General features: G+C 52.6%; 53 protein-coding genes (2 of these 53 running past the window's edge). 27 read left to right on the top strand and 26 right to left on the bottom strand.

Annotated elements, in window-relative coordinates; genetic code table 11:
• The 7 genes from EE896_RS21225 to EE896_RS21195 form a co-directional block, all read left to right on the top strand.
• A protein-coding gene (locus EE896_RS21225) for an NAD(P)-binding domain-containing protein (protein ID WP_140915687.1) crosses the window boundary here: on the top strand, positions 1 to 690 show its end. Its footprint begins 765 nt before the window's first position; 690 of the gene's 1,455 nt are visible here — the last part of the coding sequence; its start codon lies off the left edge, out of view; its stop codon occupies positions 688 to 690.
• Positions 687 to 1,169, top strand: coding sequence for a CMD domain-containing protein (locus EE896_RS21220; protein ID WP_003855044.1), 483 nt, complete (start codon positions 687 to 689; stop codon positions 1,167 to 1,169). The genes EE896_RS21225 and EE896_RS21220 overlap by 4 nt, the downstream gene beginning before the upstream one ends.
• Positions 1,166 to 1,732 carry a peroxidase-related enzyme gene (locus tag EE896_RS21215; protein ID WP_008924630.1) on the top strand — a complete coding sequence of 189 codons (567 nt, stop codon included), beginning with the start codon at positions 1,166 to 1,168 and terminating at the stop codon, positions 1,730 to 1,732. Before EE896_RS21220 ends, EE896_RS21215 begins: the two co-directional genes overlap by 4 nt.
• 12 nt (positions 1,733 to 1,744) lie before the next feature.
• Positions 1,745 to 2,482, top strand: a complete 738-nt coding sequence (locus EE896_RS21210; protein ID WP_140915688.1) for an amino acid ABC transporter ATP-binding protein — start codon at positions 1,745 to 1,747, stop codon at positions 2,480 to 2,482.
• 20 nt (positions 2,483 to 2,502) lie between these two features.
• Positions 2,503 to 3,318: a transporter substrate-binding domain-containing protein gene (locus tag EE896_RS21205; RefSeq protein ID WP_003855047.1), complete on the top strand. Its 816-nt coding sequence runs from the start codon at positions 2,503 to 2,505 to the stop codon at positions 3,316 to 3,318.
• Positions 3,319 to 3,382: 64 nt separating this feature from the next.
• On the top strand, positions 3,383 to 4,087 hold the full coding sequence (locus EE896_RS21200) for an amino acid ABC transporter permease (protein WP_003855049.1): 705 nt from the start codon (positions 3,383 to 3,385) through the stop codon (positions 4,085 to 4,087).
• 16 nt (positions 4,088 to 4,103) lie between these two features.
• Positions 4,104 to 4,796 (top strand): amino acid ABC transporter permease, encoded by a 693-nt coding sequence (locus tag EE896_RS21195; RefSeq protein ID WP_003855051.1) that lies wholly within the window; start codon positions 4,104 to 4,106, stop codon positions 4,794 to 4,796.
• Positions 4,797 to 5,248: 452 nt separating this feature from the next.
• Here EE896_RS21195 and EE896_RS21190 read toward each other — a convergent pair whose 3' ends face one another.
• From EE896_RS21190 to EE896_RS21175, 4 genes are all read right to left on the bottom strand, one after another.
• Complete coding sequence (locus tag EE896_RS21190) at positions 5,249 to 6,520, bottom strand: hypothetical protein (protein ID WP_140915689.1); 1,272 nt, start codon at positions 6,518 to 6,520, stop codon at positions 5,249 to 5,251.
• Complete coding sequence (locus EE896_RS21185; RefSeq protein ID WP_238343244.1) at positions 6,517 to 8,937, bottom strand: TcfC E-set like domain-containing protein; 2,421 nt, start codon at positions 8,935 to 8,937, stop codon at positions 6,517 to 6,519. The genes EE896_RS21190 and EE896_RS21185 overlap by 4 nt, the downstream gene beginning before the upstream one ends.
• A 68-nt stretch (positions 8,938 to 9,005) precedes the next feature.
• On the bottom strand, positions 9,006 to 9,539 hold the full coding sequence (locus EE896_RS21180) for a CS1 type fimbrial major subunit (RefSeq protein WP_140033894.1): 534 nt from the start codon (positions 9,537 to 9,539) through the stop codon (positions 9,006 to 9,008).
• 72 nt (positions 9,540 to 9,611) lie between these two features.
• Complete coding sequence (locus EE896_RS21175; protein ID WP_231572349.1) at positions 9,612 to 10,343, bottom strand: fimbrial biogenesis chaperone; 732 nt, start codon at positions 10,341 to 10,343, stop codon at positions 9,612 to 9,614.
• 998 nt (positions 10,344 to 11,341) lie between these two features.
• Here EE896_RS21175 and EE896_RS21170 point away from each other — a divergent pair.
• Positions 11,342 to 11,605, top strand: a complete 264-nt coding sequence (locus tag EE896_RS21170; RefSeq protein WP_370580742.1) for a hypothetical protein — start codon at positions 11,342 to 11,344, stop codon at positions 11,603 to 11,605.
• A 182-nt stretch (positions 11,606 to 11,787) separates the two neighbouring features.
• Here the strand turns inward: EE896_RS21170 and EE896_RS21165 are convergent, their stop codons facing one another.
• Positions 11,788 to 12,018 carry a hypothetical protein gene (locus EE896_RS21165; protein WP_003855058.1) on the bottom strand — a complete coding sequence of 77 codons (231 nt, stop codon included), beginning with the start codon at positions 12,016 to 12,018 and terminating at the stop codon, positions 11,788 to 11,790.
• A 1,089-nt stretch (positions 12,019 to 13,107) separates the two neighbouring features.
• Between EE896_RS21165 and EE896_RS21160 the strand changes: the two genes are divergently transcribed.
• Together EE896_RS21160 and EE896_RS21155 are read left to right on the top strand one after the other, a co-directional pair.
• Positions 13,108 to 14,217 (top strand): SDR family oxidoreductase, encoded by a 1,110-nt coding sequence (locus tag EE896_RS21160; RefSeq protein WP_140915691.1) that lies wholly within the window; start codon positions 13,108 to 13,110, stop codon positions 14,215 to 14,217.
• A 422-nt stretch (positions 14,218 to 14,639) separates the two neighbouring features.
• Entirely contained in the window at positions 14,640 to 15,722 is a 1,083-nt protein-coding gene (locus EE896_RS21155; protein WP_181405302.1) for a tyrosine-type recombinase/integrase, read from the top strand.
• Between the two features lie 18 nt (positions 15,723 to 15,740).
• Here the strand turns inward: EE896_RS21155 and pagP are convergent, their stop codons facing one another.
• Positions 15,741 to 16,310, bottom strand: a complete 570-nt coding sequence (gene pagP, locus EE896_RS21150) for a lipid IV(A) palmitoyltransferase PagP (RefSeq protein ID WP_140915692.1) — start codon at positions 16,308 to 16,310, stop codon at positions 15,741 to 15,743.
• Positions 16,311 to 16,753: 443 nt separating this feature from the next.
• On the opposite strand from pagP, the gene fhuE reads away from it, so the two are divergent.
• Positions 16,754 to 18,976 carry a ferric-rhodotorulic acid/ferric-coprogen receptor FhuE gene (gene fhuE, locus EE896_RS21145; RefSeq protein ID WP_140915693.1) on the top strand — a complete coding sequence of 741 codons (2,223 nt, stop codon included), beginning with the start codon at positions 16,754 to 16,756 and terminating at the stop codon, positions 18,974 to 18,976.
• Positions 18,977 to 19,153: 177 nt separating this feature from the next.
• Here the strand turns inward: fhuE and EE896_RS21140 are convergent, their stop codons facing one another.
• From EE896_RS21140 to EE896_RS21105, 8 genes are all read right to left on the bottom strand, one after another.
• Complete coding sequence (locus EE896_RS21140) at positions 19,154 to 20,293, bottom strand: amidohydrolase (RefSeq protein WP_140915694.1); 1,140 nt, start codon at positions 20,291 to 20,293, stop codon at positions 19,154 to 19,156.
• Positions 20,294 to 20,509: 216 nt separating this feature from the next.
• Complete coding sequence (locus tag EE896_RS21135) at positions 20,510 to 21,736, bottom strand: MFS transporter (RefSeq protein ID WP_140915695.1); 1,227 nt, start codon at positions 21,734 to 21,736, stop codon at positions 20,510 to 20,512.
• 76 nt (positions 21,737 to 21,812) lie between these two features.
• Positions 21,813 to 24,167 carry a GNAT family N-acetyltransferase gene (locus EE896_RS21130; protein WP_140915696.1) on the bottom strand — a complete coding sequence of 785 codons (2,355 nt, stop codon included), beginning with the start codon at positions 24,165 to 24,167 and terminating at the stop codon, positions 21,813 to 21,815.
• Between the two features lies 1 nt (position 24,168).
• The gene (locus EE896_RS21125; protein ID WP_039661441.1) at positions 24,169 to 25,461 is read right to left on the bottom strand and encodes a lysine N(6)-hydroxylase/L-ornithine N(5)-oxygenase family protein; all 1,293 of its coding nucleotides are present in this window, start codon (positions 25,459 to 25,461) and stop codon (positions 24,169 to 24,171) included.
• Position 25,462: 1 nt separating this feature from the next.
• Positions 25,463 to 27,025 carry a pyridoxal phosphate-dependent decarboxylase family protein gene (locus EE896_RS21120; RefSeq protein ID WP_140915697.1) on the bottom strand — a complete coding sequence of 521 codons (1,563 nt, stop codon included), beginning with the start codon at positions 27,023 to 27,025 and terminating at the stop codon, positions 25,463 to 25,465.
• 533 nt (positions 27,026 to 27,558) lie between these two features.
• Positions 27,559 to 28,932, bottom strand: a complete 1,374-nt coding sequence (locus tag EE896_RS21115) for a PTS ascorbate transporter subunit IIC (RefSeq protein WP_140915698.1) — start codon at positions 28,930 to 28,932, stop codon at positions 27,559 to 27,561.
• A gap of 39 nt (positions 28,933 to 28,971) precedes the next feature.
• Positions 28,972 to 29,244, bottom strand: coding sequence for a PTS sugar transporter subunit IIB (locus tag EE896_RS21110; RefSeq protein ID WP_003855084.1), 273 nt, complete (start codon positions 29,242 to 29,244; stop codon positions 28,972 to 28,974).
• Between the two features lie 48 nt (positions 29,245 to 29,292).
• Positions 29,293 to 29,742, bottom strand: coding sequence for a PTS sugar transporter subunit IIA (locus tag EE896_RS21105; RefSeq protein WP_039661439.1), 450 nt, complete (start codon positions 29,740 to 29,742; stop codon positions 29,293 to 29,295).
• A gap of 444 nt (positions 29,743 to 30,186) precedes the next feature.
• Between EE896_RS21105 and EE896_RS21100 the strand changes: the two genes are divergently transcribed.
• The 12 genes from EE896_RS21100 (at position 30,187) to EE896_RS21045 (ending at position 41,047) form a co-directional block, all read left to right on the top strand.
• Positions 30,187 to 30,921: a GntR family transcriptional regulator gene (locus EE896_RS21100; protein WP_003855087.1), complete on the top strand. Its 735-nt coding sequence runs from the start codon at positions 30,187 to 30,189 to the stop codon at positions 30,919 to 30,921.
• A 419-nt stretch (positions 30,922 to 31,340) separates the two neighbouring features.
• On the top strand, positions 31,341 to 32,339 hold the full coding sequence (locus EE896_RS21095; protein WP_140915699.1) for an MsnO8 family LLM class oxidoreductase: 999 nt from the start codon (positions 31,341 to 31,343) through the stop codon (positions 32,337 to 32,339).
• A gap of 19 nt (positions 32,340 to 32,358) precedes the next feature.
• Entirely contained in the window at positions 32,359 to 33,510 is a 1,152-nt protein-coding gene (locus EE896_RS21090) for an amidohydrolase (protein WP_140915700.1), read from the top strand.
• A gap of 80 nt (positions 33,511 to 33,590) precedes the next feature.
• Positions 33,591 to 34,904, top strand: a complete 1,314-nt coding sequence (locus EE896_RS21085; RefSeq protein WP_140915701.1) for an LLM class flavin-dependent oxidoreductase — start codon at positions 33,591 to 33,593, stop codon at positions 34,902 to 34,904.
• A 10-nt stretch (positions 34,905 to 34,914) separates the two neighbouring features.
• On the top strand, positions 34,915 to 35,856 hold the full coding sequence (locus EE896_RS21080) for an ABC transporter substrate-binding protein (RefSeq protein WP_008924650.1): 942 nt from the start codon (positions 34,915 to 34,917) through the stop codon (positions 35,854 to 35,856).
• Between the two features lie 10 nt (positions 35,857 to 35,866).
• On the top strand, positions 35,867 to 36,379 hold the full coding sequence (locus EE896_RS21075) for a GNAT family N-acetyltransferase (protein ID WP_003855096.1): 513 nt from the start codon (positions 35,867 to 35,869) through the stop codon (positions 36,377 to 36,379).
• A 9-nt stretch (positions 36,380 to 36,388) separates the two neighbouring features.
• Positions 36,389 to 37,315, top strand: a complete 927-nt coding sequence (locus tag EE896_RS21070; protein ID WP_008924652.1) for an amino acid ABC transporter permease — start codon at positions 36,389 to 36,391, stop codon at positions 37,313 to 37,315.
• Complete coding sequence (locus tag EE896_RS21065) at positions 37,299 to 38,093, top strand: amino acid ABC transporter ATP-binding protein (RefSeq protein WP_140915702.1); 795 nt, start codon at positions 37,299 to 37,301, stop codon at positions 38,091 to 38,093. Before EE896_RS21070 ends, EE896_RS21065 begins: the two co-directional genes overlap by 17 nt.
• Positions 38,090 to 38,989: an ABC transporter substrate-binding protein gene (locus tag EE896_RS21060; RefSeq protein ID WP_003855099.1), complete on the top strand. Its 900-nt coding sequence runs from the start codon at positions 38,090 to 38,092 to the stop codon at positions 38,987 to 38,989. The genes EE896_RS21065 and EE896_RS21060 overlap by 4 nt, the downstream gene beginning before the upstream one ends.
• A 208-nt stretch (positions 38,990 to 39,197) precedes the next feature.
• Positions 39,198 to 39,758 carry a non-canonical purine NTP pyrophosphatase gene (locus tag EE896_RS21055; RefSeq protein ID WP_003855100.1) on the top strand — a complete coding sequence of 187 codons (561 nt, stop codon included), beginning with the start codon at positions 39,198 to 39,200 and terminating at the stop codon, positions 39,756 to 39,758.
• Positions 39,755 to 40,549: an SIR2 family protein gene (locus EE896_RS21050; RefSeq protein WP_003855101.1), complete on the top strand. Its 795-nt coding sequence runs from the start codon at positions 39,755 to 39,757 to the stop codon at positions 40,547 to 40,549. Before EE896_RS21055 ends, EE896_RS21050 begins: the two co-directional genes overlap by 4 nt.
• 156 nt (positions 40,550 to 40,705) lie before the next feature.
• Positions 40,706 to 41,047 carry a YebG family protein gene (locus EE896_RS21045; RefSeq protein WP_105099745.1) on the top strand — a complete coding sequence of 114 codons (342 nt, stop codon included), beginning with the start codon at positions 40,706 to 40,708 and terminating at the stop codon, positions 41,045 to 41,047.
• Between the two features lie 74 nt (positions 41,048 to 41,121).
• Here the strand turns inward: EE896_RS21045 and EE896_RS21040 are convergent, their stop codons facing one another.
• Positions 41,122 to 42,255 carry a Fic family protein gene (locus EE896_RS21040; RefSeq protein WP_008924656.1) on the bottom strand — a complete coding sequence of 378 codons (1,134 nt, stop codon included), beginning with the start codon at positions 42,253 to 42,255 and terminating at the stop codon, positions 41,122 to 41,124.
• 521 nt (positions 42,256 to 42,776) lie between these two features.
• On the opposite strand from EE896_RS21040, the gene EE896_RS21035 reads away from it, so the two are divergent.
• Positions 42,777 to 44,717 (top strand): methyl-accepting chemotaxis protein, encoded by a 1,941-nt coding sequence (locus EE896_RS21035; RefSeq protein ID WP_140915703.1) that lies wholly within the window; start codon positions 42,777 to 42,779, stop codon positions 44,715 to 44,717.
• Positions 44,718 to 44,956: 239 nt separating this feature from the next.
• Here the strand turns inward: EE896_RS21035 and EE896_RS21030 are convergent, their stop codons facing one another.
• The 5 genes from EE896_RS21030 to EE896_RS21010 are packed head-to-tail and all read right to left on the bottom strand — an operon-like array spanning position 44,957 to position 49,986.
• Positions 44,957 to 46,039 (bottom strand): ABC transporter ATP-binding protein, encoded by a 1,083-nt coding sequence (locus EE896_RS21030; RefSeq protein ID WP_105099744.1) that lies wholly within the window; start codon positions 46,037 to 46,039, stop codon positions 44,957 to 44,959.
• 2 nt (positions 46,040 to 46,041) lie between these two features.
• On the bottom strand, positions 46,042 to 46,989 hold the full coding sequence (locus EE896_RS21025) for a carbohydrate kinase family protein (RefSeq protein WP_110411957.1): 948 nt from the start codon (positions 46,987 to 46,989) through the stop codon (positions 46,042 to 46,044).
• Between the two features lie 2 nt (positions 46,990 to 46,991).
• Positions 46,992 to 47,831 carry a carbohydrate ABC transporter permease gene (locus EE896_RS21020; protein ID WP_003855111.1) on the bottom strand — a complete coding sequence of 280 codons (840 nt, stop codon included), beginning with the start codon at positions 47,829 to 47,831 and terminating at the stop codon, positions 46,992 to 46,994.
• Positions 47,821 to 48,729 carry a carbohydrate ABC transporter permease gene (locus EE896_RS21015; protein WP_003855113.1) on the bottom strand — a complete coding sequence of 303 codons (909 nt, stop codon included), beginning with the start codon at positions 48,727 to 48,729 and terminating at the stop codon, positions 47,821 to 47,823. Before EE896_RS21015 ends, EE896_RS21020 begins: the two co-directional genes overlap by 11 nt.
• Before the next feature lie 9 nt (positions 48,730 to 48,738).
• Positions 48,739 to 49,986, bottom strand: coding sequence for an extracellular solute-binding protein (locus EE896_RS21010; protein ID WP_008924662.1), 1,248 nt, complete (start codon positions 49,984 to 49,986; stop codon positions 48,739 to 48,741).
• Positions 49,987 to 50,282: 296 nt separating this feature from the next.
• On the opposite strand from EE896_RS21010, the gene EE896_RS21005 reads away from it, so the two are divergent.
• Complete coding sequence (locus tag EE896_RS21005) at positions 50,283 to 51,452, top strand: ROK family transcriptional regulator (RefSeq protein ID WP_033763325.1); 1,170 nt, start codon at positions 50,283 to 50,285, stop codon at positions 51,450 to 51,452.
• Between the two features lie 42 nt (positions 51,453 to 51,494).
• Here the strand turns inward: EE896_RS21005 and EE896_RS21000 are convergent, their stop codons facing one another.
• The 3 genes from EE896_RS21000 to EE896_RS20990 all read right to left on the bottom strand — a co-directional run bounded on the left by EE896_RS21000 (position 51,495) and on the right by EE896_RS20990 (position 54,517).
• Positions 51,495 to 52,769: a Glu/Leu/Phe/Val family dehydrogenase gene (locus tag EE896_RS21000; RefSeq protein ID WP_003855119.1), complete on the bottom strand. Its 1,275-nt coding sequence runs from the start codon at positions 52,767 to 52,769 to the stop codon at positions 51,495 to 51,497.
• A 466-nt stretch (positions 52,770 to 53,235) separates the two neighbouring features.
• Complete coding sequence (locus EE896_RS20995) at positions 53,236 to 53,625, bottom strand: DUF1090 domain-containing protein (protein WP_140033885.1); 390 nt, start codon at positions 53,623 to 53,625, stop codon at positions 53,236 to 53,238.
• Positions 53,626 to 53,746: 121 nt separating this feature from the next.
• Positions 53,747 to 54,517, bottom strand: coding sequence for a transcriptional regulator (locus EE896_RS20990; RefSeq protein WP_008924665.1), 771 nt, complete (start codon positions 54,515 to 54,517; stop codon positions 53,747 to 53,749).
• Between the two features lie 357 nt (positions 54,518 to 54,874).
• Between EE896_RS20990 and EE896_RS20985 the strand changes: the two genes are divergently transcribed.
• Positions 54,875 to 55,270: a hypothetical protein gene (locus tag EE896_RS20985; RefSeq protein ID WP_003855127.1), complete on the top strand. Its 396-nt coding sequence runs from the start codon at positions 54,875 to 54,877 to the stop codon at positions 55,268 to 55,270.
• 44 nt (positions 55,271 to 55,314) lie between these two features.
• On the opposite strand, the gene EE896_RS20980 is transcribed toward EE896_RS20985, so the two are convergent.
• Positions 55,315 to 55,788 (bottom strand): nuclear transport factor 2 family protein, encoded by a 474-nt coding sequence (locus tag EE896_RS20980; protein WP_008924666.1) that lies wholly within the window; start codon positions 55,786 to 55,788, stop codon positions 55,315 to 55,317.
• Between the two features lie 51 nt (positions 55,789 to 55,839).
• Complete coding sequence (locus EE896_RS20975; RefSeq protein WP_008924667.1) at positions 55,840 to 56,274, bottom strand: 6,7-dimethyl-8-ribityllumazine synthase; 435 nt, start codon at positions 56,272 to 56,274, stop codon at positions 55,840 to 55,842.
• 388 nt (positions 56,275 to 56,662) lie between these two features.
• On the opposite strand from EE896_RS20975, the gene EE896_RS20970 reads away from it, so the two are divergent.
• Positions 56,663 to 57,370: a phage antirepressor KilAC domain-containing protein gene (locus tag EE896_RS20970; RefSeq protein WP_008924668.1), complete on the top strand. Its 708-nt coding sequence runs from the start codon at positions 56,663 to 56,665 to the stop codon at positions 57,368 to 57,370.
• Positions 57,371 to 57,510: 140 nt separating this feature from the next.
• On the opposite strand, the gene EE896_RS20965 is transcribed toward EE896_RS20970, so the two are convergent.
• On the bottom strand, positions 57,511 to 57,671 hold the final stretch of the coding sequence (locus EE896_RS20965; protein ID WP_003855132.1) for a MetQ/NlpA family ABC transporter substrate-binding protein. Its footprint extends 637 nt past the window's final position; the window shows 161 of its 798 coding nt (coding positions 638-798); the start codon falls outside the window, past its right edge; the stop codon is at positions 57,511 to 57,513.

Raw genomic sequence — 57,671 nt, 5'->3', positions numbered from 1 at the left:
ATGCCGCGCATTAACAAGATGACGGGCATTGGCAGTCAGGGCGTGGTGCATGGCATGTATCAACTCCCCGACGTCTGGAAGTGGAAGTTTGTCGATTACACCGCCGCGACGCAAACGCCGCCGCCGCGTGCTTCAACCCTGCGCGTATCCCGTCATGACAATGCACGTTTCTTCCTCGACTGCGCCATCAAGGCCGTTAAGCAGGAAGCCGATGGCTTGCTGATCGAAACGACCCAGGGCGTATTGCGCTACGACTTCCTGATCGCCGCCACCGGCTTCACCAACGATTTTCACGGTCGTCCGGAGTTTGCTGCCATTGCGCCACATATTCGTAGCTGGTCCGACGGACGCTATCAGCCGGAAATGGGGACTGCACGACACAGCCTGCTGGAAGCGCCGGATCTCGGTCCTTCGTTTGAATTCCGCGAATTGACGCCGGGTGCCTGCCCGATACTGGCACACATTCACTGTTTCAATGATGCTGCGATGCTGACGCACGGCAAAGTTTCTGGCGATATTCCTGCAGTGAGTGCAGGAGCGGAACGCCTGGTGCGCGGCATTGCTGCTTCACTGTTTGCCGATGACGTCGGGCAGCACTACGCCAACTTACAGGCTTTTAACACCCCGGAATTACTGGGCGATGAATGGGTAGATTCAACCCCGCAACTAAAACAGGAGAACGCGTTGTGAGCGACGTTATTGATCAGGCAGCCGGATTAGTACCCGAAGAAGCGTTGTATCAGACGCGCCGCCTGCGTCCCGAATTTGTTGAGGGTGCAGAAGCGTGCCGTCTGTCAGTGTTAACGCCGGAAGACGAACAGGGTTTGCCTGCGGTTCTCCGTCTGGCGCTGGCGCAACGTATGGCGGTCTTGAACGCGGATGAACCGCTGCAACGCGATTATCATGCACAGCTGGCAGTGTTGAACCCGTCTGACGCGTTACTGGCGCTCGCGGCCGGTAATCCTGTGCATGAGGAACCGCTGGCATCGATTGCACGCCATGCTGACATGGTGACACAGCACCCGATTCAGGCGACTGAACAGCACATTCGCCTGCTGGAGCAGGCCGGCTTGAGCAACCCGCAAATTGTCGCGCTCTCTGAACTGATCGCCTTTCTTAACTTCCAGACGCGGGTCGCGGCTGGCTTACGTCTGATGAGGTCCGCATGATTCCGTCGGTTAATCTCAAGCCGCTGCACTGGCATCCCTATATCACACCCGTAGAGGTTGAACAGGCAACGCCGGCACAGCTTGATGCGATGAAAGTGACGCCGTCCAACAAGAAGATCTCAGAGTATGTGCGCACGCTGGTACACGATCCAGAGAGCTACACTGCGCGTACCGGTTTATTCAACGCCATTATGTATGTTGACGGTGGTCTGAACCGCGCGGATCGTGAACTTGGCGCACTGGGTGCTTCCATTGTTAACGGTTGCCGCTACTGTGCGGTGGTGCATGCGCGCCGTCATGCACAGCTGGCCGACAGCGACGCCGTGGTCAGTGCCATCTATTTCGACCGTGCGGACGTGCTGGGTGAACGCGACGCGGCTATTTATCACTTTGCGCGTCGTTTATCGGTCACACCGTCTGAAGCCACGCCGGAAGATGTTGCCGCACTTCGCGCCGTCGGCATGAACGATCAGGAGATTATCGATCTGATCCACGCTATCGCCATCTTTGGCTGGGCCAACCGTCTGATGCATGTGCTTGGCCATGCTGACCTGAACAAATAAGGGCTGCACCGGATGTTAGAACTCAACAATATTACGCTCGCGTACGGAAGTAACCCGATTCTGAAAGGTGTCGATCTGTCAGTAAAACGCGGCGATGTGGTTTCGATCATTGGGCCAAGTGGTACGGGGAAAACTACGCTGCTGCGCTGCATTAACTACCTGGCGAAGCCGTCAGCGGGGACGATTCAACTCGACCAGATCCGCATGGATTATCAGTCACCCGACAAAGCAGCGATTCAGGCTATCCGTCTGCGCACTGCCATGGTGTTTCAGCAGTTTAACGTGTTTAAAAATATGACGGTGCTGGAAAATGTGATGGATCCGTTGATTGTTATCCAGCGTAAAACCAAACAGCAAGCGCGCGACATCGCCGTGCAGGAGCTGGAACGCGTAGGCCTGGGAACCCGGCTCGATCACTATCCATCGCAGTTATCGGGCGGCCAGTTACAGCGGACCGGTATCGCCCGTGCGTTGGCGGTGCGTCCGGATGTGATGCTGTTTGATGAACCGACCTCATCGCTCGATCCTGAGCTGGTGGGTGAAGTGCTTAAAGTGATTAAAGATGTGGCGTCATCCGGCATTACCTCGCTGCTGGTGACGCACGAAATGCAGTTTGCGAAAAGCATTTCGAATCGCATCGTGTTTATGGATCAGGGTGTGGTGGCGGCGCAGGGGACGCCAGCAGAGATGTTTGATAACCCAACGCTGCCGCGCCTTGCCCAGTTCCTCAACTCAGAAAAATTATTCTAATAATTAAAGGAATCAAAAACATGCCTGCAATCAAAACCACATTACGTCGCCTGGCCGCGCCTGGCATCATCGCACTGGCCCTGATCAGCGGTAACAGCTTTGCTGACGCCGTACGTACTATCAAAATCGCCACCGCTGCAGAATCCAAGCCGCTGTCATGGGGCGCAATTGGTCACGAACCCGAGGGATACGAGCCGGACGTGCTGAAAGCCATCAACGCGAAACTGCCACAGTACAAATTTGTGATGGAAGGTGCGGCGGATATCGCACAGGAAACCGGCCTGGTAACCGGCAAATATGACATGGCCACCGGCGGATACTATAAAGCGCCTGCGCGCAGCAAACAGTTCCTGATACCTGATGCGCCAATCGGTGCCAGCCTGATGAAGATCTACAGCCGCAGCGATAGCAATATCAATGGTATGAAAGATTTGGTCGGCAAGAAGATCGTGCCTGTCACCGCAGGTGGGGGCGTGTATAAGTTCGTCACCCAGTGGCAGCAGGATAACCCGAACGACAAGATCACCATCAAAGCGTCCAGCGCCGGGGTGCCTTATCCGGATCGTCTGAAAGAAGTACAGAACGGTAAATATGACGCACTCATCCTGCCTTCAAACCTCGGTGAGCAAACGGTAATCGACAACCAGAAGCTGGCTATCAAAGCCAGTGAGCCGGTGGTCATTAACAATACCTATGTTCTGATCCACCGCTCTGCTCAGAATCAGGCACTGAATGATGACATCACGAAAACGCTGAAAGAGCTGAAGGCGGACGGCACGCTCGATAAGCTGGCGCAAAAGTGGTTTGGCGAAGACGTCTCCAAATACATGAAGTAATAGATTCACTGCGTCCGGCGATGAGCCGGGCGCATGCTGTCCTTATTAGCAGGAGTGTTTAACCGTGAATCTTTCCTCCATGATTCCAGAACTGCTGTCGGCACTGCCTTTAACGCTCGGCATCATGTTTGTGGCGATGATTGTCGGGTTTTTTCTGGCGCTGATCGCGACCTTTTTCCGCGTGCGCCGTATTCCCGTGCTCAGCCAGCTGGCCGATCTCTACGTTTCTTATGCCCGCAGCGTGCCGGTTGTATTGCAGCTGTTTGTGGCTTTCTACGGCATGCCACTGATCACCGATAACTTTGGCTTTAACGACTTCTTCACGGCCAACGTGGCGGCAATGATTGGTCTGAGCCTGTATCACGGCGGTTATTTATCGGAAGTGATGCGCCCGGCTTACCTCGCGGTTGAACGTGGTCAGCACGATGCCACCGACAGCCTTGGTTACAGTTTCCGCCAGAAAATGCTGCGTGTCGTTGGCCCGCAGGCGGTGCACTTTGCGCTGCCGGGTTACGGTAATGCAATCATCTATCTGATTCACAACGTGGCACTGGTGATGTACATCGGTGCAGCTGATGTGATGGCGACCGCGCACCTGATTATGGAACGCGATTACAACCAGTATCAGTTCGGCACCTATCTCGTGCTGGCCGTACTTTATTCGCTGCTGTGTGGCGTCGCATGGCTGGTTATCCGCTTCTTTGAACAACGTCATGCGAAATACAGCTCGAAGTCTGCTGCGCGCGTGAAGTTCACCACCAGCGTTTGAGTGAGGAAGAAAAACCATGTTTGATGCTGAGGTTTTGCTGCCGGACTTCTGGAGCATTCTTGATGCGGTGCCAGTGACGCTGTTGATGGCTGTTACAGTTTTTATCTGTTCGACACTACTGGGCGGGCTGTTTGCCTTTATTGAGCATCGCCGCATGCCGGTGCTGCGCCAGCTGGTGATTATCTACAAAATCGCCTTCAAAGGTGTGCCGATGGTAGTGGTCATTTTCCTCGCCTATTACGGCTTGCCTCCGGCGCTGCACTTTGTTGCCACGTTACTGGGCGTGGAAGTCAATGCACACTCGCTGCCGAACTGGGTGATCATAATCGTGGCGTTAAGCGCCTGCGTCGCAGCATTCCAGGCTGAAGTGTGGAAAGGGGCACTGAACTCGTTTGACAACGGCCAGTCGGATGCCGCCCTGTCACTCGGTTACAGCGGCGGACAGCTGTTTCGTCGGGTGATGTTCCCGCAGATTATCGTCGCGGCGATTCCCGATCTGGCAAATGCTTTTATGGTGATCATGAAAGCGCTGTCGCTGGCATTTGCCATTGAAGTAGTCGATATCTTTGCTCAGGCACAATTGACGGCAGCACTGAACTTCTATTATCTCGAAGCTTTCCTGATTGCGGTGGTGTTCTACATGGTAATTGCCTACTTAGTCACCCGAATTGCTGACAGGATTGAGGCAGCGCTGCGCGTGCGGACTTAATCAGTATCGTGCTTTACCTGACCGGCAAGTCACTAAACGGGTTGATGCCGTTTTGATAATTGGCGATTAAACAATCCAGCAACTGTATAAAAATCCGGAAGCGTTTCGTTTCCGGATTTTTTATGTCGTTTAGTCAGACCATGAACCGAAAACAGACACCTGGCCTATACAGGCATGCCCTTAAACCCTGGAGCAGGGCAGGCCCCATTGTTGATGACTGAATAACCCGTACAGGATGAACGGCATTCACCCTGAATGCGTATCAGCCAGTTACTGCGCTATACATAAGTGAATTACTAACTGCATTTTTATCGTTGTGATGAAGAGCCATGATAAAACGTTGATGTCGTGATTATTCCCGTTGCGAACTGATTGCCCGCAACGGAAACGTTCTGTTTCAGCGCCTTTTAATCCATCAACATGATAAAAACAGCGGCATTGCCAGATTGATTTTAATAAATATCCGGATCAAAGATGACTGTTACAGCACCACGATACGTATCCGGGCGGGTTTTTAGCATGGTATCAACGTCTTTTTGCCCTACCAGAAATTCGATGCTTCCAGCTCTGTTCTGACCAAAGCTTTTTGTTGTGAATACGTTTTTTGTTAAATCTTTCCCTGTGGTCAGTCGCCGTTTTGACACGGTTGAGCCTGTTGAATGATCAATAATATTCTCCGGCAGGGTCAGAAGGGTCCGGACGGGCACGGTCTGCGAAGGCGTGTTGTCGCTTTTAAGGGCGCAGTCTGAACCGCTCTGCTGCTCGCATTGGAGATAAACCGTAAATTCGCCAGAGCTTGAAAGATTAAAGTTACTTTTTCCGGTCAGTTCAGGAGTGATACGGTTCACCATCCATCGCTCCCAGTTTGCAGAACCTTCCTCTTCACTACAGATGCGGCCGGGCGCACAGGGCTGCAGGGACACTGCCCGGTTTTCGGGTGTCGTTGTCAGTTTGAGTTCATGATTCACGGTCAGTGTAAAATTGATATCGAGTTCGTTGTCTGATGCCTGAAAGTTGTCACCGAAATCGATATCGCCTCCAGGTCCGACACGTAGGGCTAGCCTTCCAGTATAAATGCCGGATTCCATTTTCAATGGATCTGGTGTTTTAAGTTCATAGCCAAGACTGGTGTCACTGATTAAATAGGGCTCCCCGGTAAGGTCTTTCGTCGCCGTTTTGTAACATGCTGCATCGCTTATAGGCCATTTCCACATAAACATGTAAAATTTAGGGGTATACTTACCCACGCCTGAGTAACCGCAGGGTGAAGGCGCATAAACAAAAGATCCGCCATTCCACGCTTCGCCATACTTTGTAAGTGTCCAGTCACCATTCGTGTTGTACTGGGCAGAAAAGGCGTTGGCTCTAAAGCTAATCGTCACTTGTGATCCCGTGTCCTTATTTGTTGCTGTGACATTTCGCCACGCCCCCGGCATTTTGTAATACATCCCCATTCTGGGCGTTGAGTTAGCGATAATTCCTGACGTTGCCAGAGAAGCGGTTATTTCCCCCATGCTAATGCTAAATACATTATTTTCTATGCATTCGCCGGGGTCGGCGCTGCAATACCCACTTTGTTTTGTTGTATTTGTGAAAGTGTTATTTTCCGGGTTTTCCATCGAAGGTGAAAACGATGCTGTGATATCCATTGTTGCGGCGTTGGCCGATGCACAGCCGGCAAGCAGCAGGGTGCTCATCATAAACCGTAATATTACGCTCTTCATTTTTTGTCTCCCGTGTCGATAGCCCGGCATTTTATTGCGCTGATGAATTGCACTTTTTTATTTCTGTCGATTCCGGTCGGGAGGTCACACTGCATTGCGGGTAAACCTTCTTCGGCCCTGATCTTAAGTTTTCTGTTATCTGTTCCGGAGTCCAGTGTCAGTACTCCCTCAGCGTTTATCACGCCACTGGCTACATCAGTGTTCACATAGCGGTTTCTCAGGACATTGCCATTTTCGTCCTGCAGCATCCCTACGAGAGTGAAGGTCTTCACTGCCTTTACTTTTATGTATTTCACGCTGCCACGTTGCATCTGCACACTGTCGAAGGCTGGTGAGACCTGTACAGCATCACCGCCACTGGCAGTAAACTGGACGTTATCTTTTTTCCACAACTCTGCCGGTACAATATTACGACCCACTTTCAACCGCGTCTCAGCCATCCGGCCTGAAGCCAGGATATTCGTCGTGTCATCATCTGAGTCCACGTCGACAATCAGGGCGGACTCCATGCTACGACTTTTACTTCCGTTGACAGACGCCATTTTGCCTCCGCCAATAACCAGAACCTGGCTCAGATTACCGCCCGCTACGTTGGTATTACCCTGAGTATTATGTTGAACGTAACCATCTCCGCTAACGTACGGCGTATCAACTGAGGCATTGCCGCTGATGACGGTATTTAGCTGACTGTATGAGACGCCGCCTCCGAGAGTGCGGATGCTACTGTCCTCTCCGGGCTGCCACTGATAGTTCAGACTGGAATACCCATGGTTCTGGTTCATGCCTGTTTCAGTTGACAGGATGTGCCGTGCCGCCGGTGCCAGTGAGATGCTGACACCAAATGAAATACCATGGTCGCGACGATTGTCATTAAAGCCGGGGCGGTCGTATGCGCTGACCCGATAATTTATGTCATGTCCGGACAGAGAGGCCAGCGTGGTCAGTGATATATCGGCACCCAATCCGCGGCGCCAGACAGTATCCATATATTGCCCGTTAACAATGACGGATGTTGACCAGGGAAGCCGGAGCGAAAGGGTGCTTCCCCATGTATCGCCCTGCTGGCGTGATGACGTTCTGTGCCCATAGATATCTGACGTTGTTGAGCGCCAGAATATGCTGGCAGAACTGCCACCGGAGATATTGCGATAATAGCGAATGTCGGTATTTTGGTTCGTTTGATATTCTGTGTTTCCCAGCGTGTATTGGGCAAAAAGACTGTCATCAGGGGATAGCGTTATATTCGCCCGTGTTCTGACCTGATTTTCCTTATCTGTCGCCGCTCCGCTAATGCCCAGAACAGCACGGGGGTGTGCCAGCACATCAATGCCACCCCCAACGGCATAAGGGTTATCGTCTCGTACGCGACCCTTTCCAGAAGCCAGGGTTCTGTGCTGGCCACTCCAGAGATTCATACGCCAGCGTCGGTTTGGGTCGCTCCATCCCTGAGGTTTGTAGATCTGCGCCTGCTGAGTATCGACGGTTTGCCCATTTTCAATGATTTTAATGGTTATATCGTAAATGCCACCAGGCAACTGACGGGTGTCCAGCGCCTGCACACCAGCCTGTAATTCCTGGGTATGAATCAGGCGATTATCACGCCAGACTTCTGCGATGGATCGATTACGTCCAGTCACATAAACAGGCCAGGCGCTGACACTGTCCGTACTGACCAGGAGTGTATCTGAAGTTCCCCACATTGCACCGACTACGGTGTCGTAACCGAATCCGGATGTCTGTACATTACCGGTATCATTGTCTGGAGTAAAAAAGCCCAGGCGAATAAAACTGCCCTGAAGTTCTTTTTGCGTGTAGAGTTCATAAAGACTAGAACTACTATAGTTATATCTACCGTTCGTTCCGGATGACTGAAAGGATGCTTTCTGGCTCCAGTTAGCAAGAGATGAAGTGAGCGATGAATTTATGCCCCAGCTTCGTGATGCCTCCGAGGTTGTAACCGATGCATCGTTATACATAATTATTCCACCGGGTGTTTCTTCCGGCATGGAAATGTATGTGCTTCTGGCACGGGCTGTCTCATAATTCTGGGTATAAAGTTTCAGCACAGAATTATCAAGTTTGTACTGCACCGCCATCAGGCCGGATGGACAGTTTTTCTCGCATTTACCAATCGATACGCCTTTTGCAAGTAAATCACGCCATAGCGTCTGAATTTCCGGGTCAGTATCCTGAGCGTCATCGATTATACGCAGCAGACGAATATTTCCATTTTCTTTTAAGGCAACCGCCGCATCAAATAACCGGCTGTCATTCAGATAGACCTGAACAATAATCTCAGAGTTGTAGAAGTACCGGCGGAAATCTTCAGGTAATTTCCGCATATTTGCGGCCAGCATCATATCATCAGCATGGGATATAAGCGGAAGTAAAATAAGTGCAAAAAGAGTCTTTTTCATAAAAAACCGCCACAATCCTGTGGCGGCCCTCATCTGGTGTGCTCAATGAAATATTTAACTCATATTTATCAGGACTCTGGCGTAACGACAGCAGGTTCAAAGACCATTGCAACTGAACCAGTGAACGAACCACTCATATCGAGAGCCTTCTCATCAGCCTGAGAAATTTTTAACATTGTTCGACCACCGGCTTTGGCATTTTCATTGGTAACAACAGTTGTAGCTGTTTTGCTAAGGGTTACACCATTAAATGTCACAGCCAGAGGAATAACATCTGTTCCATTAGATAGCTGCGGTTTACCATCAGAGTTGAGGTTTCCGGTCAGTGTTGCCTGAATACCACCATTGGTATTTTTATACTGAAACTCTTTCTCAAAGACTTTAAGTTTGCTGGTAGAAATGTCGTAAGCCATATCCTGTGTCTGGTTAATCCAGCCAGAATCAACAGGGATCACCTGAAAAGTATCTGAAGGAACAGTTGCAGATAAATTGATGGTATAGCTTTGGCTGTCAGCTGCATGCGCAACTGCGCCGCCTAAAATTGCACAGGAAATTAGTGCGGTAGAAAAGGATTTTTTAAGAATAGAAAGGTTGCGTTTCATGTTTAATAATATCCTAACGTTTTAAGTGGTCTTTAATTACAGGCAAACTTTCGCCTGAAGATATTTACGGAATTAATAACTCAAATTCCGTTTGTTGCTTCCCTCAATCAGAGTGAAATTCGTTTTATATCCTGCCTTCCGTTTCACATCGTGTGTTCGGCCAGGAAGAATGAATTCTCGTGTTACGGAACCACAATCCGTATTCGCAAATTTACATTGGCGTATTGCATCCAGTGACACCGTAGCGTTGCCGTTATTTCGCACTGATAAAGAGTCTGGCGCCGCATCGTGTATCACGGTATTAAATAAAGGCTTTTCCGGTTGGACGATTAGAATAGTTCCGTACCCGGTGAGGACATTAAGTCCTGCCTGCAGGTTTTCTTTACGGTATTCACTCACTGCTTTCTTATCAAGTCCAAAGCCATCGTCGCTCTCTGGCATAACAGGGATGAATCTGATGCGAAAATATCGCTCACTGTTACGCTCACCAGGCCAGAGCATACGGACACTCTGAAATCCTGATGGGGGAATAATAAGGCGCTGTGGTGTCACAATAAGTCTCTCACGTTCCAGTGTTTTTCCGGATACCTCTTTTTGTGGTAACTCATTATTTTTATCCTGTCGCTCAGGATGTATTTCAAGAATCTCAACCCGAACAAATGCGGTGGAGTCACCTGTGTTATATATTCTTTTAGTCATACTTTGCATTCCTGGCGTCAGGACATCATACATACTGCCGATGCCAATAACGGGTGTGGCGAAAGTTGATGGCGAAAATAACAATAAAACAAGGGCTGCACTCACACAGGAAATTATCCGATTAGTATATTTTACTATCATAAAAAACCAACTTTATAGAATTACTCAGCCCTGATCGAAGGCCATGAGTAAATGTCACAATACTGTTTCACCCGTTTTGCCTGTACTGGCTGATAGAATGAAAAAGCCAGCATTCCTGAATTTATTCCATGATTAAGGGGTTGCTATCCAGCATTGCAATTATAAATATCAAGCCAGAATTAAGGTTCATAACGTATAGAGTTGTACGATCAACAACTACAGCTGGCCATATTCATTGTTTAAATTACTTCTCAATAACTTTATCTTTTCTTTTTTGTTCCACGACCTTCTCCCATAATGAATAAAGCTTAGCGTGAATCCTAAAACCAACCTCAGGCAAGCAACGCTATAAAACGTGATGTCATTATCTGAGATGACAAACTCACTGTGCTCTGGGTTTGAGAATTGTACATCGATGAAGGTTTGCGACAATTTATATGTATAAAGAAGAAGTATATAGGTTTTTATTCTAATATTTAGATATAATTTAGATGATAGTACTGATATTCATTTAATAACTGGAGGGTTACAAAGTAAATAAAATTAATGGTCAGTGTCATATCAGGGGGGTTTTTTATCATTATCATGACCAAAACCTGTAAGGCTACGGTAACTGACATATCTAACTATCAATCAGGAAGCGTTTGTGAAAGCATTCATGAATAATCATGTGGCCGATGATAACTGTTATCTCGTACAAACGTCTTCAGGAGGTCGAACGCTATGATTAGCTTTTGATTTTCTCTGAACTGTGGCTTAGATATGGTTTTTAATGCGTAATCTTCGTTTGATATCTTATTGGGTAAGAATCTTCGCCTTCGCCTCTGACACCGAACATTTCCAGGATTAGGCACACAATAGTCTGTTGTTCACAGGATTGAGATGAATTGGACTGCGTTAAATTATCCTCCTCACTTCTGGAGGAAATCGTGAATAACAACAGAATCGTTTTTAGTCTGGTTATCGTCCTGACAATATTTTGGGTTGGTGCGTCTCAAGCGAAGACATCAAAGCAAAACGATGATCTCATTCGCCAGCGCATTATCGAGGATTCAATCGTCTCATATCCTGGTGTATGTGCATGCCCATTTAGTGCTGCGCGAAATGGCAGTAGCTGTGGCGGACGAAGCGCATGGAGCAAGCAGGGTGGTTATGCACCGATCTGTTATAAAAAAGAGGTCTCAAAGCAGATGGTCGATGAATGGCGTCAAAATCATGATGCTTAAATAACTGCGGGAGGGGTAGGTGATAATTTTTTGAGCCAGCGTAAAACATAAACTGCGAATTCCTGCTGTTCATGCACAGCTACACCTGTATTTATTCTGGGTAGTTAACAATAAAAATCAACAATAGCCGGATAAAGTGTTATCCGGCTATTGGCGGGTTTAGGTCAACACCAAAGTTCAGCTTATTTCTGAGCCTGCTGTGCCTGCTGATTTTTCTCAGCTTCTTTCTGCTTCTTCTTTGCCATATGGTGACCGACTGCGCAGCCTGCTGCAGCTCCGGCAACACCATGATGAGCAACATGACCTGCCACGCCTCCAACTGCGGCTCCTTTAAGACATCCTTCAGCATTAGCCTGTAAATTTACTGACAAAAACAGGCCGGTAGCAATAACGATAACTGATAATTTTTTCATTACTCAATATCCTGGTAGTCATAGTTGCACGTTGAACTCATCAGAGCTTAGCTCCTCTTTGGCTCTTTTCTCTCGTCAGGATACAGATATCACGAAGATAGTTACCTGTGGTTACGCTTTTCAGCCAGTGAGGCGAAAAAATGGCGAGTTTTTATTCAGAATAGTAATCTGCATCTGTTTACAGATAATATTTCGTGCAGGAATTCTTTTCCTTTATAAAGTGAGAGGGCATGTAGTCACTGTGAACCAGAAGAATAACCGGCTGTCGCAGAGATTGCTCTTTTGGCTCGATACTTTTAAACGTGACATGACGCGCGCTTTCCCATCGGCCTGTTTCGACCCTTTTCACGCCATTCATGCGAGTAAGAGAGCCTTTGGCTGGCTGGGTTGTCAGGGATTGATCGTATTCATACAAAATACCCATGGCATCCTGTTGAGAACTGGTCATGCTTTGAGCGGGTGTCGTTCTTGTGTTAAATTCCCTCGCCGGGAAACCGTTTCTGTCTGACGCGGCACTGAAACGTCTCAGAGCGCCTGCGTTTTAAAAAGACTATTATGATTGGCAGAGACAAAACGATGATAATTAAACGCTGTTTAAACGGCTTGCTTAATGAATAATTAAAATTGTTTTTGTTTAACCTGCAGACAATCTTTGAAAAATAATTCGGTTCTAATGGATTCTTAATAAACTTAATTTATAACTAACCTGTAAAGTTCACAAAATATAAATCTAATATAGCTTGATCCCGACTGAGGAAAATGGTTCAAATTAAAGCGACAGCTTAGCCGCAGAGTGGGGAGGTCAGCAGTTATTACTCCTGTGTAGAATATAAATAAATCTTCAACGAACGTGTTTCGTAAAATATCTGCAGTGTTGTTGAGCCTGGCGATAGAAACTGGCCTTATACTGGTCGGGTTTACGAAGTGACAGGTTTGGAAGGCATTGACGTCGGACTCAGCAGTAAACCTGAACTGACCAGCGCATACATCAGAAATGATTTACCTGAACAATTTATTTTTTAATTGTTTCCTGTTTGGGAAGCGGTTTAGTAATGCTTCCTTTGATCAATCAGATTAAATGGCACTATCATGAAAAAAATCCTTATTACTGGTTCTACAGGTTTTTTAGGCGGGGCTGTTGTAGCAAATTTATTACAGAACAGGGTCAGGGATAGGCTGCTGCTGCTGGTCAGAGGCGAGACGGTTGAAGAAGGGCTAAAAAGGCTTAAAGCTAACCTTAAAAACTTTGGCTTAAGTGAGTCAGTTATTCACACGATAACACCTGAAAATATCATTTTAGGTGATCTGGCATTAACGGAAAACTTTATCAATGACTATCGGATTAATGACGTCACCCACGTTATTAACTGTGCTGCCGTTGCCTCTTTTGGTAACAATCCCACTATCTGGAAAGTGAATGTTGAAGGCACATTCCAGTTCGCTGAACGCATGAGCCGTGTCGCGGGACTTGAGAAATTTATCCACGTGGGTACGGCGATGTCTTGTGCACCGGAGCGTGGCTCGCTGGTGACTGAAGGCGGACTCGATTCCAGCCGCGATCAGCATGTTGTCGAGTACACCTGGAGTAAGGCCTCAATTGAAAAAATGATGACCGAAAAGCTGCCGGAACTGCCTCTGGTCATTGCCCGGCCATCAATCGTCGTGGGCCATTCCGATCAGGGTTGTCTGCCGTCAGCCAGTATTTTCTGGGTATTCCGTATGGCGCTGGCATTAGGGAAATTCACCTGCGACCTGGACGATCGTATTGATGTCGTTCCGGTTGATTACTGCGCGGATGCCCTGGTGATGCTGCTTGATGCAGAAGACGTCATTAATGAGGTGATTCATATCTCTGCTGGCACACAGAGCAGTGTGACCTTCGCTGAAATTGACGAAGCGATGGCTAAAGCATCAGGGAGCAGGGCACTCGGCGTTGATTATCAGAAGGTGTCCTATAAACAGCTCTCTGACAGCAGAAGAACCTTTAAGGATCTGTTCGGGCCCTGCAACGAACGCATCATGCTGCGCGCCATGAATTTGTATGGTCATTTCTCAAACCTGAATGTGGTATTCGATAATTCCAAACTGCTGCAACTGGGTATGAACAAACCCTCAAGATTTACCGATTACCTGGATCGCTGCGTAGTAACAACCCGCGACTCCACCATCGCCGAGTTGATGCAGGTTGATTTCAAATAGTGGATACGGTGAGCCTGCCAGTAAAGCACATGCTGTTTTGGTGAAGAGCGGGCTGTGTAAATCATTATCCTGTCAGGCTGGCAGCTGATGACGCACAGCGTTCATCCCGGGCTGGTATCACTTGCAGCCAGATTGAGACCGGAATTTATACGCCATGGATGGCATTGAGGAACATAAGTGAGTCACAAGATCATTACGTTGATGTTTCACTCCTGAAGCGCTTCTGTATCGCATTTTTATCCAGTAAAAATCCCTTTTCTGGTTCAGCATAACACCCCATCAACGCCTTCAATTTTACTCAAAACGCGTCTTTGTGACTCCAGACTTAATAGGTCTGGAGTCACATGCACATTGTCATTAGAATGTCCCGCTTTGCAGTGAAGTAACAAGGTAGCGATGTGACAACAAATCTGACTCAGACCATGGACCGTTCAGCGTATGTGGGCCGTCATGTACTGGTCTGGCTGGAGCAGGTAAAAACTGCCACGCTTAGTGAGCTGGATAATTTTGGCGATGAGGGCACCGTTGAGCAGGTGATGAAAGTCTGGGTCAAACTGTCATTGCTAAGTAGCCGTCGGCGTCCCGAGATTGCGATCTCATCGCTGCTAAAACATGTTCTGCCCAACATCGGGTTGCTGCCCCTCAAAGCACTGAACCGTTTACGGCTCAACCGGCTCTACAACATTCTGATTGCCGACGGTAAAAAAGAGGAGGCGCGAAGGGTCTTTGCGCTGACTAAACAATTCCTTGCCTGGGCTGAGATGCAGGGTTATCTCGATCATTCACCTATTGCCTCAATGAAGAAACGGGATGTCGCAGGTCGCTCAACGCCGCCGCGCAGTCGGCAACTCACTGATGCGGAAATTTGGGTTTTCTGGCATGGGCTGGACAACTGGGCATTATCAGAACAAGTCCGCTGGGCGCTGCGTTTGTGTCTTGTCAGTGCCCGACGGCCTGATGAAATCGTACAGGCGCAAAAAACGGAGTTCGATCTGCAGTTAGGATTGTGGATGCAGGGCACACGCAACAAATCACAGCGGGAACATGTGTTACCCATTTCACCCCTGATGAAGCAATGCATTGAAGCATTGCTGCGCGATGCGGATCCCGATTCCCCCTGGCTGGTGCCCGCGCCACGTGATCCGCAACAGCCACTGTCAAAAGGCGCACTGAACCAGGCATTGCGCCGGATGATTCGCGCTCCACGCGGACTCGGGCTGGAAGCCTTTACGCCGCGCGATTTGCGCCGGACCGCACGATCTAAACTTTCCGCGCTCGACACGCCTAATGATGTGGCCCGCAAAATCATGAATCATGCGCTGGAGGGTATCGACCGGGTGTATGACACTCATGACTATCTGAGCCAGATGCGCAGCGCGATGAACACCTTCTCGGATGCAGTTGAGCAGATTATTCACTGCGAAAGTTATTATCTGCTGCGACATCGCTATGATGGCGAGACGCTTTCCCTGAACGATCTCTCTATCATGGCGATGTCACGCTAACGCTTTCATTCAGGGTAATCAGAAGTGGTAGCGCAGCCAGGCAAAATAGACGTTCCCGTTGTTATGCGTACCGGGAATATAGGTCATCTGGAAATCGAGATCGCCATAGCCGATTGAGGCCAGTGGCAGGACGGCTGGCACTGGAATATAGTCCCAGTTGTGTCGTGCGGTGACGCCAACAGTGTAACCTGCGCCCCAGTGAAAATTCTGATCAGCAAGCGGGCGCCAGGTTGCCACCCAGCCATAGCCACCGAAGGGTTCCCATTTATTAAAGGAGTCCTTAAACGCCATTAAATAGATGCCGTTCCAGTTGCCTTTTTCGTCGTAACGGGAAATCCCGCCACCTGCGCCCCAGGGTCTTTCATTATATTTATTAATATGTTCCCGATCGTAGGTTGCACGGTTGTGCCAGGTAATAGCGGGAAGGTAAAAGTCGATACCCTCAGGTTGCTGCCAGGTGGTGGCGACGTTATTGCTGAAATTTTCCCAGCCTGAACTTACATTCTGCATAAGTGTGGCGGCGGAGGCTGAAAATACACTGAAAACGGACGTAATGATCAGCGCTTTAAGAGGTAAAATTTTGCGCATTGACGAATTCCTGCAATATCTGGTGTTAAATAAGGAAAAAAATGAATCAAGACGGGGATTGTTGCATGATAAAGGGAAACTTCAGGTCAATGAACGGGAATTACAGGATTTTATAATTATTTAAAGTGAAGCAGCATTTGCTTACCGAGGTTAAATTCGCTTTTACACTGATGTGAAAATCCCTTCCTTGCTGGCGATCCTCTCCAGCAGTCCGAACCCGATAAATACTTTTCTGAAAGAATCAGCATTGTTTGTTAACCAAATCTTGCATTGATAATCGCAATGCGTATATTTCTCATTTGCTTTAAAGTTTTTTCACACTTGCGCGTAAACGCTTACGAGAGGGTTTTTGATTTCTCTGAGCATAAGCAGTCAGGCGATGCCCGCAGGATGCAGGGCCGTGATAATGGCAGCATAAAAACATAAAGATAATTGAGGAATTAATGAACGCCTTCGATCTTCAGCATCCCCGGATTAAGAACGTGATTGCTCTGCAACGTCCATTTCGCTTCTCGTTGCTGGCCGTGATTGTCGCCTCATCACTGGCACATAACATTGCGCATGCCGCAGAGACTCAGGCACACGCTGCCAGCACTGACCAGACTCTGACCGTTACCGCTTCTGCTAATGCTGCTGCGGTCTCTTCGCCCGAAACCGATTACAGCGTCCCGGTTACCCGTGCAGGCACAAAAATGCTGGGCACTGCGCGTGATGTGCCGCAGTCAGTCAGCATTGTCAGCAAGCAGCGAATGGCAGATCAGCAACTTCAGTCGCTGAATGATGTGCTGGCAAATACCACTGGAATCCGCGGCATCAGTGGGGATATGGACCGCACTAACTACTATGCGCGCGGCTTTATGATCGACAACTATATGGTCGATGGCATTCCCACTGCTTTTGCCGAACGCTGGAACCTGGGCGATGCACAGACCGATATGGCCCTGTATGAGCGCGTTGAAGTGGTTCGCGGCGCAACGGGGCTGATGACCGGGCCAGGCAATCCTTCAGCAGCCATCAATATGGTACGCAAACATGCGGACAGCAAAGAATTCGGCGGCACCGTCTCTGCCAGCTACGGCAGCTGGAACAAACAGCGTTATGTTGCCGATCTTTCGGCGCCGCTCAGTGAGTCAGGTAATGTGCGTGGCCGACTGGTTGCAGGCTGGCAGGATAACAACAGCTTCATCGAACGCTACGGCGCTAAAAAACAGTTCATCTATGGCGTAGTTGACGCCGATCTGACGGATTCTGCCACGCTCTCTGTCGGTTATGAGTTCAGTCAGGTCAATACCGACTCCACCATGTGGGGCGGCGCACCACGCTGGTACACGGACGGCACACAGATTCATACCCGTCGCGGCTACAACACCGCGCCTGACTGGGCCTATAACGACAAAGAGAATAGCAAACTCTTTGTAAACCTGAAGCAGGATTTCGATAACGGCTGGAACATCACCCTGAACGGGGCGCACAACGAGATGCGTCTGGACAGTAAGCAGATCTTTCTTGATGGCTATTTCGATCGCAATACCGGCGCGGGTGTCTCTTCCTATGCTGACTATCCGGTGGTGGGCGGAACCGGTTATAACACCGGCAAACGGAAAGTGGATGCAGTGGATGCTTTTGCCAGCGGCCCGTATGAACTGCTGGGGCGCCAGCATGAGCTGATGGTGGGCGTCAACTACACCCGCCAGGATAATAAGTACTTCAGCACCTTTGAGAATATCTCGTCGGCGTCGTTGGGTAACTATAACGACTTCAACGGCCAGTATCCGGAATCCAACTGGACACCGCGTCTGCCTGCCAGCGATACCCAACTGGTTCGCCAGAAATCAACTTACATGGCAACCCGCCTGTCACTTGCTGATCCGCTGCACCTGATTCTCGGCGCCCGTTACACCAACTGGAATCGCGAAACCTTAAGTGGCGAAGCGGAAGAAAACAACATTACGCCGTATGGCGGGCTGATTTATGACTTCGCCGAAAACTGGTCGGCTTACGCCAGCTATACCTCGGTGTTCCAGCCCCAGGATTACCGCGATGCCAGCGGTGCTTACCTGTCGCCGGTTATCGGTAAAAACTACGAGGCAGGCGTGAAATCTGACTGGCTGGACAGTCGCCTGACCACCTCCGTTTCAGTTTTCCGTACGGAGCTGGATAACGCAGGTGAAGCGACGACGCAGACCATTCAGGGCTCAGGAGATGTTGCCTACGTTGGCCGCAAAGGTGTTGTGAGTCGTGGTGTGGAGTTCGAAGTCAACGGTGCATTAACCGACAACTGGCAGATGACTTTTGGCGGGTCGCGTTACATCGCGGAAAACCGCGATGGCAGCACGTTTAACCCGCAACTGCCGCAGACCAGTTTTAACCTGTTCAGTAGCTATCGTCTGCCGACACTGCAGCAGCTGACGCTGGGTGGCGGCGTGAACTGGCAGACGCACGTCTGGAACGATGTCGGCGGCCCGGAAGGTAATGGCACCTGGCGCGCGCGGCAGGGCAGCTATGCACTGGTTGATCTATTCGCCCGCTATCAGGTGAACAAAAACCTGTCACTGCAGGGCAATCTCAATAATCTGTTCGACAAAGAGTATGACACCAACGTGGCCAGCTCTGTGGTCTACGGCGAACCGCGTAATTTTTCAGTGACCGCCAGCTACACCTTCTGATTTGTATCGTTGTAACGCCTGTGAAAAACGCCTCATTTGAGGCGTTTTTCACAACATAACAGGTCAGCACTCAGGTAAAACGTAGTGCCAGGTTAAAACCTTCAGTGGACTCCACCACAATCGCTTCAGGCCGCTCCTGAAATGCGATGTCACCCGTCACCGGCATTCCTTTTTTCGTCATTGCGCCGCCACAATCTGCAACGCACGCGGTACCAGCTGGGTGAAGTACGCCACCGCCGGACCAATCAGCGCTTCATCCGGATCGAAGGCGGCATGATGCAGCCCAAACTGGCTGGCACTGCCGATGCTGACAAACGCGCCCGGCACCTGTTGCAGATAGAAGGCAAAATCTTCTCCGCCCATCTGCGGCGACTCCGCATGCTCCGCGAGATAGCCACTCTGTTGGGCAACGTCCAGAGCAACATCCACCCAGCCTGGCGTATTAATCAGGGCCGGCGGTCCCTCGGTCCACTCCAGTTCTGCGGTCGCACCAAACCCGGCGGCGATACCCTGAATCAGTGACCGCATGCGGTGCGGGATCTGCGCCCGAATCTCGCCGTTGTGAGTGCGTAGGGTGCCCTCAAGCTCAACGCTTTGCGGCAGCACGTTCCAGGTATTACCGGCGGTAAAGCGCGTTACGCTCAGCACCACCGTTTCCAGCGAGCTGAATACCCGGCTCGGCAGGGTCTGCAGTGCCGTCACGATATGACTGGCAATCACGATCGAATCGATCCCCTCCTGCGGTCGTGCGGCATGCGCGCCTTTGCCCTCAATGCGGATCACAAAGCGGTCGACGTTGGCATAAAACGCACCCGCCCGGCTCTGAAGCATGCCCAGCGGCAGGTCAGGCGCATTGTGCAGGCCGAATATTGCCTGAACGCCTTCCAGCGCACCGGCTTCAATCAGCTGACGCGCGCCATTAAAAGTCTCTTCGGCGGGCTGAAACAGAATCCGCACCCGGCCAGGCAGCGTCTCTTCCTGCTGTTTCAGTTGCAACGCCACACCGAGCATCACGGCGCTGTGAACGTCGTGACCACAGGCGTGCATCACGCCCGGCTGCTGTGATCGCCACGGTCGCTCGGTGGTTTCTTCAATCGGTAACGCATCAATATCCGCGCGCAGGGCGATCAGCGGTTCGCCATGACCGATTTCTGCCACGACGCCGGTTTTCAGCCCCAGCGGCTTCAGCCGGATTCCTGCCTGTTCCAGCCAGCGTGTAATCCGTTCCGTAGTGGCATATTCATGATTCGAAAGTTCAGGATGCTGGTGCAGTTCGCGACGCCACTGCACCAGTTGTTCAGTTAAAGGCAAAGTCATGGTATCCCTGTGTTTCCGGCATAAAAGATTTATCCATTGCCTCAGCAGGCGCAATCATCATCGAATGACGCAACACGCAGATAAAGTAACGATTTGGTCGAAGCTTATCTGAATAAAATCAATGCGGAAGTGAAGGGGATTTAATCAGTGTTCTGAGCGTGCGGAATGACAAACACTGTTTTGCCATCCCGCAATTTTTTTACAACAGGGTAATGACTACTCCGCGCATAATTTTCGCTGTCCTGCACGCAGGAATGCGCTGACCAGACCCAGCCATAGCAGACCGCAGATCAGATTCACTATGCTAAAACCACCGTTGCCGAAGCTGAAATACGCGGTTTTGGCGGCTTCAATGCCGAGTGCAATGATCAGAATGCTCACCATCCCAAGCATCGCTGCCACGCTGCCTTTGCCTGCGCGGCTGGAAAAAAGCGTCATGCGATAGAGTCCGGCGTTGACCAGTCCGGTGCCAAAACCGTAGAGACTCATTCCGGCAGTCAGCCACAGATAGCTGTCTCGGTTAATCATGGTGGCGATCGCTGCAATGGTCAGTCCGCAGACCACAGGCCATGCACCGAGTCTTACAGGCTGTTCAATGGGCAGACGGCTGGATAATCGACCCAGAGTCAGATTACCTGCAATCATGGCGGCAAAAACCGGCAGCTGTAACAGCGCATAGTCGATGCGGCTCAGTTGCGCACCGTGGATCAAAATCACGGGCGACAATGCTACCCAGGCAATGCAGGGCACGGTGACCAGCCCGATCGCCAGCGAGCCGCGCATCACCTGTGGTTCTTTTAGCAATAAGGCATAACCGCCAATAATCGAACGCAGTGACAGCGGTGTCTGACGATCGCCCGCCGTTTCAGGCATGGCATACCACAGCCCGGCCAGCGCCAGCGCCGCGACAGCCCCAATCAACCAGAACAGGGTGCGCCATTCTCCCACGGTAAGAAAAGCTGCGCCCGCCAGCGGCCCGGCCAGTGGGGCCAGCAGGGCGACGTTGGCCATCAGCGCCATCATTTTAATGCTGAGCGACTCTGTGAACGCCTCCTGTATCGCCGCGTAACCTACCGCCCCGATAAAGCAGAGGCTCATCCCCTGAAGAAACCGCAGCAGGATGAACTGTTCAATACTCTGTACCCAGTGGGTCGCGATGCAGGAGAGCATAAAAAACGCCACGCCGCTGAGCAGCACCGGACGCCGCCCGATCCGATCCGAGAGCGGTCCAAGCAGCCACTGCAGCAGAATGCCACCCGCCAGATAGGCGGTCAGCGAGGTAGAGACCCATTCAGGCCCGACCTTAAATTCCTGTGTCACCAGCAGCATGCCGGGCTGGATCATGTCATGGGCGATATAGGTGGCGAACTCGAATAACACCAGCGAGAGCGGAAAGATCAGATGTCGGCGGGTCAGTTGCGCCACCGGCAGAAAAGAAGCCATGATGAATACCTGCAATATAACCATTAAAAAGCGGCCACCGAAGTGACCGCATTAAATCAGAGTGACAGTGTAACGCTTAGCGCCAGCGGGCAATCGGGTTGACCAGCGTACCCGCGAACTTCAGATTCTCGGCGGGATCGGCAAGGTTGATCATCTGCTGATTATTCGCCAGTTGCAGGCGGTTCAGACAGGAGCGGGTAAACTCCGGCGCAAACATGTCATAACGGGCGAACTTAGTGGCATGCTCGGGGTGCGCCTGCTGATAATCCTTCACGCATTGCGCCACCGTCTGCCAGAAATCCTCTTCCGGCAGCGTTCCTGACTGATGCAGAATCGCGCTGATAAAGCGGAAGATGCAGTCAAATACATCGGTAAAGATCGACAGTAATTTGAGGTTCTCCGGCACATCCACCGCCAGGCGCTGAACACCCTCCGGCAGCACGGCATCCGGGTTCATCACGGCAATCTCTTCGCCGATATCCTTCATGTAAGCACTGACTGGCACGTTGTTCTCCAGCAGCATGATCAGGTTTTCACCATGCGGCATAAACACCAGGTCATGCTGATAGAAGCAGTGCAGCAGCGGGCTGAGGTAGCAGGTGAGATAGCGATCAATCCACTGCTTCGCCGGCAAACCGGAGTCGGCAATCAGTGCAGGCAGCAGAGCCTGCTGATGGTGATCAACGTGCAGGAATGAGGCCATGGTCATCAGACGCTGGCCAGGTTGCAGGCTGGCCGCGGGATTATCCCGCCACAGCGCTGCAAACATCTTTTTGTAGGCGGAATCGCCTTTGATCGCCTGCTCGTAATAGCGGTTGTGATAGCCGACGGAAGCGACTTCGCGCAGGATACGGAAATCACAGCGTTGAAGCCACGCATCCCCCGCCACCAGCTGTTCCAGCCAGCCGTTAATAGCAGGCGTTGTCGCCATATAGTAGGGTGACAGACCGCGCATAAAGCCCATGTTCAGCACCGACAGTGCGGTTTTCACATAACGCTTAGAAGGCTGGCTGCGATTAAAGAAGGTGCGGATGGACTGCTGCGCCTGATAAGCATCGTCGCCGCTGCCAAGATAAACAATATCGTGATTAGCGATGTCCGCCGCAAACACGGTCAGCAGTTTGTTCTGCCACTGCCACGGATGCACAGGCATCAGGATATAGTCCTCAACCGCCCGCCCTTTATTCACCAGCTGCGTATTGAAGTGTTCCAGGGTGGTGTCGCCCAGCTCATCACGCATCAACTGTTCATAACTCAGCCCGCTAAGGCTGGAGAAATGGGCATTGCGGCGGTGAACAGCGACCCAGATAAGGTGTACGGGCGCGGCGGCTTCCGGCGCATAGGCCAGATAATCCTGCGCATCGAAACCGATACGTCCGTTGTTAGCGACGAAGCAGGGATGGCCTTCGGTCATTGCCGCTTCCACGGTCTGGAAATCGGCTGAGACCAGCGCCTGGCTGTCGGGATTATTCTTCTGAAGTTTATACACGCTGCTGCACAGTGTGCTGCTGATCTCCTCCATATAGGTCGCCAGCAACGCCTGCGGAATGCCAATCTCGCCATTGAATTCCACAATAAACTTCAGCGCATCCAGCGGCAGATCGCGACCGTTCTCCTGCTTGCGTAGTGACTTCGCGTCGATTTCCCAGTGATCCAGCGCCAGCCGCGCCGCCTGGAAATGGTACGTTGCTTCACCGCCCGGCACCGCCAGTTGATAGCTGCCATCCTGCGATGCCTGCGGCGTGATGATTTTTTCATGCGTGAACTCGGCAATCGCTTTGCGGATCAGCATGCGGTTGGCCTGTGTCCAGTTGTCGCCCGTCAGATGTGTGCCGTCGGTCAGTGAAGCGGAGGTATTCATGGTCTGCGACTCCTGCAGTAACGCGTGTTGATAATCGTCCCGCTGGCAAAAGGCCAGCCAGGCGGTTTTATGGCCCATGTCGATGGTGTGCTGATAGCGGAATCCGGCGCGTTTATTCAGCACGTGGATTTTTTCATTGCGTACGTCCGGCTCTACCACGACACGGTTTACCTCGGGGCGGCTGAACATGTAGTCCATCACCAGCGTGAAGACCTGCCAGCTAAAGGCTTTGATTGGCTGGCTGGCCGGGGCAATCAGAATGTGCATGCCGTAATCATCAGGCGCGGCCGGATAAAACGTGCCGACCTCGTCGTCGCGGGCGCGATAACACTCAATCAGGCAGATGGGCTTGTCATTGCAGCAGCCAATCAGCGCGGCATGAGGATTGGATGCGGTCAGCGTCTGATAAAACGCCGCGACCTGTTCCAGACTCTGCTGCTGCATGCCCCAGAAGCGCGCGTAATCACGGGTGACCCAGCTGTGGATGAGTGACGCATCGCGCTCAAGGATCGGTCTCAGGGTAAACTGGCCTGCGGGACGATCGGCCCTGAACAGTATTGGTGAACTCATCTCAGTGCTCCGATTTAGCCGGGAAAGTCTGGAAGGCGATCTGACGCTCGATGGGATACACCTCGCGTCCGGTCAGTTCACGCAGCAGGACTGAGTTGCGGTAGCAGGCCATGCCGAGATCCGGCGTGACAAAACCGTGGGTATGCAGTTCGGCGTTCTGCACGAAGATCTGATTGTGATGATCGATGCTGTAGTTGCGCTGAACGTCATAGCGGCCTTTGTCATCCCAGCGCAGGCGGGCGTGGATACCCTCTAAAAACATCGGTGGCTGGTAGTGATAACCGGTCGCCATCACCAGTCCTTCGGTGCGACGGGTGAAGGTGCAATCCTGCTCTTCCTGATGCAGCGTCAGTTCGAATTCGCCCTGTGGCAGCCAGCGCATCGCGGTCAGCGCCGAGTGAGTAAAGAGATTGACGTTGAGATCGCCGTCGAGCTGCTTCACATACATCAGGTCGTAAATGTCATTGATTAAGCTGCTGTTAATTCCCTTGTAGAGATTCTTGTGACGGGCATTCAGCTCGTCACGTGTGCTGGCGGGCAGGGCGTGGAAATAGTCCACCCACTCCGGCGAGGTCATCTCCAGCGTCAGCTTGGTGTACTCCAGCGGATAGAAGCGCGGCGCGCGGGTGATCCAGTTGAGCTGATAGCCAAAGCGGTCGATATCGGTCAGCAGATCGTAGTAGATTTCCGCTGCGCTCTGGCCGCTACCCAGCACGGTAATTGAACGCTTCTGCTGCAACTCCGCTTTATTGGCGAGATAATGGCTGGAGTGGGTCAGGCGCTGGCGGTGCGGCTGGCTGCACGCCGGCATCCAGGCTTTTGGCCCGGTGCCGAGCACCAGATGACGCGCCTGATAGCGCTGTTTCTCTCCGCTTCGGGTGTCGGTCACCTGGAGGTGATAAATGCCGGCCGCTTCATCGTAGCTGACATACTCCACATGGCTGTTCCAGCGCAGATTAGACAGACGCGAGCTGGCCCACTGACAGTACTGGTTATACTCTTTGCGCATCAGGAAGAAGTCTTCACGGATATAAAAAGAGTATAGTTTTCCTTTCTCCTTCATGTAGTTAAGCAGGCTGTACGGGCTGGTCGGATCGGCAAGTGTCACCAGGTCGGCCATAAACGGCGTCTGCAGATGGGCGTTTTCCAGCATCATGCCGGTGTGCCAGTCAAAGCCGGGATTCTCATCCAGGAAAATACCGTTTAATCCCTCAACCGGCTCACTCAGACAGGCCAGGCTCAGGTTGAAAGGGCCAATGCCGATGCCAATAAAATCGTAAACAGGATTATTCATTTCAGATCGCTCCCTGATTAGCCGCGCTCAGCGCAGAGGCACGAACCTGTTCGCGGCCGTAATGCGCAATCAGGCTCAACACATCTTCGAGGTCGGCAATGGTGGTAGTGGGATTTAACAGGGTGAATTTCAGATACTGACGTCCATCCACTTTGGTTCCGGCAATCACCGCATTACCGGAACGGAATAGCGCTTTACGGATGGCGGCGTTGATCTCGTCGATCTGCGCGTCACTGGCATGTTTGCCGGGAATGTAGCGGAAAATCTGGGTAGTCAGCTCAGGCGCGTGCAGCACTTCAATGGCCGGATGCGCCGTTAATAGCTGGTGCGCAGCCTGTGTCAGATCGATCAGGGTATCGAAGGCATCACCCAGCGCCGCCGGGCCCATGACGCGCAGTGTCAGCCACATTTTCAGCGCATCAAAACGGCGGGTGGTCTGAATGCTTTTGTTGACCAGATTCGGCGTGCCTTCCTGCTGGGCGCTGAGCGGATTGAGGTAGTCCGCATGGTGCGTGACATGCTTCAGATTCTGGCTGTCCCGCACAAAGAAGGCGCCACAGCTGACGGTCTGGAAGAACGATTTGTGATAATCAACGGTCACGGAGTCCGCGCGCTCAATGCCATTCAGGCGGGAACGATGATTTTCAGAGACCAGCAGGCCACAGCCATACGCGGCGTCAACGTGCATCCATAAACCGTAATCGTCACAGAGACGGGCGATTTCCGGCAGTGGATCGATGCTGCCAAAGTCTGTGGTGCCGCTGGTGGCGACCACCGCAATCGGGATCAGCCCTTCACTGCGGCAACGCGCGATCTCCTGTGCCAGACATCCCGCGTCCATGCGGTAATGGTCATCGTGATCGACGGCGATAACCGCGTCATAGCCCAGTCCCAGAATCGCCATCGATTTCTGAATGCTGAAGTGACTGAGTTTCGAGGTAAACACCCGCCATTTCGAGGCAGTTTCAGGCAGGCCACGATGCTTAATCAAATGTCCCGGATGATGTGCGGCACACCAGCTGTCACGCGCCAGCAGCATTGCCATCAGGTTGGATTGGGTACCGCCGCTGGTGAAGATCCCATCCGAACCGGCTGGCAGACCAATACGGCCAAGCGTCCAGTCGATCACCTTCTGCTCAATCAGGGTGCCACCTGCGCTCTGATCCCAGGTATCGACCGAGCTGTTGACTGCCGCCATAATCTGCTCTGCCATCAGCGAGGGCAGCACCACCGGGCAGTTCAGGTGCGCCAGGTATTTAGGATGGTGAAACCAGACGGCGTCACGAAGATAGAGCTGGCTCAGCTCGGTCAGTGCATCCTCGTTGTTGCCGAGTGGGTGATCGAGATCGACCTCGCTGAACTCCGCCGCCAGTTCGTGGGGAAGAATGCCGCTGAAGGGCTTCTCTACGCCGGTAACGGTGCGCGTCATCAGCGTTAGCACTTCCTGAGTCTGCTGCGACCAGGCCGCCAGTTGCTGATCGTTAAAAATGGCCGTTTCGGCACCGCTGGCGTTGGAGGCTGGCGCGAGATCCAGAGCCGCCTGTGTGGATGAGCGTAAAAGCATGTTCAGTTCCTGTGCGTTAATACCAGTGACCCTGCCGGCATTAAGCCAGCAGCGTTGGATGTGCGCTCAACAACTCCAGTAAACATAAATCTGACTAACCAGATAATAATCCTGACAACCAAAGACGCCAGGGTTTTAACCTTAAAAAAATAAATACCGCATATTATTTGTGGATTTCGCAGCGTTTAACGCTTTGTTATATGCGGATGAGAGTGTAAATGTTAATCATTATCATTCAATTGTTTTATTGTTAAATTTTATCTATTAGCCGGACTAATGTTGTAAGTGTGACATAGATCACATTTTGTGTTCGGAATAGTCCTTTTTTAGCGTGATTAGTGCCAGAGAATGTCAGTGAATCTGTGTCACGATGAGGCGTTTCAGGTCAGGGATGAGCGTAACGAGCGTAAATAACGGCTATTGTCGGCACAGGTGAGGGGGATTCTGATAAGAACCAGGAGGGGAATGAAGAGCCGATGAAGCACACACCCAGAAAGGGCTAATCACCCTTTCTGGTTTAGTACACTTTCTTTTTACCCTGCATTCGTTTCAGCAGGTGCCTTCTTTTTGGCCATGAAGTTATAAATCACTAACAAGCCAAAAATACCGGTGATGATCATGGTGATGGTTCCCTTGTCCATAAAGTGAGCCATATTGCCAAGCAGAATGCCGGTCACGCCGAAGTCGGTATCCGAGAAGGTCGTATTGGTCAGGCCAATCTGTCCCAGCACCGGTAGCAGGGCGACAGGCAGGAAGGTAATCAGCAGGCCATGTGCAAAGGCACCGCAAATCGCCCCGCGTTTGCCACCGGTGGCATTACCAAATACGCCCGCCGTAGCGCCACAGAAGAAGTGGGGCACAACACCCGGCAGAATTAATACCCAATGCAGTTGACCGAGGACAAACAGCCCAACCAGGCCACCAACAAAGCTGGAGATAAAGCCGACCAGCACCGCATTCGGGGCATAAGGGAAAACAATCGGGCAATCCAGCGCGGGTCTTGCCTCCGGTACCAGTTTTTCTGAAAAGCCGGTAAAGGCCGGAACGATCTCAGCCAGGATTAAGCGCACACCCTGCAGAATAATAAAGACGCCCGCCGCAAAAGTTATGGCCTGAATAAACGAGTAAACCAGGTAGTTCTGACCATGACTGAAGTTGGCCTCTACATACTCTTTACCTGCTGACACCGACAGGATTAAGTAAATAATCATCATCGTTAGCGAGATGGAGATCGTGCTGTCGCGCAAAAAACTGAGGTTTTTTGGCATGTTCATCTCTTCGGTGGATTTAGAACCTTTACCCACTAAAGAGCCGATCCAGCCAGATAAGACATAGCCAATGCTCCCGGTATGCGCCAGCGCGACATGGTCGCCCCCGATGATCTTACGCATATAAGGCTGTGCAATTGCCGGGAAGGTGGCCATCAGAATACCCAGAAGCAGTGAGCCGGTGTAAATAAGCTGCACACCTTCAAAACCGGCAACTGATAAAATAATCGCGATCATACAGGCCATATAGAACGTCACATGGCCGGAAAGGTAGATATATTTAAGTCGGGTAAATCGGGCAACAACGATGTTAGCGACCATACCGAAGGCCATGATCATCGTGGTTGGCGCACCATATTTTGCCAGTGCGATAGAGACCATTGCTTCGTTATTAGGAATGATGCCCTGAACATCAAATGCATGTTTAAAAATGTCGCCAAGTGGTGTCAGGGAACCAACCAGAACGGTCGCTCCGCCTGCCAGCACCAGGAAGCCCAGAATGGTTTTAACCGTGCCCTTAATAACGTCAGGAAACGGCTTCTTCTGCGCAATCAGTCCGAAACATGCCACCAGTCCGACTAATATTGAGGGCACTTTCAGCACGTCGACGACGAACTGCAAAAGATTTTGAGTAAACATATTAACCTCGAGGGTAAGGTGTTTATCTAATTATTAGCGTCAGTTTTTCTCAAAATACTCGCGTATTTTTTGTTCCACTTCTTTCAGGTCAATAATGTTGTTAATGATGATAACCTTCTGTTCAGGAAGGTTGGCGCTGTAGGCAATATCTTTTGCCATCACAAAAACATCCGCCACATCGGGCGTAACAGAGCCGAGATCAGAATGTTCAACTTCCGCTTCAACACCAATAGTTTTAAGCACCTTCTTAATGTTCATTTCCATCATGAAGCTGCTGCCCAGACCTGAACCACAAACCGCCATAATTTTCATATCTCACCTCATTCACTGTTGATCACATGTCGTGTTTTAGCGGGCAATTCAGACGCCCGATAAAATCGTTATCAGCGCTTCTTTACTGGTCACCCTGAAGAGTTGGGCCATGATCGCTTCATCAGACAGAACTTCTGCAAGCTCAGAAATCATTTCGATATGGCTATTGCTGTCCGGCGCGGCAAACATAAAAATGGCCTTTACCGGATCGTTCTCTTCTGAGTCAAATTTCACGGCTGTGCCCAGCAGCACAATCGACAACCCTAGTTTGTGCGCGCCCTGTTCCGGACGGGCGTGAGGCATTGCAATCTGCGGAGCGATGACGAAAAAGGGCCCGATCTCCTCTTTTTGCTGAATGATCGCATCAATGTAATCCTGCGAGATTGCGCCCTCACTGAGCAGAGGACGCCCCGCAATGACGAGTGCTTCCTGCCAGTCAGCAACGCTTTCGACGTACTGGATTTTCTCGTTGTTTAACCACTTAGCCAGGTGTGACATCGCCTTGCTCCTGCTGAAAATGCCTGAATATGTACAGTCATTTTTTATTAAAACGCCTTTCATCCCTTTTTGACTGAACCTGCAGGCAACCTGCGTCCACTCACTGTGCGGGAAAATAAAGGCAGTCCGATTCGTAAAAGAACGTTTTATCAAGCCGTTAAGAAATAACGCGTTTCTTAGCGTGCACATAAAATTAAATTTCACTTTAACCGGTACATCTGTACATGTTAAAGATGTCTAGTCATCTCGATAATGTCCTTCGACGTGTACTGACACAACATGTAAAGTTAAAATTTGGCTGAACAGGCTTAACATCAGTGCCAATTTGATAAGTTGATCACATATTCAGCGAGCCGTAGTGGTACTCATCCGGCAATGTCAGGCAGAACTGTACTGACACGGATTAGAGGGAGACCGTCCTTCACGCAAATGGGAAGAAAGCCAATGGCTGATGGCATTACTGAAAAGCAAAAAGAGGTGGTTAATTACATCCTCAATAAAATTAAGGATGATGGCCTTCAACCCGGAGAAAAGCTGGATACCGAAATATCAATTGCCAAAAATATCGGCATTACACGCGCAACAGTGCGTGAGGCGACACGTATTCTGGTAGAACAGCAGAGAATATATCGGGTAAAAGGATCGGGTATTTTTGTGGGTTCCGCGGAGATAAGTAGCCAGGCTCACCGATATCATGTGCTTTCACCTTTTGATTATCAGGCTCAGAGAAATGGCCATAAAGGTGTCAGAAAAATCATCTCTGTCAGTATCGTCAGGGTTCCTTCAGCGGACATGGCCCAGGCACTGCGTATCAAGAGCAGCGATCAGATTTATAAAATTTTACGTCTGATGTGTTTTGACGATATTCCGGTGGCACTGGAACATATCCACCTGCCAGTAAACCTGTTCAACAGCATGGAATTCAGCAAGCTGGAAATCTCCAAATATGCCTATATTGAAGAGGTGACAGGTAAAAAAGTTCAGCTCAGAGACCAGCATTTAACAGCCGTCAATCTTGCGGATACACAATCACTTACGTTACTTAATTTAGCGGAAGGCGATGCGGTCATTCAGCTTAATGAAACGGTCTATCTCGACGACGGCATTCCCTGTGAAGTCAATGTGGCGATTATCAATACCCGGTATTTTCCTCTGAAACAAAACTCGCAGCGACCTTAACTAAAATAATGTTTTAGTCACTTATCTTTCCTCAATTGAAAGCTCAGTATGCTTATTTAATTGCCCGACGTTCTGCGCTTTCTTCCTCCAGTACAGAATGGACTTCAGTGTGTTGTATTCCCGATGTCTGTTATCAAGGCAGCGCCGCGGCAGAACGCATAACAGCTTTCCATACTTAAGACGATTTTCTGCATAACTTTGCCGGCTCGCTGGTTTCAATCGCCTTTTTTTCAGGTAACAGGCCGTTTTATCCGTGAGATCTGGCTATCAAATCCTGTTTCAGCGCCGTTATCCTCATTTATCCTTTCATCCCTCCCCATTATGACGAATTCAATAAAGCATAAAACAATATGATGTTTTACCAATAATCACCTGCGCAGCACACTGGTCAGCAACCGGAATTAACAAGGACCAGGTGAATGGCATATCGATTGAGTCTGTTAGATAAAGCACCCGTGCTGCAGGGCGAGACGCCCACCGCAGCGCTGCAGCGCACCCTGCAGCTGGCCCAGCTGGCAGAGGAGTGGGGATATCACCGTTTCTGGCTGGCAGAACATCACAACACCGCGCAGCTCGCCAGTCCTTCACCGGAAGTGTTAATTGCGTGGATCGTTGCCCAGACCCGTCATATTCGCGTCGGATCGGGCGGAGTGATGTTGCAGCATTACAGCCCCTATAAAGTGGCAGAAAACTTTAATCTGCTCGCCTCTCTGGCTCCCGGACGTATCGATCTCGGTGTAGGCAAAGCGCCAGGTGGATTACCGCTCTCCACCCATGCACTGCAACAGGGTGTCGATGCCGCTAAAAAAGGGAGCTTTGCTAATCAGCTTCAGCTGCTGGATAGCTGGCTCACGCACGCTCAACCTCATGTTGATGACGAAGGCTTAGCCGCCACGCCACTGCCGTCACGTCCGGCCAATCGTTTTCTGTTGGGTGCCAGTGAAGAGAGCGCCCGGCTCGCCGCCAGTCTGGGCTGGCAGTTTGTGTTTGCGGCCCACCTCAATGGCGATCGTCAGTTACTGGAGCGCGCGTTAAGTACTTTCTCCCGCCTGAGTCACGGTCAGCGCGCACTGGTGGCTGTACAGGTGGTGGTGGCCGATTCACCCGCCGGCGCAGACCTGCTGGTTTCCGGTCTCCGCCATTATCACGTCGCAGTGAAAGAGGGCCCAGGCGTCAATGTCGCCAGTCTTGAGCAGGCCGAACGCTATGTGCGTCAGGGCGGTTACAAGGATTACAAAATAGAGCCGCGCACACCGTCATTGCTAAAAGGCACATCAGCGCAGGTTCATGCTCAACTGGATGCACTGCATCATAACTTTGATATTGATGAGTTCGTGATCGACACGCCGATTACCGAGCCGGTTGCCCGCCTGACGTCACTTGAACTGCTGGCTACGCATCATCTGGTCGCAGCCTGAATCTCAGTGGAGAGTCATCATGAACCATGAGTCACAACTGATCGAATGGCGACGTGAACTGCATACCTGGCCAGAGCTGTCGGGTCAGGAGTTTGCGACCACGGCGCGACTGCGGGGATGGTTAGCCGCAGCGGGCATCAGGATTCTGGATTATCCCCTCGAGACGGGCGTGGTGGCGGAGATTGGCAGTGGAGAGACGGTGATTGCGCTGCGCGCGGATATCGATGCACTACCGATCCATGAGGCGAGTGGCGTGCGGTTTCATTCCCGTCATCCTGGCGTCATGCACGCCTGCGGTCACGACCTGCACAGCGCGGTGATGCTGGGCGCAGCGTTACAGCTCAATACGCTGTCCGATCAATTACCTGGCCGGGTACGTATTCTGTTTCAGCCCGCAGAGGAGATCGCGCGAGGAGCCAGACAGTTTATTGAGGCGGGTGCACTTGATGAGGTACAGGCCATTTTCGGCATGCACAATGAACCCTCGCTGCCCATTGGCACATTCGCTACCCGCAGCGGGGCGTTCTACGCCAATACGGATAAATTTATTATTTGCGTGACTGGCAAAGGCGCACACGCTGCGTATCCGGAACAGGGCGTCGACAGCATTGTCACCGCCAGCCAGATCATTCAGGCGTTACAGGGACTCACCAGCCGCAGCTTCAGTGCCCTGGACAGTCTGGTGCTGAGTATTACGCGTATCGACGGCGGTAAAAGCTGGAACGTGTTACCCGGCGGCGTTGAGTTTGGCGGCACGGCCCGAACCCATGATTTACGGGTGCGCGCGGAACTGGAGCAGCGGGTGCGGGTGCTGGTTGAACACGTTGCCGAAGCCAATGGCGCGCAGGCAACCCTGAGCTGGCATCCTGGCCCGCCGGTGCTGATCAATGACGCGCACTGGGCGAACTTCAGCAGTGAAGTGGCGCAGCAGGCGGGTTATCGGGTGCAGACGGCCGATCTGCATCTGCTGGGCGAAGATTTTGCCTTTTATCTGCAACAGGTGCCCGGTGCGTTTGTCAGCATTGGCAGCGCCAGTGATTTTGGTCTGCATCACGCCAGTTTTACCCCGGATGAGGCGCTGATTGCCCCCGCCGCCGACTACTTTGCCCGACTGGCCCGCCAGGCGCTGCAACATCTTAATGCGCGATGTCGGGAATCCATTCTGAACTGAATTCATCTGCAGCCCGCTAACGCACGACGGTTCTGAACACCGTCGTCGGGCACCGCTACGACTAAAAAAGAGAGAGCATCATGACCACAAGACAACTTCGGCTGGGCACTATTCTGCATGGCGCATCGGGAAACATGTCCGCCTGGCGCCATCCTGCGGCACAGGCTGATGCCAGCATCAGCCTGGATTACGCCAAAAAAATCGCCCGTAAAGCGGAGCAGGGCAAGCTCGACTTCCTGTTTGTCGCCGACGGATTATTTATTAATGAGAAATCGATACCACACTTTCTCAATCGCTTTGAACCGCTGACACTCCTGTCTGCCCTGGCGGGCGTTACGGAACATCTGGGACTGGTCGGCACCGTTTCCACGTCCTACAGCGAGCCGTTCACCGTGGCGCGTCAGTTTGCCAGCCTCGATCACCTCAGCGGCGGTCGCGCGGGGTGGAATGTGGTGACCTCGCCGCTGGAAGGTTCCGCAAAAAACTTTTCCCGCCAGAAACATCCTGAGCATGCGTTGCGTTACCGCATTGCCGATGAGTATCTGCAGGTGGTGAAAGGTTTATGGGATTCGTGGGAGCAGGATGCTTTTGTGCGCGACAAAGCGAGTGGGCAGTTCTTCGATCCGGCAAAGTTACATACGCTCGATCATCACGGTGACTTCTTCCAGGTGCAGGGGCCGCTGAACATTGCCCGCACGCCGCAGGGCCGTCCGATTATCTTCCAGGCCGGGGCCTCTGAGGACGGTAAAAAGCTGGCGGCGCGCCACGCTGACGCCATCTTTACCCATCAGCCGACCCGCGAAGAGGCGCAGGCGTTTTATCAGGATGTGAAGCAGCAACTGGAGGCGAATGGCCGTCAGCCAGAGGATCTGCACATCTTCCAGGGTGTCAGCGTGATTGTTGGCGATGATGCAGAGGATGTGGAGCGCCAGTATCAGACCACGGCGGCGCTGGTATCAATTACCGATGCGCTTAATTACCTGGGGCGTTTCTTCGACCATCACGACTTTTCACAATACCCGCTGGATCAGCCGTTCCCGGATATTGGCGACATAGGTCAGAACAGCTTCCGCAGCACCACCGACGAGATCAAACGCAAAGCCAGAGAGCACGGTCACACCTTGCGTCAGGCGGCGCTGGAAGCCGCCACGCCGCGCCCGCTGTTCCACGGTACACCGGAAGAGGTCGCCGATGGTCTTCAGCAGTGGTTTGAGACCCAGGCCGCTGACGGCTTCATCATCAATGGCGGTACGCCCGATACCTTTGAACGCTTTGTCGACCGCGTGGTGCCGATTCTGCAGGCTCGCGGGCTGACGCGTCGCGACTATCCGGGCAGCACCCTGCGCGACAGCTTTGCCCTGAAACAACCCGTTAATCAGTTCACCTCACAATAGGGCACAGGCCATGAAAAAAACATCACCTCTTCTCGCCCTGCTTATTCTGGCGGCCAGCAGCCATGCGCTGGCGGAAGATACCCGCGTTTCCTATAACGGCCAGCGGGTCAGTCTTGAAGCGAATAAAGCGCCAGTCAATACCGTGAAGAATCCGGATGCCATCGCTCAGTTGCCTGCCGGTCATCACTTTGTGGTGCCAGGTTCCTTTACCGTGGCGGTTGCGGCACTGAATTCGCCACCGCTCACCGTGTTTTCCGACGACAACAAAACCCTGCTCGGCAGTGAAGTGGACATTGCCCGGCTTGTCGCTGACAGCCTGGGACTGAAACTCAACGTCGTGCCTGCGTCGTGGGAAGACTGGCCGCTGGGTGTGGCCTCAGGCAAGTATGACGCGGCGATCTCCAACATCACCGTGACCAAAGATCGTAAAGAGAAATTCGACTTTGCTACCTACCGTAAAGACTCCCTGGGTTTTTATGTCAAAACCAGCAGCCCGATAAAATCACTGACTAAAGCAGAGGATATCGCCGGGCTGCGGATCATCGTGGGATCCGGCACCAATCAGGAGGCGATTCTGCTGGCATGGGATAAAGAGAATCAGGCAAAGGGACTTAAAGCCTTTACGCCGATCTACGCCAAAGATGATGCGGCTCAAACGCTGGCGCTGCAGGCAGGCCGCGCAGATGCATACTTCGGTCCCAACGTGATTGGAGCCTGGAAAGCGGCACTGACGGGTAAAACCCGCCTGGTGGGCAGTGTCGATGGTGGCTGGCCAAAAGCGGCGCACATCGCCGTTACCGTGAAGAAAGGCAGCGGCCTGGCGGAACCGATCAGTACTGCGCTGAACGGCGTGATCGGCAATGGCGACTATCAGAAGGTGCTGAACCGCTGGGGTGAAGGTGTTGAGAAGATCGACCGTTCAGAAATCAATCCCGCCGGACTGGGCGACTAAGGAGCTGACCATGAGTGAATCCACTTTTCGCGATGTTTCACCCGATGCACCAGCGCTCCAGCCGATTCTCGGCGGGCTATTTGATGAATATTCCGCGCGCTATGGTGACTACTTTGCCCGGCATAAAGAGCAGGAACTGACCGAATGGTATCTGCCGCCGCAGGGGCTGTTTATTGTGCTGGAGCGTGACGGCGAGATTATCGCGATGGGCGCTTACAAACCCTGTGATCCACAAACCGCCGAGCTGAAACGTATCTGGACACGCAGCGATCTGCGTCGTCAGGGGCTGGCGCTGGTGGTGTTACAGGAGCTGGAGCGGCGTGCGCTGCAGGCAGGTTATCAGCGGCTGTTTCTCACCACCGGCTTTCGCCAGCCGGAAGCGGTACGGCTCTATACCGGCCACGGCTATCAGCCTCATTTTGATCTCAGCGGCGATCTGGAGCGTTACGGCCAGCCGCCCCATGACGGACGACTGCGTTTTAGTAAAGTTATCGGCGTTTATAACGTCGCCGAAGCGAGTTAAGGAGTGACGATGAGCAAGCATCAACAACTACAGGTGGTGCCAGCGCGCTACCCGGCACGCACCGCCGGGGCTATCGTGGCGCTGTTTATACTGGCGGGCGTGGTGCAGTCGGTGGCCTTTAACCCACGCTGGGAGTGGAGCGTGTTTGCCCGCTGGTTCTTTGATCCTGTGATCCTGCATGGCCTGGGTCAGACGCTGCTGCTGACCCTTCTGGGCACAGTATTCAGCCTGCTTTTGGGCGGTCTGCTGGCGCTGGCGCGACTTTCCTCGTCATGGCTGCTGAGCACGCTGGCGTGGGGTTATATCTGGCTGTTCAGGTCACTGCCGCTGATTGTCGTGCTGATTATTCTTTATAACTTCTCCTATCTTTACGACACCCTGTCGATCGGCATTCCGTTCACCGGTCTGTCGTGGGGCGCGTATCAGACGATTAACGTACTGGGCCAGTTTCAGGCTGCCGTTATTGGTCTGACGCTGGTGCAGGCGGCTTACAGTGCGGAGATTATTCGTGGCGGGATCCTCGGTGTCGATCACGGTCAGGTAGAAGCCGCGTCCGCGTTGGGTCTCTCCGCCACGCGCCGCACCTTCCGCATCATTCTGCCGCAGGCACTGCGCGCCATTATTCCTGTCGCCTTTAACGAGATCATCAGCCTGGCGAAGGGCACTTCCGTGGTTTACGTGCTGGCGATGCCGGAGCTGTTTTACACCATCCAGATGATCTACAACCGTAATCAGGAAGTGATCCCGCTACTGATGGTGGGGGCCGCCTGGTATCTGATTATTACCACCGTATTGTCCGTGATTCAGTATAACGCTGAACGCTGGATGGCCCGCAGCGTCACGCGTGAACCGCAACCCTCTCGCTGGCGACAGTGGCGCAACCGCGTCACACCCCTTCATCCAACCGAGGAGATCAGCCATGTCAGAAGCCATTGATTACCGCACTTCACACACCACCGGAGCCATCAGTATCACCGGGGTCAGTAAACGTTTTGGTAAACATAAAGCGCTGGATGATGTTTCGCTGTCGCTGGAACCCGGTTCAGTAACGGTGATTCTTGGCCCCTCCGGTTCCGGTAAATCCACGCTGCTGCGCATCATTAATCATCTGGAGCGGGTCGATGAGGGATTTATTCAGATTGATGGTGACTACATCGGCTATCAGCAACGCGGCAATAAGCTTTATGAGCTGAAAGAGAAGGCGATTCTGCGCCAGCGCATCAACGTCGGCTATGTGTTCCAGAATTTCAATCTATTCCCACACCTCAGCGTGCTGGATAACCTGATTGAAGCGCCGATTGCGCATCGGCAGTTAACGAAAACGGAAGCGATACAGCGCGCCGGTGAACTGCTGGATATTGTGGGCCTGCGCCATAAAGCGGATGCCTGGCCACGTCATCTGTCGGGCGGGCAGCAGCAGCGCATCGCTATTGCGCGTGCGCTGATGCTTAATCCGCGTGTCATGCTGTTCGATGAGCCGACCTCGGCGCTGGACCCGGAGCTGGTCGGCGAAGTCCTCGACGTGATTAAAAAGCTTGCACGTTCCGGGACTACGCTGGTGATTGTGACGCATGAGATCGGCTTTGCCCGGGAAGTGGCGGATAACGTGGTCTTTATGGTGGATGGCCGGATTGTGGAGCAGGGCAGCACGACGCAGGTGCTCAATCATCCGCGTCATGAACGCACCCGCCGTTTCCTGGCGCGCGTGTTATGAGAGGGCTAACGTTTACCGCGCTGATGCTTCTTCCGGCGCTGACCTGTTCAGCGGCAGAGAAGCTTGATGTGCTTAAAAATGAGGTGCCGATCCCTGCCCCGGCTAATCCGCAGGCGATCGCTAAAATTCCCGCTGGTTTTCATTTTATCGAAGCTGGTACGCTGACGGTTGCGACCTCAGCCACCAACTCACCGCCGCTGTCACTGCTGGCGTCAGACAACGTGACACGGATTGGCAGTGACCCGGATATTGCCAGACTGCTGGCGGACAGCCTGGGCTTAAAGCTGAAGCTGGTTCCGGCTTCATGGGAGGACTGGCCGCTGGGCATCAGCGCCGGACGCTATGATGTCGCGATGTTCAATATAGCCGTTACTGAAGAGCGCAAGAAGAAGTTCGATTTTGCGACCTATCGCGCCGACAACCACGCCTTTGCAGTGAAAAGCGACAGTCACATCAGCCGGATTAATAGCCCGGCTGATATTGCCGGCAAGCGGATTATCGTCTCGTCGGGCACCAATCAGGAGCGCATATTGCTGAGCTGGGATCAGCAGAATCGGGCCAAAGGTCTGCCTGCGGTAACGCCGATCTACCTTACTGATGATGCATCGGCGACGCTGACGCTGCTGTCTGGGCGGGCCGATGCGATGTTTGGACCTCACTCCATGGCGGCCTGGAAAGTGGCGTCACGCGGTCAGACAAAGCTGGTGGGCAGTGGGCCGTTTCGCGCCTGGGTTGCCGTGACCACCAAAAAGGGCAATGGTCTGGCCCCGGCGCTACAGGCTGCGCTCGACGGCACCATTACGGGCGGTCAGTATCAGCAGGTGCTGGCCCGCTGGGGCGAACAGGATGAAGCTATTACGCACTCCACAGTAAATCCACCGGGCATTGTTTACTGAGTCCACAGAGCCGGCGCTGTTCCGGCTTTTCATTAAAAAAGTGAGCCAGAACAATGTTGGATCTCCTCCCGCGCCTCTCTCGTCTGACCGCCCCCGGCTCGCAGCGCCTCACCGAATTGAGCTACACTCTTCAGCGTTAGTGATTTATCCTGCCCGCCTGTTTCCGTTAACATTCATTGCCTGGTGGAGTAATTAACCTGGAAGCCCCATGAAAATCAGATTCCTTTCTGCCAATGAACCAAAACTGGCTGAGGTGCGCAAGATACTCGAACCCATCGGGGTCGAAGTGCTGCCCATTGCCCGTCGCATCGAAGAAATTCAGACTGAAAACGAGCTCGACCTGGTGCGTGACAAACTTACCAAGGCGTTTTCGCTGATTGGGCGACCGCTGTTCGTGGAGCATACCGGCCTCTATCTGGATGGCCTCAATGGTCTGCCCGCTGGTCTGACCCGTATCTTCTGGAACCGCCTGGACGCTGAGCGCTTTACCGCGCTGGTGCAGGGGCTCGACAGCCAGGCCGTGACGGCTAAAACGGTGCTGGGCTATTGCGATGGCCGTAAAATGTATCAGTTTTCTGGCGAACTGCGTGGCACCATCGCCGCGAAACCTGCCGGGACACGCGGCTTTCAGTGGGACTGTGTGTTTATTCCCGAAGGCTATGACCAGACCTTTGCGGAAATGGGTGAACTCAAGAATGAGATTTCGATGCGGCGCATTGCGCTGGATCGCTTCGCTACCTTTTTAAAAACCTCGCGGGGAGTGGCATGAAACCTGAACTTAAGCGCGCCTATGATTCCGGCAAACTGATTCTATTTGCCGGTGCCGGTATTTCGCGCAATTTTGGTCTTCCCGAGTGGCACGAACTGATTGCGCATCTTGCAAACGAGCTGGGTTACGATCCCAAAATCTTTAATACCTATGGCACGCATCTGTCGCTGGCGGAGTATTACAAGCAGAAGAAAGGTTCGTTAGGCCCGCTGCGCAGCTGGATGGATCGCGAGTGGCACCGTCCGGATATCGATGTCCGGTCTTCTGAAATTCATACCATGATTACCCAGGGTAACTTCTCCCGCATTTACACCACTAACTATGATCGCTGGCTGGAGGCGGCGCACGACGCACACGGCGTACCCTATTATAAAGTGGCCAATGCTGCCGACCTGGTCTCTTTGACCGAAGATAAGCGCCACATCATCAAACTGCACGGTGACTTCGATGATGACACCTCAATCGTGCTTGATGAGAGCAGCTATTTCGAACGTCTCTATTTTGACTCGCCGCTGGACATTAAGCTGACCCATGACGTGATGGGCAATTCTGTGCTGTTTGTCGGCTACAGCATCAGTGATTTCAACATTCGCCTGCTGTTTTACCGTCTGACCAAAATGTGGGGCCGCACCGGGCTGGCGACGGCGCGACCAAAATCGTATCTGTTCACTAACCGTAATAACCCGGTGGCCAAAGAGGTGCTGGGGCAGTGGGGGATCGAGGTGATCGTCTCTGAAGAAGACGATCCACGCAAGGCGCTGGCGATGTTTCTCGAAGAGTTGCTGGTCTAGTCAGCGCAGTTTCCGGCAGAGAAGTCTCAGGAAAATAAAAAAAACCTGCGCCCGGTTAAGGTTAGCCGGTGCATAACCGATAAACTCTATTCTCTGCTGGCAAAGCATAACCGGCATGATATACTGTATGTATACACAGTACCTGAGGGCGAAAAGATGGCTGTTGAAACAAAATTTGTTGTAGTCAGAAAGGGTGAAGAGAAGATGACGTTTGCCAATAAGAAAGAGGCCGATGCCTACGACAAAATGCTCGATATGGCCGAAGCTTTCACTGACTGGCTGTTACAGCATCAACCTGCACTGGATGAATCTCAGGCTGAAACCCTGGGCCTGCTGATTGCAGAACAGAAAGATGCGGTTCAGCATATTCTGCGCACCAGCAAATTGCCGGAAGCGGCAGTCTCCGTCTCTCAACCGGAAGCCGTGTCAGAGGCTGGCGCGGATGATCAGGCTGAAGAGCCTGCTGCCAGGAAAGTGCGCGCTGTTAAAGCCGCGTAATTGCCACAATGCCGGAAGCGAACCTTCCGGCGTTGCTGTTTTTGAATAACGGTTTGATCACCGCTTTCATCCCATTAATCTGTAAGTATCTCGCGGGTTTTAACCTGATAGCGGGTGCTTCTGCCGCCTCCCTCAAGCCGGAACAGACAGCCTTTTTCAACCAGATCCGCCAGATGACGGGTCGCCGTGGCTTTACTTACTTTCGCGACTTTCTGATACTGGCTGGCGCTTATCCCCTGTTCGAAACCCTGCTCGCCACCGTCTAACAGCCGGTTAAGGACTTTTACCTGTTCCGGACTTAATGCCATCCCCTGATGTCGTAACCAGAATCGCGCTTTCAACTGTGTGCGATCGATAACATCCAATGCCTGTTTCAGGCTCTCATCCAGGATATCCAGAAACCACACCAGCCAACGGGTGATATCAAGGCCGCCTTTCTGCGTCTGCTCAAGGATGCGGTAATACCCGGCACGCTGCGCCAGTATTGCCGGAGACATGGCGTACAGGCGGATGCTCTGGCTGTCAGCCTGTGCCAGGGCGAGATCGGTCAATGCTCGCGTGATACGGCCATTGCCATCATCAAAAGGGTGTAGCGTGACAAACCACAGATGGCAGATGGCGGCCCGCAGTAGCGGGTCCAGCATCACATCATGCTGACTGCTGTTAAACCACGCGATGAACTGTGCCAGCTGTTGCTCCAGTCCGTGTCGCGGTGGGGCTTCAAAATGTACCGTGGGACGATCTATGCGTCCTGAAACCACCTGCATCGGTTCACTGCCACGCAACGTCCCGACGCTCAGGCGCTGTACTGTCCATTCATCTGCCGGGAAGAGCCAGTGGTGCCACTGAAATAACCGTTCCAGCGTTAATGGCTGGCTGCGATTGTTGATGGCATCGAGCATCATCGCGGCAAGTCCTTCTGACCGATCCGAGACCGGATAGGGCTGCGTTTCCGTAACGCCTAACCGGCGCGCCAGAGACGAGCGAACTGACTGCACGTTGACCCGCTCCTCTTCGATTGCCGAAGAGGAAAGAATATTACCCAACAGGGTATCCAGCGTCTGTGATTCAGTGTCTGACTGCAGGCTGGCGCGGCCAAGCAGCAAACCGCGCTGCTGCTGCAAATGGCGCAGGCGTGGTAGCAGCTCGTTATCCTGCCAGTGAAATTGGGGCCATTCCGGCTGTTGCCAGATCCAGTCAACGCTCATCATCCACTCACGGTTAAAGAGAATGAGCCGAATAAGTGTGGTTAATCGGCTCACGAGATGAGTCGATAATAGCGGATATTTGGCTCACAGGCCAACCGTGCGGAATGGCAGGCAAAGAAAAGGACCCGAAGGCCCTGTTTACTAGCGGGAGAACTGCATAAAAGTGTCTGAATAGTAGTGAACGATCCAGGCGATATACGCTAGCCAGACAACCATCCCAACAGCCAATCCTGATTTACCGATCATTGTTCTCTCTCCACTGCGATAAGGGGGCTACAGCAACTGTTGACATAAACTGACAGTAATAGCGGACGGCGATATTGTTGCAGATCAAAAAAAGCCCGTTCTGCAGTTTTGCCATCTTCCCCTGGCGATCAACTTTCCTGTACCGCGCACGTTGAGACCCCCATCACGGCAGGATAAGCCCCATTAAAGTTCAAAAAAACGCCGCCGATAAATGATCTCAGGAGCACCATGAACACAGGGAGGTATTGAGGCAGGTAAATTCCAGGGGAATCACTATGGCCGGTCAGGTAACGCATAAGAAAAAAATGAGTACCCGTGCGCAGATGTTAATCATGGGTGGTTTAACGATAGTGCTGGGATTTACCGTGACAATTGGGGTCCTCAACTGGCAATCAGGTAAAGAACAAAAACTACTGGCCGAAAAATATCTGCAGCAGATTGCGCAAAGCCGTGCCTTGCAGGTGCAGCAGGAGCTGAGCCATGCCCGCGATGTTGCCAGCCTTCTCGGTCAAAGTCTGATCGCGTTACCCCGCGCCGGTATTACCGATCGCAAAGCGGTCGATAAAGTGATGGAATATGCGTTACGCGCGAATCCTGACTATCTGTCGATGTCAGTCATCTTTGAACAGAATGCGTTTGATGGCCGTGATGCAGAGTTCGCCTCACAGCCTGGACAGGCGCCACAGGGGCGCTATGCCTTTTTTGTGGATCGTGACGCAGCAGGTAAATATGCCATGCATCCGCTGCTCTCTTATCTGACGCCGGGTCAGGGCGATTACTATCTGGTTCCGCAAAAATCACAAAAAGACACGCTTACCGAACCCTATAGTTATGCCTATAACGGCGTGCCGACCCTGCTCACCTCCGTAGCGGCCGTCATTATGGATCAGGGCACCTTAAAAGCAGTTGTCACCTCTGATATATCCCTGGCTTCACTACAACAGAAAGTGAATCAGATTAAACCCTGGCAGGGCAGCGGCTATGCGTTGCTACTCTCCAGTAACGGTAACGTTGTCTCCTCGCCGGTGAAAGATGAGGCTGGGAAACCGTGGAAAGGGGAAAAAGATGGCTTTACGTCGAAAGTCGTACAGCATTTTGATGCCGTGCTGGGTGAAGATGCCCTGGTTACCTGGCAGCCAGTAGTGATTGGGAACAGCGACAAAGCCTGGTATCTGGGCGTTGTTGCACCGGTCAGTCAGGTGATGGCCGCATCCACCCAGCAGCTGATGTGGGCGGTGATCCTGATGGTCGTCAGCGTTCTGCTGGTCGGCGCGGTACTGGGCATGCTGTTCAGCCGTAAAGTGCTGCGTCCAATTGGGGGCGAGCCGGTTGAAGCGGCGCATATTGCCCTGGCCGTTGCTGATGGCAAGCTGGATAACCGGATCCCGGTGAAGAGGGGGGATAGCAGCAGCCTGTTCTTCGCGCTTAGCACCATGCAAAGCCAGCTCCGACAGATTGTTGGACAGATAAAAGATTCCAGTGAATCAGTACGTCAGGGCGCGGGCGAGATCGCCAGCGGCAACCTCAATCTGGCATCACGCACCGAGGAACAGGCTGCTGCGCTGGAGCAGACCGCAGCCAGTATGGAGCAGATCAGCGCCACGATTCGTCTGAATGCCGACAATGCACAGCAGGCAACCAGCCTGACTGAAAACGCGACGCATATTGCCAGTCGCGGTGCCTCGCTGGTGGGTGAGGTGGTGCAGACCATGGCGCAGATCGATGACAGCTCGAAAAAGATCGGCGACATTACCACGATGATCAACAGCATTGCCTTTCAGACCAATATTCTGGCGCTGAACGCGGCGGTGGAAGCCGCACGTGCCGGAGAACAGGGCCGTGGTTTTGCGGTAGTCGCCTCTGAAGTGCGTAACCTTGCCCAGCGCAGCGCGAACGCGGTTAAGGAGATTGGCGCACTGATTGAAGAGTCGAGCGTGCGAGTCGAGAGTGGTGTCAGGCTGGTAAACGATGCCGGTAAAACCATGCAGGAGATGATGCACGCGGTCAATTCAGTGCAGGGCATCATTGGTGAGATTGTTACTGCATCAAGCGAACAGGCGCGTGGCATCAGCCAGGTGACGATTGCCGTCAATGAAATGGATGGCGTGACCCAACAGAACGCCGCGCTGGTGCAGCAGATGTCGGCGGCCGCCAGCTCACTGGAAGATCAGGCGCAGCAGCTGTCACAGACGGTGGAGCAGTTCCATCTGGCATAAGGATGCAGCTCAGGGAGCATACGCCTTACGCAAAGACGCAAGAGCACCATCCATGGCGACTCAACGTGGCGATGACGCACCTCAGCCCTGAGGTGCGTCCTTAGCCGGGCTAACGCTTTACGTTGTTCAAAAAGCGCCGGGAGTTTTTTGTCCATAGCCCGCGATGCGTTGCTACAGGCGTATGCTCCCATCGCTTTAAGCGGGTTTGCCCCCTGCATTCACTACTGACTTCAGATTAATCATTGCTCCGTCAGCCGCTCACCGCTGCTGGCATCAAACAGGTGCATTTTTTCCGGGTTTACGGTGACCGCTAGCGTACCGCCAGGCATGGCGTCACTACGACCGCTCAACTGCATATGCAGCGGGAAACCCTGCCAGTTCAGATGCAACAGCGTTGATTCACCCGTGATCTCGACAATATTTACCGCAGCGGGTTGTCCGCTGGCATCAAAAATCAGATCGTGAGGGCGCACGCCCAGCGTAACCGGCTGGCCGGCCTGCTGCTGAGCGGCACGGTGCCAGCGAGGCGGCAATGGCAGCCACTGCTTACCACAGCAAACACCAGGCAGGCCATCCCGTGACTGGAAGCAGGCATCCATCAGGTTCATTGGCGGCGAACCGATAAAACGCGCCACAAAGGTGTTAACCGGCCGATCATAAATCGCCAGCGGCGCGCCCTGTTGCACAATCACGCCCTCTTTCATTACCACAATCTGATCCGCCAGCGTCATCGCCTCGACCTGATCGTGGGTAACGTAAACCATCGTGGTGTTGAAGCGCTGATGGAGGGATTTAATTTCGGCACGAAGCTCCATACGTAACTGGGCATCCAGGTTCGAGAGCGGCTCATCGAACAGAAATACCTGTGGGTTGCGGACCATGGCCCGTCCCATCGCTACACGCTGCCGCTGTCCGCCGGACAAGGCCCGTGGATAACGCTGTAAGAGCTGATCGATGCCGAGAATGCCGGCGATGCGGGCGATTTTGCTTTTCTGCTCCTCGCGCTTCACCTTTTTTACCTGCATGTGAAACGCCAGATTCTCTGCAACGGTGAGGTGCGGATAGAGCGCATAGCTCTGGAATACCATGGCGATATCCCGGTCGGCAGGATCGAGATCGTTAATCCGCTTTTTATCCAGCATAATCGCCCCATCAGAGACGGTATCAAGCCCGGCAAGCAGCCGCAGCAACGTCGATTTTCCGCAGCCGGAGGGGCCGACCAGAACAGTAAAACTGCCATCAGGAATGGTTAAATCCAGCGGGTGCAGCACGCTCTGTTTACCATAACGCTTCGCCACCTGTACAAGTTCAACACTGGCCATGTTCAGCGCACCTCATTTGATAGTTGGAGTTGTTGCCAGCTGGGATAGCGGCGCGGAGAGCTGCTTATTGCCTGTGAGGCCACTTCAATGCCCCAGCGCAGCGCGGTATGCGATGACTGGCGGTAAAGCAGTGCAGTCAGAAAACCGGCATTAAAACTGTCACCGGCCCCAATGGTATCGACTACCGTCACCGGCTGACCGGCGGCAAATTGCACCGAGGCCGCAGACCAGAGACGCGCGCCCTCTGCGCCACACTTAATCACGCAACCACCGCGACCACTGAGCTGAGCCGCCAGCCGTTTACCGCTCTGTTCCAGCAGGTCTGCGCCCGCCAGACCCAACGCTTCCACTTCATTCAGCAACAGCCAGTCACAGTCAGGCAACCAGTTACCCATTTCCAGGCGAAGCTCATCACTCCAGCCCGCAGGCGGCCAGCCGGTATCCACGGCGACACAAAAGCCTCGGTGCTGTAGCGCGGCCAGCAACGTCGGATAGCGGCGATAAAGTTCATGACAGAGAAAGGTGCCACACAGCAGCACAATATCGCCCTGCGTCGCCTGCTGGGGTAACTGCGCCAGCACATCGTCAGCGGTGAGCACGGTAATATGACCGTGATTGCTCAAAAACGAACGTTCGTTATCAGGATGGGTTATGCCCACCGTGAGCGAGGTCTCACAGGCGTAACGTGGCCAGTGTGCGGCGCTGTGGGGAAAATGGCTGGCGAGCCAGTGACTGAAGCCATCGTCACCCTGATTGGCAATAGCCCGATGCGGCACCTGCATTGCCTCCAGCGCCAGCGCACAATTACCCGCTGAGCCACCGGGACGTAACGCACTGTGCTGCAGCATCACTTCCGTACCGCGTGCCGGCCAGTCGCCGAGCGTACCCATGATTAAATCGACATTAATGTTGCCCACCACATAAAGTGTGGACGCAATGGTCTTATCCATAATTATCCCTTACTTCCACCGCTGGTGAGACCGCTGACCAGCGTCTTCTGCAACCAGATGGCAATGAACAGTGGCGGCACCGAAGCCAGAATGCCAATCGCCGCGATCAGCCCGTCATCGGTGGCACGTCCGGCGGTGAAACCGGCAATCGCGACTGGCAGTGTCTGTGCTGAAATGTTGCTGGTGAACAGCAGCGCGTAGAAAAACTCATCCCAGGCCAGCAGCCAGCCAAACAGTGCTGCGGCACCGAGCACTGGTTTCGCCAGCGGCAGTGTGATGCGTAGCAGAACCTGCCAGAAGCGCAGACCATCCAGACGCGCTGCCTGTTCGATATCACGCGGCAGCGAGTCAAACTGGTTCTTCAGCATCCAGGTCAGAAACGGCAGGATTAGGGAGCAGTAGACCATCACCAGACCGGGACGTGTGTTGAGCAACCCCAGCTGTTGCAGCAGAAAGTAGAGCGGCAGAACAAACGCCACCGGCGGCACCATATAGATCGCCAGTGCACCGGAGAGCCAGGCATCACGTCCGCTGTAGCGTGAGAAACTGAATGCCGCCGGTATTGCCAGCAGCAACGAAATCGCCGTTGCCACTGTTGCTACCAGCAAACTGTTGCCGAGTGCATGCAGAAAAATGTTGCCCGGCTGGTTTGGTGCCAGTGAAACCAGTCCCTGATAGCGGCTGAAATCCCACTGACGCGGCAGCCACTCCAGCGGAACGCGTGAAAGATCACTGGCAGAACTGACGCTCATTAAAAACAGCCAGCCCATTGGCGCCAGAATGCTGATGGCGACCAGCAGCGCCGCCATATAACGCAGCATACCCCGCAGTTTAGTTTTCATAAGCGGAACTCCGGCGACGCTGATGCCATAACATCAGCAGGTAAAGCGTAATAAGCAGTGCGCACATCAGGGTCATCAATATTGCGTAGGCCGCACCACTGCCAGCACGCAGATAGCTGAACGACTCCTGATAGACGAAAAAGCTTAAGGTTTTAGTGCTGTCCACCGGGCCGCCGCGCGTCATGACATAGATGATGTCGAAGATTTTAAAAGCATCGATGGTGCGTAATACCAGTGCAACGCCAAGCGGGGCAACAATTGCCGGGAAGGTAATCGCCCGGAAACGACGCCAGGCGGATGCGCCATCCAGCCGTGCCGCTTCAAACAGATCCTCAGGGATCGATTGCAGTGCCGCCAGCACCAGTAGCGTGACCAGTGGATAGTTTTTCCAGATATCCGCGAACATTACCGCGTTGAGTGCCGCATCCGGCGAGCCAAGCCAGCTGCGATAGCCATCAATAATACCGAGCTGACTGAGCAGGGCGTTAATGCTGCCGTAATCAGGGTTAAAGTTCAGCCGCCACATCATGGCATTGACAATGGTCGGTAGCGCCCATGGCAGAATTACCAACACCCGCAGCACGTTGCGCCCGATGAATTTCTGATTCAAAAGCAGCGCGACCAGCACACCGATGATGCCTTCGAAGGTGACGGATACAACGGTGAAGTAGAGCGTGCGCCAGATCGACGCCCGAAAGTCGGGATCGGTAAGCGCATAGAGATAGTTTTCCAGGCCAATCCAGGCGGGTGACTCACCGCTGCCAATCAGCGCAGCATCAGTAAAGCTCAGCCAGATAGTGCGCAGCAGAGGCCAGGCGGTTAACAACAGCATCACCAGCAGCATGGGTGCAAGCAGCACCCATGCCTGACGCTGTTCGCGTTGACGCAAACTCAGCATCATGACTCCTTAACGCAGCCGGGCAGCGCTTTTATCAACCGTTGCCATCGCGTCCTGCGCCGGGGTTTTTCCCAGCAAGACCTGTTGTAACTGCTGCTGCAGCTGATTGGACAGACGAGAATAATCAGCAGTCTCTGGACGTGACAGCATCACGTTTAATGATTTATCCGCTGCGGCAATCAGGCTCTCCTGATCCTTTTTCACCGCCTCATCCTGATAAGAAGATTTCCAGATCGGCAGGCTAAGCTTGGCATACTGATTCTGGACAGGCTGTGAGGTCATGTACTGAATGTACTGCCACGCCTCATTGGCATGCGTACTGCCTTTGGTGATGCCCAGTCCCATTGAGCCGTTCACTGCGCCCACTTTTCCAGGCGCATCGCCCGGCGCTGGCATAATACCAACGTCGCCCGCCACTTTGCTCTGCTTAGGATCGTTCGCCATGTTGTACATGTAGGTCCAGTTCAGCGCGAAAGCCGCATCGCCATTAGAGAATGATTTACGTACATCTTCTTCCAGATATTCACGGGATGCTGGATTACTCAGCCCATCATCGAGCGAACTTTTCATCAGGTTCAGCGCCTTAAGCGAGGCCGGGCTGGAGAAGTCGAGCTTGCCGTTCTGATAGAACTTTCCACCAAAGCCTGACACCAGCGTGGTGTAGTCACACACCAGTGCTTCAGCCTGAGACCAGCTCCAGACCAGCGGATAGTTGACGATCTTCTTATCTTTGATGATCTTCGCGTCATCCAGCACCTGCTGCCAGGTCTGCGGCGGGGTGGTGATGCCCGCTTTAGCCAGCATCGCTTTGTTGTAGTAAAGGTATTTGGTATCCAGAATCCACGGCATACCCAGCGTCTTACCCTTGTAAACCACCGTGTTCATCGCGCCCGGAAAGACCTTCTCTTTTTCCTCTGGCGTAATGCGTGCGCTGACATCCTGCAGCAGGTCAAATCGGGCGAACTCTGCTGGCCAGATGGCATCAAAGAGCACCACATCATAGCCATTACCGCCTGCACCGCGCGCTGCCACAATTTTATCGTGCAGCGCTTCGTAAGGAACAAACTCCAGATTGACAGTGACATCCGGATGCTGCTTCTGAAAATTTTGCGTCATGGCGCGGATATCGTTTTCGCTGTAAGCCGCCTGAGTCATAAACAGGGCATTGATCTGGCTGGCCGCCGCCGCGCTGCCTGCGCTTAACATCAGTAAGGCAGCAAAACCGGCTTTCAGTTTGGGGGTATAACGCTGTGACATGGTCTTCTCCACTATGCAGCAACAGGCTGTCGGTTAATTAAATCAATTTGATTGATTTAATCGGGGGCGTAGTTTGGTCAGCATATAAACTGACCTGTCAGGAGTTAAGCAAACGGCATGCCACAGTGCTGAAGATCTGTGCAACAAAGCCGTAACAACGCTAACACTCAGACTGCGCTTTTATGGCAAAATTGCCTATTCTGATGTGCAGAAATTGCGTGCAGCATCAAAGATATTGTTTGCCCGAACGACTCTGGGGACCAATACTGTCAGGCCCCGCTGTAATGGAAAACAACATGAAAACCTCGGGTACCAACCTTGAACATGCGCGGGCGCACAACCGACGTGTGGTGATTGAAGCCATTCGACTTCACGGTGAGCTGACCCGTGCCGAACTGGCTCGCATGACAGCGCTGACGCCGCAGACTGTCTCGAATATCGTAGCGGAGCTTGAGCAGGCCGAGTTGCTGACCAGCCGACAGCCGCGCCGCAGCGGTCGCGGTCAGCCTTCGATTCCGGTCACGCTCAATCCCACCAGTGCGTGGTCAATCGGGATTCATCTCGATCATCAGACACTGTTACTGGTGCTGGTCGATCTTAGCGGCGAAGTGCATTTCCGCCGCCTCCTTATGGTGCAAAAGCCTCAGCCTGCTGCCACTCTGGCGTGCATTGCCAGCGTGCTGGAAGAGATGCGTGCCTTTCTTGGTACTCAGTGGCAGAAAGTGCTGGGTATTGGCGTGGTGATGCCGGGGCCTTTTGGCGTAGAGGGGATCTCATCAACAGGCCCCACGACACTGAACGGCTGGGAGCAGGTCGATATCGAGGCGGAGCTCGCCACTATCAGCGGATTACCGGTCACGCTGGAAAATGACGCCACGGTGGCCGCTATCGGCGAGCGCTTTCACGGCACGGCGCGGCATCTTAATTCCTTTATCTATCTCTACATCGGCACCGGTCTGGGTGCAGGCATCTTCACCGATGGCCATATCTATACCGGCCACGCTCAAAATGCGGGCGAGATCGGACACATCGTGGTGGAGCCGGGCGGTAGGGACTGTTACTGCGGCAATCAGGGCTGTCTGGAGCGGTATGTCTCATTGCAGGCAGCGTATGAATTCTGCGGCCTCGATCCGATGCGAGCGTTACCAGAAGATTTGTTGCAGATTGAACCCGCGCGCTTTACTGCCTGGATTGAGAGTGTAATGACGCCGTTGCGTCAGGCGATCAATATTCTGGAGTCGGTGTTTGATGCTGAAGCGGTAATAATAGGTGGGATGATGCCTGCGCCTTTGCTGGAGCAGATGATAAAACGATTGCCACCGCTTTATCAGTCGGTGCGGGGACGTTATCTGTTTGATATGCGGCTAAAGATTGGTATGACCGGCAGCGATACCGCTGCGCTGGGTGCTGCAGCCTTGCCGATTTTCGATGAATTTAACCCGCAGTTTCAGGTGCTGATGAAGTAGGCAAGGAAATCGGCGCTGTTGCTGGCAACAGCGCCTCAGACATTAACCTGGATAGATACCGCGATCTTTACGCGCCATCAGAATGCGCTCACACGCCACGATATAGGCCGCGGTGCGGAGCGAGCAATCTTTCTCCTTCGACTTCTCCCAGACGTGAACCATCGCTTCCGTCATGATTTTATCTGAGCGACGATTGATCTCATCTTCGCTCCAGAAGAAGCTCGCCATGTCCTGCACCCATTCAAAGTAGCTGACCGTTACGCCACCCGCGTTACAGACCACATCCGGTACCACGATAATGCCGCGCGTTGCCAGCATGTCATCGGCATCCGGATAAGTTGGTCCGTTTGCCCCTTCCAGCACGATTTTGCAACTCAGGACTTCAGCACGCTCGCGGGTAATCTGTCCTTCCAGTGCTGCCGGAATCAGAATATCCATCCCGGTGGTCCAGAACGCCTCTTTATCAATATTCTGAGCACCCGGGAAGCCGGCAATCTGCTTATTGGCGATCTGCCATTCAGTCAGCGCGGCCATATTGATACCATCGGCGTTAAACAGCGTGGCGGTATGATCCTGAATCACGACCACGCGTGCGCCAGCCTCTTCAAACAGGCGTGCTGCTTCGCTACCCACGTTACCAAAGCCCTGAACCGCAACGCGCGCGCCTTCAATTTCGATACCGGCACGACGCGCCACTTCGCGTCCGGTAATGAATACGCCGCGACCGGTGGCTTTTTCACGTCCCAGTGAACCGCCCAGATGAATAGGTTTACCCGTGACGACGCCGGTGATCGTTGTACCGTGGTTCATGGAGTAGGTATCCATCATCCATGCCATCACTTTGCTGTTGGTGCCAACATCCGGTGCCGGAATATCTTTCTGCGGCCCGATTATAATGCCGATCTCGCTGGTATAACGGCGGGTCAGTCGCTCAAGTTCGCCATCGGACAGTTTGAAAGGATCAACGCGAATACCCCCTTTGGCACCACCATAGGGCAGGTTAACTGCCGCACACTTGATGGTCATCCAGGCGGAAAGGGCCATGACTTCATTAAGGTCGACGTCCGGATGGTAGCGAATACCGCCTTTACCTGGCCCGCGCGACAGGTTGTGCTGAACGCGATAGCCTTCGAAGTGGCGAATTGAGCCATCATCCATCTGGAGAGGAATATCAACAATCAACGCACGTTTTGGATGACGCAAAGTATCTATCCAACGTGAAAGATCGCCCAGATAAGGCGCAACCCGGTCGATTTGTTGCAGATAGGTGGACCAGGCAGATGTGCTACTTTCAGACGCATAAGATAACTTATCCATAAAAAACCTTTCTTAATGAAGTTATTTATTGTGTGGAGCCGTGGACGTTAAACGCAGTGTATTGCGCGGACATAATCTAACACTCCTGAAACAAATAAGATGCGGTGCCAGGCATGCTGACGTGCAGCGACGCCCTGTTTTGGGGCAACCCGAGTGCATAGATTAGTTATAGTTACTGGCTTAATGCGAATAATGATGCGGCTTAAGTGCGTATTCAATGCATAGGGCGGGAAATATCGCTATCTTTCAATTCTTTGAGGGTGCTCAAAAAGTTAAATAATTGATCGCATCTGTGTTGACTTTGTTGCACCAATTAAGTGCATGAGAATAAGTAATCAAAGGATTACATAAAGTAATGAGTCATGCGCTAATAGCGCTGGCTAATCAGTGATTTAGAAAAGAGGGAGGGAGTCGTGCAGAAAAGACAAAAATAGCGGGCCAGTAAAAGGGCTGACCCAAAAGATGGTTAACGGCTCAGGGCCTGTTCAGCTTCATTCAGTTCCTGACGCGCTTCGGCCAGTTTATCTTCACGCTTCTGGATCTTGCTGGCGCTGCGTCCTTCTGCTTTTGCTTTTGCCAGTTCCTGTTCCCGTTCCTGTACTTCGCGCTTTTTCTCTGTCACTTTTTCGTGGCGTTCCTTTGACAGGCTGCTTTCGCTACAGTGCTGATCGACTTCGCGCAGCGCCTTTTCAAGGCCAGCAACCTGATGGGTATTATTATGCTGGCGCGCATAAGAGAGCTGAGTTTCGATCGCCTGCTTTTTGGCGGCACACCCTGTCAGGGCCGTGGCCGCATGAGCAACAGTAAAACTAAGTGGTAACAGATAGAGGCAGAAGGTCAGTAAGGTCTTTTTCATTATCGTCTCGTCAATGAGTCAGAATCGTGGCACCAGTATACGGAGCCAGCTTATGAGATTCTTAACGAAAAAAAATTTACCGGCGGTGGAAGAAAAAAAGGGAAATGGAGGGCTGCCTGCTTCAGGCAGCTGATGATGCAGAAGAGTGGAAGTAATGCAGGTTACGATCCGGGCCGCTGAGCATTACCGGGTGACCATTCTGATGCTGCTGTTCAAAGTAGTCCTGCATTTCCTGAGAAATCCCGGCACCACACCACATGACATGATGCTGGTAAAGCTCGGTCTTAAGTGCAGGTTCTCCACTTGCATGTGAATCCACCTCGACATTAAAGCCCATGGCAGTAAGACGAATCGCTTCGAGCCAGATTTCAGTCTTATCCAGAACACTCACCGCTTCCAGAAATAAAGGGACTGATGATTTATTTCGCGATGAGAGGCGCATCACTTTATCCGCCTGCTGCTGCACAGATTGCTCAAAACGCGCCAGGCGTCGCGATGCACCCTGACGCTGATCGGCATGAAGCCAGACGCTCAGAGGTCGCAAAAGATTGATGATAAAATCATCACCACTGTAGTTGCTGGACATGTTGTGCATCTGACGGGCAAGCGACAAGGGTGTGCCAAATTCAAGCTGCCAGAGCATGTCGCCTTTACGCGCTGCCCAGCCATAGGTCGTGACCGTTGATGCGGCCAGCTGTCCCTCTCTGATCTCTTCAGGCGTCGCGCCAGTAGCAGTTAATCCCACTAAGGCATAGATTTCGCTGAGATGATCATCGTTCCAGATGTCGGGATTCTGCTGCGCCGTCAGTAAACCCTGTTTAATCCAGCGCTTAAGATTAGCCGGATGCGTACCCGTTAATGCGCAAATAGTATCGGTAGTAAAAGAATGCATATCGTGCCCTCTGTTGAGGGAAAGGCCGCCGTATTGAACCGGGGATGAGTAGCTACTATGAACCTTATAACAGCGAATTAACAGGGAAAAGCCGTGTAAAATCGGCGAGAAAGCCGCGTGACGCTTCGCTTATTCGTAATTATTCTGACGGTAAATTCATGATGATCAGAGAGTTAAAAGTGTCCAGGACCGTTTGAAAAGAACTGTGTATTTATTCAGTAAAGATTCTTTACGCAAATATACCGGGAACGGATCTCCTGTTACCTTTTTAAGAGCATGCTGACTGCTTAACCCCTTACATCCACCCGGCAAATCGTTAAAATAGCGGGTTCTGATGATCAGGAGAAAGAGTGTCCCATGCGTTATCGTTTTACTCTCGCCGTGGTAACGGTTGCGGCTGTACTGACTGGTTGTGCGAAACATGCCGCCAGCGATGCGCCAGATGAATTTGCGGCTGGTCCGACGCAGATTGATGTCTCACACATCAAGACCCGTGCAGATGATGGCTCCAGTGTGTTCCTGACCGTAGATGGCAAAGACGCCGGCAGATTACCTAATGGCGAAAGCATGCTGCTGCACGTTCCTGCCGGAAAGCACCAGATTGGCGGCTATGTGCCAACCCTGTTTGGTATGGGTCGAGTGACAATCGCACCTGTAGAAGTGACCACGTCACCTGAGGATGTCAAAAAAGTGGCTTACACGGTTACAAACAGCAAAGCCACCTTTGTCGAAAATAAGGGTGTGCAGGGCTGATTTGATGACGGCGGAGAGCCGCGCTCTCCGCTGGTACGTTCACACTATAAACCGAGCTCACTCAACGAGGGGTGGTCGTCCGGACGCCGCCCCTGTGGCCAGTGAAACAATCGCTGTTTTTCATCGATTTTAAGATCGTTGATGCTGGCAAAGCGCTGCATCATTAATCCCTGCTCGTCAAAGGCCCAGTTCTCGTTGCCATAGGAGCGATACCACTGACGCTGCTCGTCATGCCATTCATAAGCAAACCGAACCGCAATCCGGTTCTGGTCAAAACTCCACAGCTCCTTAATCAGCCGATATTCCTGCTCCCGCTGCCATTTTTGCTGAAGGAAAGCGACAATTTCTGCCCGGCCGGTCAGGAAGGTATCGCGATTACGCCATTGGCTATCCGCTGAATAGGCCAGAGAGACCCGCTCAGCATCACGGCTGTTCCAGCCATCCTCGGCCAGACGGACTTTTTCAATTGCCTGTTCAGGCCGGGTAAAGGGCGGTAGAGGCGGACGTGAATTTTCCAATGTTGTTTCCTTTTATCGCGCAGGCTGCAGCCCCATCATTATTCGGGATGATCAGAGTTCGAGAGCGTGAATCTGGCAGACAGCACGTGCCGCTTCCTGACCCTTTTTCACGAAGTGCTGTGTATAGAAGTCGATAAACTCGGCTGAAGGCTGGAAATTATGTGGCGTAAGGGAAACGGAGAAAACCGGCACATTGGTTGCCAGCTGCGCCTGCATCAGACCACTGACCACGGCCTGGGCGACAAAATCATGACGATAGATGCCACCATCTACCACCAGTGCTGCACAGACAATGGCATCAAAATTGCCGGTCTGCGCAAGGCGTTGCGCCAGTAACGGCATTTCAAAAGCCCCTGGCACATCCCAGGTTTTCATTTCGTATGAGGTCCCACGGCTCTCCAGTTCCTGTTCAAATCCTGTCAGAACCTGCGAAACGATTTCGCTGTGCCAGTTGGCTTTAATAAAGGCGACTTTCAACGGCTGCATGACTTTCTCCATTTATAGGTGACATCCAGTGGTAACGAGCCAGCTTGCGCCCCTGCACCCCGAATCAAAATAGTGAGTCTGGCAGGCAACTAACCTGCTGACAATCATCACTATACTGTAATGTAAAGATTCTGTGTCCACCATTGTGATTATATGTAAATAACCAAAGGGAAAATTACCCTCATATGCTGCAGCAAAGGCGGATAACGCGCTGACAATCTCAACGCCATCGCACTTATCCGTTCAACACCCACCTCTTATTGCCTGATCTGCGTAACCGCTTCCAGTGACGGAATTGTTTAAATAAAATACTGGATATCCGAACAGGTATTTGTATAATAAATGGACTGCCCGCCGGGTATTGGAAGCGATAGTGAGGGGTGAATCCATGATGATATCGACTGAAAGCCTCAGGTCTCTGGAACAATCGGTCACAATGAGCAGTCGTGAGCTGGCTCAGATGACCGGTATCACACATGGAGAAGTGAAGCGTTTAATCAAAAGTCTGGAGACGGCCGCGCGTCTCTCCCAGCCACTTAGCGTGAATGAATATGAGCGGGAAGGGGAAGTGCGTCAGGAGTACCGTCTCAACAAGCGAGACTCGCTGCTGGCCGTGGCACGCCTGTCGCCAGGCTTCACAGCTGAGGTGCTGGATCGCTGGCAGGATCGCGAAAAAACCTCACATCTCCCTGACTTCACTAACCCGGCTGAAGCGGCTCGCGCCTGGGCCGAGCAATTCGAACAGCGTCAGGCGGCTGAGCAGCAACTGGCTCTCTCAGCACCCAAGGCAGCGTTCTTCGATAATTTCGTTGAGGTTGATGAGAGTCTTGGCTTTCGTCAGCTCTGCAAAATGTTAAAAGTGAAAGAACCCGCGTTCCGCCAGTTCCTGCTGGAGCGAAACATCATGTATCGTGCCAGGGGAACACTTACCCCGCAGCACTACCATCTTCAGGCGGGCTATTTTACGCTGCACTCCGGCACGGGCGAAAACCAGCACGCGTTCTCTCAGGCTCGCTTTACGTCGAAAGGGGTGAAATGGGTCGCCAGCCTTTGGGCAGGTCATCTTTCTGCTCAACTTAAAGGCGCAGCCGCATAACCGCGCCTTTGATTTAGCAGGCGGAGCAGAGGGACAAATATATAAAATGTACCGATAACTGAAGCCTGGCTTGAAATACAGAGACAAAAAAGGCCGCGACAGAGTGCGGCCTTTTTCGACGTTATGGATTGCAGGATGAATTACCAGCCTTTAATCGCATCACCTTTATAAACTTCTTCTGCTTTTGCCGCGACTTCAGGTGACTGCAGCGCAGCCTTTAACTTCTGAATTTTATCGCTGTCTTTATTATCTTCACGAGATACCAGTGCATTCACGTAAGGCGATGAGGCACTCTCCATGA

The organism is Pantoea eucalypti (assembly GCF_009646115.1).
Lineage (GTDB): Bacteria > Pseudomonadota > Gammaproteobacteria > Enterobacterales > Enterobacteriaceae > Pantoea > Pantoea eucalypti.
Note: the sequence above shows the minus strand (reverse complement) of the source record. Positions and strands in the feature narration are given on the sequence as shown.

What these genes read in the sequence shown, in the direction of transcription:
- EE896_RS21215 (WP_008924630.1), top strand. Translation starts at nt 1,166, where the DNA reads ATGATTCCGTCGGTTAATCTCAAGCCGCTGCACTGGCATCCCTATATC.
- EE896_RS21210 (WP_140915688.1), top strand. Translation starts at nt 1,745, where the DNA reads ATGTTAGAACTCAACAATATTACGCTCGCGTACGGAAGTAACCCGATT.
- EE896_RS21205 (WP_003855047.1), top strand. Translation starts at nt 2,503, where the DNA reads ATGCCTGCAATCAAAACCACATTACGTCGCCTGGCCGCGCCTGGCATC.
- EE896_RS21195 (WP_003855051.1), top strand. Translation starts at nt 4,104, where the DNA reads ATGTTTGATGCTGAGGTTTTGCTGCCGGACTTCTGGAGCATTCTTGAT.
- EE896_RS21190 (WP_140915689.1), bottom strand. Translation starts at nt 6,520, where the DNA reads ATGAAGAGCGTAATATTACGGTTTATGATGAGCACCCTGCTGCTTGCC.
- EE896_RS21185 (WP_238343244.1), bottom strand. Translation starts at nt 8,937, where the DNA reads ATGAAAAAGACTCTTTTTGCACTTATTTTACTTCCGCTTATATCCCAT.
- EE896_RS21180 (WP_140033894.1), bottom strand. Translation starts at nt 9,539, where the DNA reads ATGAAACGCAACCTTTCTATTCTTAAAAAATCCTTTTCTACCGCACTA.
- EE896_RS21165 (WP_003855058.1), bottom strand. Translation starts at nt 12,018, where the DNA reads ATGAAAAAATTATCAGTTATCGTTATTGCTACCGGCCTGTTTTTGTCA.
- EE896_RS21160 (WP_140915691.1), top strand. Translation starts at nt 13,108, where the DNA reads ATGAAAAAAATCCTTATTACTGGTTCTACAGGTTTTTTAGGCGGGGCT.
- EE896_RS21155 (WP_181405302.1), top strand. Translation starts at nt 14,640, where the DNA reads ATGGACCGTTCAGCGTATGTGGGCCGTCATGTACTGGTCTGGCTGGAG.
- pagP (WP_140915692.1), bottom strand. Translation starts at nt 16,310, where the DNA reads ATGCGCAAAATTTTACCTCTTAAAGCGCTGATCATTACGTCCGTTTTC.
- fhuE (WP_140915693.1), top strand. Translation starts at nt 16,754, where the DNA reads ATGAACGCCTTCGATCTTCAGCATCCCCGGATTAAGAACGTGATTGCT.
- EE896_RS21140 (WP_140915694.1), bottom strand. Translation starts at nt 20,293, where the DNA reads ATGACTTTGCCTTTAACTGAACAACTGGTGCAGTGGCGTCGCGAACTG.
- EE896_RS21135 (WP_140915695.1), bottom strand. Translation starts at nt 21,736, where the DNA reads ATGGCTTCTTTTCTGCCGGTGGCGCAACTGACCCGCCGACATCTGATC.
- EE896_RS21130 (WP_140915696.1), bottom strand. Translation starts at nt 24,167, where the DNA reads ATGAGTTCACCAATACTGTTCAGGGCCGATCGTCCCGCAGGCCAGTTT.
- EE896_RS21125 (WP_039661441.1), bottom strand. Translation starts at nt 25,461, where the DNA reads ATGAATAATCCTGTTTACGATTTTATTGGCATCGGCATTGGCCCTTTC.
- EE896_RS21120 (WP_140915697.1), bottom strand. Translation starts at nt 27,025, where the DNA reads ATGCTTTTACGCTCATCCACACAGGCGGCTCTGGATCTCGCGCCAGCC.
- EE896_RS21115 (WP_140915698.1), bottom strand. Translation starts at nt 28,932, where the DNA reads ATGTTTACTCAAAATCTTTTGCAGTTCGTCGTCGACGTGCTGAAAGTG.
- EE896_RS21110 (WP_003855084.1), bottom strand. Translation starts at nt 29,244, where the DNA reads ATGAAAATTATGGCGGTTTGTGGTTCAGGTCTGGGCAGCAGCTTCATG.
- EE896_RS21105 (WP_039661439.1), bottom strand. Translation starts at nt 29,742, where the DNA reads ATGTCACACCTGGCTAAGTGGTTAAACAACGAGAAAATCCAGTACGTC.
- EE896_RS21100 (WP_003855087.1), top strand. Translation starts at nt 30,187, where the DNA reads ATGGCTGATGGCATTACTGAAAAGCAAAAAGAGGTGGTTAATTACATC.
- EE896_RS21095 (WP_140915699.1), top strand. Translation starts at nt 31,341, where the DNA reads ATGGCATATCGATTGAGTCTGTTAGATAAAGCACCCGTGCTGCAGGGC.
- EE896_RS21090 (WP_140915700.1), top strand. Translation starts at nt 32,359, where the DNA reads ATGAACCATGAGTCACAACTGATCGAATGGCGACGTGAACTGCATACC.
- EE896_RS21085 (WP_140915701.1), top strand. Translation starts at nt 33,591, where the DNA reads ATGACCACAAGACAACTTCGGCTGGGCACTATTCTGCATGGCGCATCG.
- EE896_RS21080 (WP_008924650.1), top strand. Translation starts at nt 34,915, where the DNA reads ATGAAAAAAACATCACCTCTTCTCGCCCTGCTTATTCTGGCGGCCAGC.
- EE896_RS21075 (WP_003855096.1), top strand. Translation starts at nt 35,867, where the DNA reads ATGAGTGAATCCACTTTTCGCGATGTTTCACCCGATGCACCAGCGCTC.
- EE896_RS21070 (WP_008924652.1), top strand. Translation starts at nt 36,389, where the DNA reads ATGAGCAAGCATCAACAACTACAGGTGGTGCCAGCGCGCTACCCGGCA.
- EE896_RS21065 (WP_140915702.1), top strand. Translation starts at nt 37,299, where the DNA reads ATGTCAGAAGCCATTGATTACCGCACTTCACACACCACCGGAGCCATC.
- EE896_RS21060 (WP_003855099.1), top strand. Translation starts at nt 38,090, where the DNA reads ATGAGAGGGCTAACGTTTACCGCGCTGATGCTTCTTCCGGCGCTGACC.
- EE896_RS21055 (WP_003855100.1), top strand. Translation starts at nt 39,198, where the DNA reads ATGAAAATCAGATTCCTTTCTGCCAATGAACCAAAACTGGCTGAGGTG.
- EE896_RS21050 (WP_003855101.1), top strand. Translation starts at nt 39,755, where the DNA reads ATGAAACCTGAACTTAAGCGCGCCTATGATTCCGGCAAACTGATTCTA.
- EE896_RS21045 (WP_105099745.1), top strand. Translation starts at nt 40,706, where the DNA reads ATGGCTGTTGAAACAAAATTTGTTGTAGTCAGAAAGGGTGAAGAGAAG.
- EE896_RS21040 (WP_008924656.1), bottom strand. Translation starts at nt 42,255, where the DNA reads ATGAGCGTTGACTGGATCTGGCAACAGCCGGAATGGCCCCAATTTCAC.
- EE896_RS21035 (WP_140915703.1), top strand. Translation starts at nt 42,777, where the DNA reads ATGGCCGGTCAGGTAACGCATAAGAAAAAAATGAGTACCCGTGCGCAG.
- EE896_RS21030 (WP_105099744.1), bottom strand. Translation starts at nt 46,039, where the DNA reads ATGGCCAGTGTTGAACTTGTACAGGTGGCGAAGCGTTATGGTAAACAG.
- EE896_RS21025 (WP_110411957.1), bottom strand. Translation starts at nt 46,989, where the DNA reads ATGGATAAGACCATTGCGTCCACACTTTATGTGGTGGGCAACATTAAT.
- EE896_RS21020 (WP_003855111.1), bottom strand. Translation starts at nt 47,831, where the DNA reads ATGAAAACTAAACTGCGGGGTATGCTGCGTTATATGGCGGCGCTGCTG.
- EE896_RS21015 (WP_003855113.1), bottom strand. Translation starts at nt 48,729, where the DNA reads ATGCTGAGTTTGCGTCAACGCGAACAGCGTCAGGCATGGGTGCTGCTT.
- EE896_RS21010 (WP_008924662.1), bottom strand. Translation starts at nt 49,986, where the DNA reads ATGTCACAGCGTTATACCCCCAAACTGAAAGCCGGTTTTGCTGCCTTA.
- EE896_RS21005 (WP_033763325.1), top strand. Translation starts at nt 50,283, where the DNA reads ATGAAAACCTCGGGTACCAACCTTGAACATGCGCGGGCGCACAACCGA.
- EE896_RS21000 (WP_003855119.1), bottom strand. Translation starts at nt 52,769, where the DNA reads ATGGATAAGTTATCTTATGCGTCTGAAAGTAGCACATCTGCCTGGTCC.
- EE896_RS20995 (WP_140033885.1), bottom strand. Translation starts at nt 53,625, where the DNA reads ATGAAAAAGACCTTACTGACCTTCTGCCTCTATCTGTTACCACTTAGT.
- EE896_RS20990 (WP_008924665.1), bottom strand. Translation starts at nt 54,517, where the DNA reads ATGCATTCTTTTACTACCGATACTATTTGCGCATTAACGGGTACGCAT.
- EE896_RS20985 (WP_003855127.1), top strand. Translation starts at nt 54,875, where the DNA reads ATGCGTTATCGTTTTACTCTCGCCGTGGTAACGGTTGCGGCTGTACTG.
- EE896_RS20975 (WP_008924667.1), bottom strand. Translation starts at nt 56,274, where the DNA reads ATGCAGCCGTTGAAAGTCGCCTTTATTAAAGCCAACTGGCACAGCGAA.
- EE896_RS20970 (WP_008924668.1), top strand. Translation starts at nt 56,663, where the DNA reads ATGATGATATCGACTGAAAGCCTCAGGTCTCTGGAACAATCGGTCACA.